The 48,184-nt window shown below is 44.0% G+C and carries 50 protein-coding genes and 1 riboswitch; of the genes, 20 read left to right on the plus strand and 30 right to left on the minus strand.

Translation table 11 applies throughout. The annotated features are described in order from the left end of the window. The 5 genes from FC82_RS10515 to FC82_RS10535 form a co-directional block, all read right to left on the minus strand. Positions 1–176, minus strand: a 176-nt coding sequence (locus FC82_RS10515; protein WP_191982808.1) for a class II aldolase/adducin family protein, incomplete at its 3' end; no start/stop codon positions are given. A 19-nt stretch (positions 177–195) separates the two neighbouring features. Then, positions 196–1,089 (minus strand): L-ribulose-5-phosphate 3-epimerase, encoded by an 894-nt coding sequence (locus tag FC82_RS10520; protein ID WP_056996962.1) that lies wholly within the window; start codon positions 1,087–1,089, stop codon positions 196–198. Next, positions 1,086–2,615 (minus strand): FGGY-family carbohydrate kinase, encoded by a 1,530-nt coding sequence (locus FC82_RS10525; RefSeq protein ID WP_054761198.1) that lies wholly within the window; start codon positions 2,613–2,615, stop codon positions 1,086–1,088. Before FC82_RS10525 ends, FC82_RS10520 begins: the two co-directional genes overlap by 4 nt. Positions 2,616–2,629: 14 nt before the next feature. Further along, positions 2,630–3,634 (minus strand): hypothetical protein, encoded by a 1,005-nt coding sequence (locus FC82_RS10530; RefSeq protein ID WP_065101475.1) that lies wholly within the window; start codon positions 3,632–3,634, stop codon positions 2,630–2,632. A 99-nt stretch (positions 3,635–3,733) separates the two neighbouring features. Then, the gene (locus tag FC82_RS10535; protein WP_056996963.1) at positions 3,734–4,690 is read right to left on the minus strand and encodes an NAD(P)-dependent oxidoreductase; all 957 of its coding nucleotides are present in this window, start codon (positions 4,688–4,690) and stop codon (positions 3,734–3,736) included. Between the two features lie 561 nt (positions 4,691–5,251). On the opposite strand from FC82_RS10535, the gene FC82_RS10540 reads away from it, so the two are divergent. Then, positions 5,252–6,259, plus strand: a complete 1,008-nt coding sequence (locus FC82_RS10540; protein ID WP_056996964.1) for a LacI family DNA-binding transcriptional regulator — start codon at positions 5,252–5,254, stop codon at positions 6,257–6,259. A gap of 111 nt (positions 6,260–6,370) precedes the next feature. Here the strand turns inward: FC82_RS10540 and FC82_RS10545 are convergent, their stop codons facing one another. From FC82_RS10545 to FC82_RS10565, 5 genes are all read right to left on the minus strand, one after another. After that, a complete protein-coding gene (locus FC82_RS10545; RefSeq protein ID WP_056996965.1) occupies positions 6,371–6,838 on the minus strand; it encodes a NanQ anomerase/TabA/YiaL family protein in 468 nt (155 codons plus the stop codon). Between the two features lie 37 nt (positions 6,839–6,875). Next, positions 6,876–8,186 carry an MFS transporter gene (locus FC82_RS10550; RefSeq protein ID WP_056996966.1) on the minus strand — a complete coding sequence of 437 codons (1,311 nt, stop codon included), beginning with the start codon at positions 8,184–8,186 and terminating at the stop codon, positions 6,876–6,878. 14 nt (positions 8,187–8,200) lie between these two features. Then, entirely contained in the window at positions 8,201–8,650 is a 450-nt protein-coding gene (locus tag FC82_RS10555; protein WP_082620312.1) for a NanQ anomerase/TabA/YiaL family protein, read from the minus strand. A 686-nt stretch (positions 8,651–9,336) separates the two neighbouring features. Further along, a complete protein-coding gene (locus tag FC82_RS10560) occupies positions 9,337–10,323 on the minus strand; it encodes an NAD(P)/FAD-dependent oxidoreductase (RefSeq protein ID WP_056996967.1) in 987 nt (328 codons plus the stop codon). A gap of 115 nt (positions 10,324–10,438) precedes the next feature. After that, positions 10,439–11,461 (minus strand): PrsW family intramembrane metalloprotease, encoded by a 1,023-nt coding sequence (locus FC82_RS10565; protein ID WP_056996968.1) that lies wholly within the window; start codon positions 11,459–11,461, stop codon positions 10,439–10,441. 272 nt (positions 11,462–11,733) lie between these two features. On the opposite strand from FC82_RS10565, the gene FC82_RS10570 reads away from it, so the two are divergent. Further along, positions 11,734–12,693, plus strand: a complete 960-nt coding sequence (locus FC82_RS10570) for a nucleoside hydrolase (RefSeq protein ID WP_056996969.1) — start codon at positions 11,734–11,736, stop codon at positions 12,691–12,693. 363 nt (positions 12,694–13,056) lie between these two features. Here FC82_RS10570 and FC82_RS10575 read toward each other — a convergent pair whose 3' ends face one another. The 4 genes from FC82_RS10575 to pyrF form a co-directional block, all read right to left on the minus strand. Continuing rightward, positions 13,057–13,854: a Cof-type HAD-IIB family hydrolase gene (locus tag FC82_RS10575; protein WP_056996970.1), complete on the minus strand. Its 798-nt coding sequence runs from the start codon at positions 13,852–13,854 to the stop codon at positions 13,057–13,059. Positions 13,855–13,924: 70 nt separating this feature from the next. Beyond that, on the minus strand, positions 13,925–14,737 hold the full coding sequence (locus FC82_RS10580; protein WP_054761200.1) for a Cof-type HAD-IIB family hydrolase: 813 nt from the start codon (positions 14,735–14,737) through the stop codon (positions 13,925–13,927). Between the two features lie 104 nt (positions 14,738–14,841). Next, the gene (gene pyrE, locus FC82_RS10585) at positions 14,842–15,477 is read right to left on the minus strand and encodes an orotate phosphoribosyltransferase (RefSeq protein WP_054761202.1); all 636 of its coding nucleotides are present in this window, start codon (positions 15,475–15,477) and stop codon (positions 14,842–14,844) included. 2 nt (positions 15,478–15,479) lie between these two features. Continuing rightward, the gene (gene pyrF, locus FC82_RS10590; protein WP_054761204.1) at positions 15,480–16,190 is read right to left on the minus strand and encodes an orotidine-5'-phosphate decarboxylase; all 711 of its coding nucleotides are present in this window, start codon (positions 16,188–16,190) and stop codon (positions 15,480–15,482) included. Positions 16,191–16,918: 728 nt separating this feature from the next. Between pyrF and FC82_RS10595 the strand changes: the two genes are divergently transcribed. The 5 genes from FC82_RS10595 to FC82_RS10615 all read left to right on the plus strand — a co-directional run bounded on the left by FC82_RS10595 (position 16,919) and on the right by FC82_RS10615 (position 21,504). Next, complete coding sequence (locus FC82_RS10595) at positions 16,919–18,151, plus strand: MFS transporter (RefSeq protein WP_056996971.1); 1,233 nt, start codon at positions 16,919–16,921, stop codon at positions 18,149–18,151. A 49-nt stretch (positions 18,152–18,200) separates the two neighbouring features. Beyond that, a riboswitch (TPP riboswitch) is annotated at positions 18,201–18,290 on the plus strand. 108 nt (positions 18,291–18,398) lie between these two features. Then, entirely contained in the window at positions 18,399–18,971 is a 573-nt protein-coding gene (locus FC82_RS10600; RefSeq protein WP_054761209.1) for an ECF transporter S component, read from the plus strand. A 15-nt stretch (positions 18,972–18,986) separates the two neighbouring features. Next, positions 18,987–20,426 (plus strand): ABC transporter ATP-binding protein, encoded by a 1,440-nt coding sequence (locus FC82_RS10605; protein WP_056996972.1) that lies wholly within the window; start codon positions 18,987–18,989, stop codon positions 20,424–20,426. After that, positions 20,423–21,085, plus strand: a complete 663-nt coding sequence (locus tag FC82_RS10610; RefSeq protein WP_054761213.1) for an energy-coupling factor transporter transmembrane component T family protein — start codon at positions 20,423–20,425, stop codon at positions 21,083–21,085. Before FC82_RS10605 ends, FC82_RS10610 begins: the two co-directional genes overlap by 4 nt. Before the next feature lie 65 nt (positions 21,086–21,150). Next, positions 21,151–21,504, plus strand: a complete 354-nt coding sequence (locus tag FC82_RS10615; RefSeq protein WP_054761215.1) for a hypothetical protein — start codon at positions 21,151–21,153, stop codon at positions 21,502–21,504. A gap of 107 nt (positions 21,505–21,611) precedes the next feature. On the opposite strand, the gene FC82_RS10620 is transcribed toward FC82_RS10615, so the two are convergent. The 3 genes from FC82_RS10620 to FC82_RS10630 form a co-directional block, all read right to left on the minus strand. Continuing rightward, positions 21,612–22,220, minus strand: coding sequence for a hypothetical protein (locus FC82_RS10620; RefSeq protein ID WP_153021007.1), 609 nt, complete (start codon positions 22,218–22,220; stop codon positions 21,612–21,614). A 236-nt stretch (positions 22,221–22,456) separates the two neighbouring features. Continuing rightward, the gene (locus FC82_RS10625) at positions 22,457–23,332 is read right to left on the minus strand and encodes a bifunctional 5,10-methylenetetrahydrofolate dehydrogenase/5,10-methenyltetrahydrofolate cyclohydrolase (RefSeq protein WP_056996973.1); all 876 of its coding nucleotides are present in this window, start codon (positions 23,330–23,332) and stop codon (positions 22,457–22,459) included. 284 nt (positions 23,333–23,616) lie between these two features. Beyond that, complete coding sequence (locus tag FC82_RS10630) at positions 23,617–24,252, minus strand: C40 family peptidase (RefSeq protein WP_056996974.1); 636 nt, start codon at positions 24,250–24,252, stop codon at positions 23,617–23,619. Between the two features lie 1,153 nt (positions 24,253–25,405). Here FC82_RS10630 and FC82_RS10635 point away from each other — a divergent pair. Then, on the plus strand, positions 25,406–25,594 hold the full coding sequence (locus FC82_RS10635) for an LBP_cg2779 family protein (RefSeq protein WP_175279805.1): 189 nt from the start codon (positions 25,406–25,408) through the stop codon (positions 25,592–25,594). Between the two features lie 97 nt (positions 25,595–25,691). Here the strand turns inward: FC82_RS10635 and FC82_RS10640 are convergent, their stop codons facing one another. After that, positions 25,692–26,192, minus strand: a complete 501-nt coding sequence (locus tag FC82_RS10640) for an O-acetyl-ADP-ribose deacetylase (RefSeq protein WP_054761219.1) — start codon at positions 26,190–26,192, stop codon at positions 25,692–25,694. Between the two features lie 15 nt (positions 26,193–26,207). Next, positions 26,208–26,402: a hypothetical protein gene (locus FC82_RS10645; RefSeq protein WP_153021008.1), complete on the minus strand. Its 195-nt coding sequence runs from the start codon at positions 26,400–26,402 to the stop codon at positions 26,208–26,210. Between the two features lie 169 nt (positions 26,403–26,571). Here FC82_RS10645 and FC82_RS10650 point away from each other — a divergent pair, with 169 nt between their 5' ends. Further along, positions 26,572–27,411: a DegV family protein gene (locus FC82_RS10650; RefSeq protein WP_063285462.1), complete on the plus strand. Its 840-nt coding sequence runs from the start codon at positions 26,572–26,574 to the stop codon at positions 27,409–27,411. Positions 27,412–27,503: 92 nt separating this feature from the next. Here FC82_RS10650 and FC82_RS10655 read toward each other — a convergent pair whose 3' ends face one another. From FC82_RS10655 to FC82_RS10665, 3 genes are all read right to left on the minus strand, one after another. Continuing rightward, complete coding sequence (locus FC82_RS10655) at positions 27,504–27,854, minus strand: hypothetical protein (RefSeq protein ID WP_056996976.1); 351 nt, start codon at positions 27,852–27,854, stop codon at positions 27,504–27,506. Between the two features lie 12 nt (positions 27,855–27,866). Beyond that, positions 27,867–29,033 (minus strand): hypothetical protein, encoded by a 1,167-nt coding sequence (locus tag FC82_RS10660; RefSeq protein ID WP_054761225.1) that lies wholly within the window; start codon positions 29,031–29,033, stop codon positions 27,867–27,869. 73 nt (positions 29,034–29,106) lie between these two features. Continuing rightward, positions 29,107–30,081 carry an asparaginase gene (locus tag FC82_RS10665; protein WP_056996977.1) on the minus strand — a complete coding sequence of 325 codons (975 nt, stop codon included), beginning with the start codon at positions 30,079–30,081 and terminating at the stop codon, positions 29,107–29,109. 724 nt (positions 30,082–30,805) lie between these two features. Between FC82_RS10665 and FC82_RS10670 the strand changes: the two genes are divergently transcribed. Further along, positions 30,806–31,717, plus strand: a complete 912-nt coding sequence (locus FC82_RS10670; RefSeq protein ID WP_056996978.1) for an AEC family transporter — start codon at positions 30,806–30,808, stop codon at positions 31,715–31,717. A 178-nt stretch (positions 31,718–31,895) separates the two neighbouring features. Here FC82_RS10670 and FC82_RS10675 read toward each other — a convergent pair whose 3' ends face one another. Then, on the minus strand, positions 31,896–32,582 hold the full coding sequence (locus tag FC82_RS10675; protein WP_054761227.1) for a YjjG family noncanonical pyrimidine nucleotidase: 687 nt from the start codon (positions 32,580–32,582) through the stop codon (positions 31,896–31,898). 376 nt (positions 32,583–32,958) lie between these two features. On the opposite strand from FC82_RS10675, the gene FC82_RS10680 reads away from it, so the two are divergent. Then, positions 32,959–33,333: a hypothetical protein gene (locus FC82_RS10680; RefSeq protein WP_056996979.1), complete on the plus strand. Its 375-nt coding sequence runs from the start codon at positions 32,959–32,961 to the stop codon at positions 33,331–33,333. A 147-nt stretch (positions 33,334–33,480) separates the two neighbouring features. Here FC82_RS10680 and apf read toward each other — a convergent pair whose 3' ends face one another. From apf to FC82_RS10695, 3 genes are all read right to left on the minus strand, one after another. Continuing rightward, positions 33,481–34,116, minus strand: a complete 636-nt coding sequence (apf, locus tag FC82_RS10685; RefSeq protein ID WP_056996980.1) for an aggregation-promoting factor — start codon at positions 34,114–34,116, stop codon at positions 33,481–33,483. Positions 34,117–34,635: 519 nt separating this feature from the next. Next, a complete protein-coding gene (locus FC82_RS10690) occupies positions 34,636–35,109 on the minus strand; it encodes a GNAT family N-acetyltransferase (protein WP_056996981.1) in 474 nt (157 codons plus the stop codon). A gap of 3 nt (positions 35,110–35,112) precedes the next feature. Beyond that, positions 35,113–35,427, minus strand: coding sequence for a MazG-like family protein (locus FC82_RS10695; RefSeq protein WP_054761233.1), 315 nt, complete (start codon positions 35,425–35,427; stop codon positions 35,113–35,115). Between the two features lie 171 nt (positions 35,428–35,598). Here FC82_RS10695 and FC82_RS10700 point away from each other — a divergent pair, with 171 nt between their 5' ends. Continuing rightward, positions 35,599–36,264 carry a hypothetical protein gene (locus FC82_RS10700; protein WP_056996982.1) on the plus strand — a complete coding sequence of 222 codons (666 nt, stop codon included), beginning with the start codon at positions 35,599–35,601 and terminating at the stop codon, positions 36,262–36,264. Positions 36,265–36,566: 302 nt separating this feature from the next. Beyond that, entirely contained in the window at positions 36,567–37,046 is a 480-nt protein-coding gene (locus FC82_RS10705) for an AP2 domain-containing protein (protein ID WP_082620317.1), read from the plus strand. 245 nt (positions 37,047–37,291) lie between these two features. On the opposite strand, the gene FC82_RS10710 is transcribed toward FC82_RS10705, so the two are convergent. Continuing rightward, positions 37,292–37,687, minus strand: a complete 396-nt coding sequence (locus FC82_RS10710; protein ID WP_056996983.1) for a winged helix-turn-helix transcriptional regulator — start codon at positions 37,685–37,687, stop codon at positions 37,292–37,294. A 145-nt stretch (positions 37,688–37,832) separates the two neighbouring features. Here FC82_RS10710 and FC82_RS10715 point away from each other — a divergent pair, with 145 nt between their 5' ends. Beyond that, positions 37,833–39,020 (plus strand): NADH-dependent flavin oxidoreductase, encoded by a 1,188-nt coding sequence (locus FC82_RS10715; protein WP_054761238.1) that lies wholly within the window; start codon positions 37,833–37,835, stop codon positions 39,018–39,020. A gap of 386 nt (positions 39,021–39,406) precedes the next feature. Beyond that, positions 39,407–40,660, plus strand: coding sequence for a chloride channel protein (locus FC82_RS10720; protein ID WP_056996984.1), 1,254 nt, complete (start codon positions 39,407–39,409; stop codon positions 40,658–40,660). Positions 40,661–40,707: 47 nt separating this feature from the next. On the opposite strand, the gene FC82_RS10725 is transcribed toward FC82_RS10720, so the two are convergent. The 3 genes from FC82_RS10725 to FC82_RS10735 form a co-directional block, all read right to left on the minus strand. Next, positions 40,708–41,427 (minus strand): SDR family oxidoreductase, encoded by a 720-nt coding sequence (locus FC82_RS10725; RefSeq protein WP_054761242.1) that lies wholly within the window; start codon positions 41,425–41,427, stop codon positions 40,708–40,710. 473 nt (positions 41,428–41,900) lie between these two features. Further along, positions 41,901–42,269, minus strand: coding sequence for a YxeA family protein (locus FC82_RS10730; RefSeq protein WP_054761244.1), 369 nt, complete (start codon positions 42,267–42,269; stop codon positions 41,901–41,903). 141 nt (positions 42,270–42,410) lie between these two features. Then, positions 42,411–43,085, minus strand: a complete 675-nt coding sequence (locus FC82_RS10735) for a Crp/Fnr family transcriptional regulator (protein WP_054761247.1) — start codon at positions 43,083–43,085, stop codon at positions 42,411–42,413. A 498-nt stretch (positions 43,086–43,583) separates the two neighbouring features. Between FC82_RS10735 and FC82_RS10740 the strand changes: the two genes are divergently transcribed. From FC82_RS10740 to FC82_RS10760, 5 genes are all read left to right on the plus strand, one after another. Continuing rightward, the gene (locus FC82_RS10740) at positions 43,584–44,693 is read left to right on the plus strand and encodes an ABC transporter ATP-binding protein (protein WP_056996985.1); all 1,110 of its coding nucleotides are present in this window, start codon (positions 43,584–43,586) and stop codon (positions 44,691–44,693) included. Beyond that, positions 44,690–45,511: an ABC transporter permease gene (locus FC82_RS10745; protein ID WP_054761250.1), complete on the plus strand. Its 822-nt coding sequence runs from the start codon at positions 44,690–44,692 to the stop codon at positions 45,509–45,511. Before FC82_RS10740 ends, FC82_RS10745 begins: the two co-directional genes overlap by 4 nt. Further along, on the plus strand, positions 45,508–46,335 hold the full coding sequence (locus tag FC82_RS10750; RefSeq protein ID WP_056996986.1) for an ABC transporter permease: 828 nt from the start codon (positions 45,508–45,510) through the stop codon (positions 46,333–46,335). The genes FC82_RS10745 and FC82_RS10750 overlap by 4 nt, the downstream gene beginning before the upstream one ends. After that, positions 46,332–47,408, plus strand: a complete 1,077-nt coding sequence (locus tag FC82_RS10755; protein ID WP_054761253.1) for an ABC transporter substrate-binding protein — start codon at positions 46,332–46,334, stop codon at positions 47,406–47,408. Before FC82_RS10750 ends, FC82_RS10755 begins: the two co-directional genes overlap by 4 nt. Before the next feature lie 107 nt (positions 47,409–47,515). Next, on the plus strand, positions 47,516–47,854 hold the full coding sequence (locus FC82_RS10760; protein ID WP_054761255.1) for a hypothetical protein: 339 nt from the start codon (positions 47,516–47,518) through the stop codon (positions 47,852–47,854). Positions 47,855–48,184: the final 330 nt, after the last annotated feature.

A 48,184-nucleotide genomic window follows, 5' to 3' on the forward strand; every position in this document is an offset into this window, starting at 1 on the left:
ACAACAACCAAGTCTTCTGGCTTTAAGGCGTCATAGTCGACACCGGAAGGCTTGATAACAAACAAGCCCTTTTCGCGATCAATCCCGGAAACGTTGCCCCAAGTAAAGGTCACGAGACCTAATTTAGGAAGCTGCATGTTGGCTTCGTAAACTTCTTGTTTTAACTCTTCAAGCATATGATTTACTCCTTCAAATTTAGTGGGTTGCGGAAAACTGTTGATTTTGTTCTTGTTCAATACCAACTTTATTAAATAGATCATCAAAATACTTTTTAGCATTTTTGATTTCATCAATTGCATTATTATTCTTCCCAGTCCACATTTCAATAGTGTAACTACCCGAATAATTTAATCGTGTAAGCAAACGTAGACATCCCTCAAAATCAACGCAACCCTTTCCAAAGGGAACTTCTTTAAATTGTCCTTTAAAAGTTGGCGTAACGGCAAGAGTATCTTTTAAATGTATGGCAGCCACTGATGAAAGGTTTTCTTCCAAGTCCTCAGATACATTATTTTCTGGCCAAGCTGTAATGTTTCCAAGATCTGGATAGCCCTGTAACCAAGGACTAGGAATCATTTCCTTATAATGACTGATTTTTGCCAATGAATTAATAAACGGATCATCCATTGTTTCAATAGATAACATCACTAGTTTCTTAGCCGCCATTTCAACACATTTATTGAGATTTTCAACAAAATATTCGCGAGACTCAACAGTCTTTTTTTCATAATAGACATCATATCCGGCTAATTGAATATTACGAATGCCGAGATCCACCGCTAAATCAATAGCTTTTTGCATCATCTCTAAAGATTTTTTGCGAACATCAGGATCCGAAGAACCTAAAGGAAAGCGGCGGTGCCCCGACAACATCATTGTGTTAATCCGGCTATTGGTTTTCCACATGGCATTTCTAAAGTCTTCACGTTGTTTCTTTGACCAATCTAACCGAGCTAATCTTTCGTCACTCTCATCAATCGAAAACTCTAAAAAATTAAAACCTAATTGATGCACTAAATTAAATTTTTCTTCCCAAGATAAATCTTGAGGAAGAGCTTTTTCGTATATACCTAATGCGTTTACAGTCATTCTTCCACACCTTCTTGAAACGATTTCAAAAGCCCCCAATGCCCATCCAAGGCTTGGGTAAGTGACACATACGCTTCATACTTTTGATCATAAATTTTAAATTGATCAGCTTGAGGTTCAAATCTCTGTTTAACTCGTGACATGTTGGAGACGGCATCCTCCATATTTTTATAGAATCCAGAACCTACTGCTGAAGTTATTGCTCCGCCTAATCCACCGAGTTCGTTTGCCTCAACCAGTTCAATTGGCATATTTAAAATATTCGAAAACATTTGAACCCAGCTTGGAGAATTAGTGCCGCCACCTGACATTCGAATAACTTCCGGTTTATGCCCAAGTACTCTTAATAACGATTGGACGTGAACTCGATGAGCAAAAGCGATGCCTTCATAAACAGCCCGAATCATTTCTGATTTCGTTGTGGTACTCTGCATTCCTATAAATGAACCAGTAGCATTCGGATCAGAATTACTGCCATATAAAAACGGAAAGAAGATCAGTTTTGAAAATTTAGCATCTGTATTTTCTAAAAAAATCTCAAGGTCATCATAAATAGTTTTGTTATTTTCTTTTGCATCTCTTATTTCAGCAGTCATTAACATTTTAATTACAATATCTAAATTTCCAGCAGAAGTGGGGCTAGATGCTTCAATCAGCTTTTTACCAGTTGGAAAAATTGAATTCATTAATCCACTATCAAATGATGCCATTGCGTCTGAAGGAAACAAGTTCATATTCCATGTTCCCGCAATTAAACTGAATTTACTGCTATCTAAGACGCCAGTGGCAATAGAACAGGCATCAATGTCAAACATGCCTCCGAATACCGGCGTACCCACCTGGATTCCCAACACGTTTGCTGCGCTATTAGAGACTACCCCACACTGATCTGTTGCTTTCACCAATTTGGGCATTTTGGAAAACATTTCGGAAATGCCAAAGAAATCAAATAATTTTTTATCATAATCCTCAGTGGATAAATTCACGAAGTTGTTCCCAGAAGCATCACCAATTTCTTGGAAAACATCCCCAGTAATGAGGTAGCGAATAAAGTCTTTGTTCGAAAGAATTTTTCCTATTTTATTGTAATTTTCTGGTTCATTATCTTTGATCCATCGTAAAATGACTGGTGCCTGACTCGCCATTACGTGTTGATGGCTAATGTCAAAAATTTGTCGAACTTTACTTTCAAAATGCTCAGCATATTTTTCAGCACGACTGTCAGCAGATAAAATACCATCCATGAATATCTCGTTGTTTTTACCTAAAACGTAGAGACCCTTACCATGACCAACAGTAGAAACGCCATCTATATCATTTTTCGACAAATTCGCCTTAGCAATAGAATCATGACATGCTATGCCTAAATCATGCCAAAGATTACCCAATTGAATTTCATGGAAACCTGGCTTCCGCTCACGCCCTTTTGTTGGAAATGATGAACAGGATAGTTGGTCACCATTTTCATTAAAAATTGCAACTTTAGTATTCGTTCCACCATTATCAATGGTTAGATAATTTGCCATGTTATTTCGCCATCCTATTCAACTTCTATTTCATAAATAGCTACCTGATTTGCTTCACGATTAGCTGATAACAAGTATTTTTTGTTGTTTTTTTCAAAAACGGTCACATTACTTGGGCCTACCTGTTGATCAATTAACTGTGAATCTAAACGATCACTACTGATGAGTTCCAAGTTTTGTTTCCCTGCACGCCATCCGAAAATGAAGTAATCTTTATTCCCTAATTTGCCACCCCAAATTGCATGGCCGAAAGGCGTATCGGCTTCACTTCTGTAGATGGACTTAAAATTATTGTCTGAAATTCGTAAATAAGGTCCATGAAACCCTTCAATTGTCAGATATTCTTCTTTTCCATCCTCATTAATATCAGCACTATAAATATCTGAAGTTTCAATATCAGACAATTGTTCCAGTTGCCAATCTTTCGATTCAGTCGGATGAGTTAATTTATATATACCCTGAACACCAGTAATGAGTGAATAGCCATTCATACGTTTGTAGCCATGGTTTTTCGTTAGAGAAAGACTAAGAGCTTTTAAATTTTCCACTTTAGAAAGTGAATCATCATATTCACCAACCCAAATTTTTCCTGGATCGGTCCAATCATCAGTATCTTTCTTGGAATTTGCAATGGAGCAACCAATGTACCAATACCCAGAACCGCTTTGTTTTTTTATAATGTCAAACCTGTGAATATATGGAAATTCACCAACAACAGTTTGATCCCATGTAACGCCATTAAACGTTTCCTTAACAATTCTGCAGGCTGCCGAATTAAACCCAGGATAAAATCTTTGAGTAGCTAGAAAATTTAAGGTGTTGGGAATCTGAACCATAGTCATTGTTCCACCAACGTCAGGCCAAACCACAGTGCGAGCATAGTTATTATTTAAATCATACGCATAGCATGGTTTCTCTTCCTCAGAGGCAACCACAACAAAGTCTTTATCTTCGTTCTTTAAACGCATAATTGCATAACAGTGATCTAATTCATCATTAAAAATTTTGTTGAATTTCAAAATTATATCCTCCATCTTGAAATGATGTCCTTGGTTAATCGGTTAACTAAAATTCTTTAAAAATAGGTTGAAAATAAATTCTCAACCTATTTTGGCAATCTACGCATTTACTTGATTCAAAGGCTTTCCGTCCTGTAGAAAAGAAATTAAATTTTGCGATGCTTCTTGAGCGATTGCAGTACGCGCTTCTAAAGTCCCAGTCCCTGCATGCGGTGACATGATAACATTGTCCAAGGATCGCAAATCTTCCGATACAGTTGGTTCGTTTTCAAATACATCCAAACCGGCTCCAGCAATTTGTCCGTTTTTTAGAGCATCAACTAAATCTGCTTCTTTAACCAAAACCCCTCGAGCTGCATTCACAAGATAAGCAGTGTTTTTCATCTTGCTAAATACTCCACTGTTGAATATACCAATTGTTGACGGCAATGCTGGTGCGTGCAGCGTTATAACATCAGAGGTTTTAATCAGAGTATCAAAGTCAACATATTTTACATCTAATTTCTTCTCTAATTCAGAATCTAATTGACGAACATCATTGTAAATAACATTCATTCCGAGTGCTTGGCAGAAACGGCCTACCTCTGAACCAATACGACCCATTCCATATACGCCTAATGTCTTTCCTTGAAGGCTCATGCCCATATATTGTTTTTCTGAAACATCAATCCAATCACCTTTTCTGACTACCTTGTCATAAAAAGATAACCGTCTTACTGTTGCCAACAACAGGGCAAAAGTCATTTCAGCAGTTGGAACCCGGACACCCATAGGACAATTGGAAACAACGATGCCCTTCTCCTTGGCATATTTTGTATCGATATGATCAAAACCAACACCATTAGCAGTAATAACCTTTAAGTTAGTCCCGGCATCGATTAACTCACGATCAGCTTTTGTCCCCATTAACAGTAGCCCGTCAAAATTGGACAAATTGCTAAGAATCCAATCGCGAGTTTCTTTTTCAGGTTCATAAGTAACATCAAATGTCTTACGTAATTCTTCAAGTCCTTCTTCAGGAATGATTCCAGTAACTAATACTTTTGCCTTGCTCATGGTATAATCTCCATTTCTAGTTAACAGATTTATCTAAAGTTCACAACCAAAACCTTTATAATCATTTGTGATTTCATTTTTTCGGTACTTGGAAAAAGTTAACCAACAATGATCGATGAAAAATAAAACAACGTAATTTAAGAACTCAATATAATTTGGTTAAGCGATTAACTAACTTACACTTGAATCTTATAACCTAACATCGCTTTTGTCAACGCTTTCTGCAAGATAATTTAGCTTCTAATGTGAAAAAAAACCATATATTACTGTTGGACTGAGTATCTTATAGTGCATAAATGCTGATGCCACGGTGTTCATTCAACGATTTATAAAACAAGTTATTACAGATTATTATTATTTTAAATCAAGACATCATTTAAAAAAATTAAAAAAAAAAGACTAGTTAATCGGTTCACCGCTTTTTTGTAGTATAAATTATATTTAGTGCTAAAATAGTATAATAGTTATCGGATTTCAGCAAAGCATTCCTGTTGACATGTCTTTTATTTTTGAAGAAATCGATGGGCTTAAAAATCAATTTCAAACAGTAGGAGGTTTATTTTGGATAAATTTACAATAAAAGATATTGCCAAACTAGCAGACGTTTCAACTGCGACTGTCTCTAACTACCTGAACAGTAATTATGCAAAAATGTCATCAACCACCCAAAAAAAATTAGCGGGAATTATTGACAAAACCAATTATCATCCAAGTACAACGGCGCGTAATCTCGCCAAAAATGAAAACAAAACTATAGGGGTTTCTGTAGCAGATATCACAAACCCATTTACTTCCCCTGTTATTTCAGGAATTTCTGAAAAATGTGAGCAGTATGGGTACAAAATGGTATTCACTAATTCAAATAATGACGAACAACGAGAGATTGAAAATATCAATCGGTTACGAGAGGACGAGGTTGCCGGATTAATTATTGATCCCGTAAATCCTAACAATAACATCTATAATCAGCTATCAAATTCTTTTACCGTAATCGTTGACCGTCAATCACAACGAAGCATCATTGACACAATCATCACAGACAATATGAAATCAGTACAAAAAATGACTTCAAAGATGTTATCAAAAAATTATACTGACTTGTATTTTGTTACTTGGCCATTAGACGGCATTAGCACCCGTTTAAATAGATATGCCGGTTTTAATAAAGCGACCGGTTATTCCGATAATGAACATTTAGTGACGATTCCATATAACTATGACTCCTCAAAGGACACCAGTTTAGAAAAAAGAATAAAAATCATCCTTCGCGATCCGGATAAGAAAGTCGGTTTCTTTACTATGAATTCACGCGTCCTACAAGAATTTTTAAAGGCAACGCAAAAAATGTCCTATACTTATCCACGTGACTTTGGAGTAGCTACCTATGAGGAATTTGATTGGATGCAACTTATGAAACCCGCTATCAGTTGCATACGTCAGGATTCATTTGCTATTGGATGTGAAGCAATGGAATTATTAAAAGACAAACTAGGTACTTCTTATAATAGCGAACCATCCCCTAAGGTGAAAACAATCGCCACACAGCTTATTATTCGTGATAGTTTCTAAATATATATTTCCCCAGCTTGATTCCATTTGTGGATTTCAAGCTTTTTTTGTTGAATAAAAAACACTCACTGAAAATACTCAGTGAGTGCTTTTTAACTAAGCCGAATTTTATTAATCAATCGCGATCTTAACACAAAGCTTATGATTGTGCCCAATTTTACCATTCACCATACCATGTGCAGCATGTAAATCGGTTGGGTCAAAAATTGCATAGTGCCGGTCTGTGAGTAACGCCTTACTGTGAAATGCTGGATGACCAAAATGCTGAATTTCTTCTTCTGGGTCATATTCATCAGTAGCTGCCGCATCTCCATCGTCAGCCCACCGAACCCATTCGGCACCTTTAATCATGTAATGAATGTCAATGTGCTTACGATGAGTTTCATAATCCATTCCTGCATAATCACGAGTATCATATTCTTGAAAGCGGAGCTCCACTCCTTCGGCAATTTCCTTAGGCCCTAGTGGCTCAGCTAATAATTCGTCCGTCGACCGTGCATCTAACCAATCAAGAGCAGTCTGAATGCGTTTTTCTACCTTTTCGTTACGCTGATGGTTCTTACTTAAACCGAATTCCATAATTATATTTCTCCTTATTCAAATATATTTTCTTTTTTTAACGGCCATTAACATGATCAACAACCGCTGAAGTTACTTCTGACTGGCCACTGCTCGCTTGACTATTTTTGTCTGCATCTGATTCTCGAACAAACAGTAAAGCAACAACGGCAATAAGTGGAAAGACTGCAATAATCAAATACGATGACACATAGCTACCCGTCGATGCCAAAATCTGGCCTAATAAAACAGGCGCTAAGAATGAGCCTACTTGGTTAAAGACGTTGATAAAGCCCGATACAGTACCACGTTGATCTGCTGGCGCAACTTCTACCGAAAGGTTATTAGTGATGGTACTAAACATAAATGCTCCAACACCCATCGCACCTGTCCAGAAGTACAACATGACAATGTTTCCATGAGGGATGAACGTAAACCCAATAATAGTCGGTGTGAAAATCGCCATAAAAATTGCAGCCCAAACATGACGAGACCATTTCGAATGATCAGAAATCCATTCCGCTACAATCATTGAAATAACAGATGTGATCCCAAAAATTGACATGGCAACACCAGCGGTAATAACGTTAAACTTAAGGCTTTTCACCATAAATAGGTTAGCCCAGTTTGTTACACCCCACTTGGCACCAGTAGCGAAAAGACCAGTAATTGCTAGCATCCAAACGCTACGATTATTAATTGCTTTTTTCAAACGTTGAATTGCTGTTTCTTCTTCAATTTGTCCATTTGCTTCCTTAATTTTAAATTGTTGAGGAAATGGCGGATTTCCTTTGATCGCAAAATAAGCAAAAATCAATGCTGCCAAAGGAAAGACAGCGGTTACACCTAAAGCCGCACGCCAGCCATAATGAACCATCACAGATGGAGCATATAAATTGATAACGGTTAAGCCGAATGATGTACAGGTGTTAAATATACCAGTCGCAGTCGCACGTTTTTTACCATCAAACCATTCTGTAATAATCCCTAGACATGCTGATAAATCTGGTCCACTTACTAAACCGAGGATGAAACGTAAAGCCAATCCATCCCAATAGCCTCGCATAAACACCATGGCGGTCATCATTACTAAATTACCGAGCACAGCAGCCATCAATAATTTCTTATAGCCAAATTTGTCTGCTAACATTCCTCCGGGAAGAACGGTAATCGCATAACCAATATAAAACGCTGTAAGATAATTGTTTCCTTGTTGTACGGTAAAATGCAATGAATCGATTGCGCTTGGCATTATAGTCGACCAAGAAAGTCTTGTAATAAAACTGATTAGAAAAGCAAACCAGATACCAGCTAAAACTAAAATTTGTCTGGCAGTCCATCTGCCGTGAGCAGCCTCAGTATTTTGCATAGTAATTTCTCCTCTTATCTACCTAATTTAAGAACAATTTTCCTTACCTTGCTCGGCTTGGTAATGAAACCGTTCGTTCTATGAGGTTCGTGCATTCCAATCAGGACAAAATCTCCCTTGTGAAGAAGTACCTGATTGATATTCTGCGGTTCTTGAACATATTGAATATCACGATCACTGTTATATTCTGCAAGGCCTGTATAACTAGTATCTGGTGAAACATCTATCCGTTCTTCACCCTCAACGATGTAATGCAGGTCTAACCGCTTATTATGAATTTCAAATTGGAAATTATCGATTGACTCAGTAGTATATTCCAATGTTTGAACATAGAAACGCTCACCATCTTGATGACTGCGTCCTAGAGGTGTTGCAGTCAAATCGGTATTTTTTAAAAATTCAGTTGCTTCTTTAACCCGTTCATAGTCTTGATTATTAAACGAATTCAAATTAACAAATAGCAACTTATAGCCTCCATTCTTATTGACGTTAATCGATTAACAAAAATCATTTAAAAAAATGAGAATCCAACCAGCACCTATAAAACAGTAAATAATTCAACGAAACAATATAGATTAAAAATGTAGGTTAATCGCTTAACTAAATTACAAAAGCAATTGTAAACGATTCCAATTATATTTGCAACCATTTGCTGTCCAATTCACAAAGTGAATTATAGTTAAGCTAAAATGATGCTATCAATGAAAACGTTTGTACATTGACATCTACTCCAATTTTCAAAATGTATTTATTTTAAAAAATTTTTTTATTCACAAGTCAGTACCATTGGAATTGTCTGATGTATTCATAAAAGTGGTCAATATATTGAAAATACGCAAAAAAAGTATTGTTCTCAAAAAATCGAGAACAATACTTTTAATCTATTTGTCTTTATATGCCATTTGACTGATATATTAAAAAAGATGCCAAACAACCCTTATTTAAATCAACAGCAATTCTTAAAACCTTCTCTTACACAAAGCGTCAGCCAACTATAATTAATTAAAAAGTCTTTTCTGGGCAACCGTGTCAAAACGAGTTCCGCAAGGCTGAGGGCGGAGCGTAAGGTACTTCGACCCAAAAAGTCAGGTCCGGACTTTTCGGTTCAAAGTACCTTACGCTCCGCCCTCAAAACGCCTTGCTCAACTCTCTACCTCTTCAACGCCGTACTATGCAATGGTGCTCTTCGGTCTGGGAACAATGTTTGCATAATGGAATTGACTGCAATCGGGGCCTCACCGAAGGCACTGGCAATCAATGCCTGCTTACCCTTATAGGTCACGCCGTCACCAATCGCGTACACGTCAGGCACACTCGTCTGCATTGTTGAATCCACCTTAAATAAATGGCGGTCCGTGTCCAAGTCCAGGTGCCAGGCATCAACGACTTTGTGATCCGACGTGAACCCGTAGCTGACAAGGACGTCATCTGCCTGCACCGTTTCCAGTTCATCTTCTGAATGCATCTTCTTCAGTGTCACGTTCAAACCGTCGTCCGCCTTATCAATTGCCTTTATCAGGTATGGCGTGTGCTTCACGATGCTTGACGCTTCCATCTGAGCGACACTGTGCTCCAATGCTCTGAACTGGTCACGACGGTGAATCAGCTCGACTGATTTAGCAACGGGTTCCAGCATCAGCGCTTGATCAATGGCGGAATCTCCCCCGCCGGCAATCAATACACGGTGGCCGCGGAAGTGTTCCAGATCATTTACGGAATAGAACAACTGCTTGCCCTCAAACTCATCAGCGTTATCAATCGCTAACTTTCTTGGTGAGAACGAGCCGTTGCCAACAGCGATAATGACAGCCTTGCTGTGAGTTGTTTCCTTTGATGTGACGATATCAAAACCGTCAGCCGTTTTAGTAATGTCTGTTACCGCCTGATTCAATTTCAAATCAACCGGGAAGTTTTTTAATTGTTCAAGTTGCTGGTCAATCAATTTTTGCGCTTGAATGCCAGGGATGCCGGCAACGTCCAAAATCGTTTTCTCAGGGTATAAAGCACTTACTTGCCCCCCAAGAACGGGTAAACTTTCAATTAATTGAACGGACGCTTCCCGTAATCCCGCGTAAAAGGCAGCGAAAATGCCTGCTGGGCCGCCGCCGATAATGGTAATTTCATATTGTTTTTCCAATTCAAACGCACCTCTCACCTAAAATATCTCGTTAATTCGAATAACTCATCCTCTATCGTAGCGGAAAACCGGTTACAATTTCAATAAGTAATTCTCCTAGTTTTAATCACAATTCTCAATTAATAATGCGCTGCCCCTGCAATGTGCGGACTTCTCGCAATCCTGCATTGATCAAAACGAAGATGACGATCCAGCCCAAAATAATAATGAGCCACTTCTGCAAATCAAATGCGTTGAGAAATGGGAACGGCGGCTGCCAATCCCAAGCCGCATGCAGCAAGATTGCCATGGCGTAGAATCTTAAAAACTTTGCGCGAACGATCGTTTTTCCCTTAACGGGTTTGCGGCGTTCCTTTGCTAAAATGATGGCCGCACCGACAATGGCGGACCAGATCGTATGGGTGCCAATCGACTGCCAACTGCGGACAAACAACGTGACCAATCCAAATTGACTGGTGTAGCCCGAAGTCTCAAAAACCGCGAATCCAGCGCCGACACACGCACCAACTAACAGTCCGTTAAAAATGTAATTCAATCTGAAAGAATTAATAAAGTACCCAATAATCAGCATCTTAGCGGTCTCTTCAATGAACCCAATCGCTAACGCTGACATCAAATCAGTTCCGTTACCTGAAGGAATGATCTCGTACAGTACCATCGTGGCAACCAGTGACGCAATGCCGCCAATGAGAAAGACCTCAGTCGCCTGAAATACCGATATGTTTTTATAAACGTTGATTTCAAAAAACATGATTGCCAGGGAAAATGGCACGGCTAACGACCCAATAAAAATCATTCCGGGAACTGCTTTATTACTGTGAAAAACTAAGAATAGTAACGTCAGCAGGCCAAAGCTGAATCCTAGTAAGGCCAGAACACGTGAAAAAAGCCACGGTTTAACTGGGGCAGATGAAACAGCTGCTAAACTCGGCGTTGTTGTTTTCGTCCCAACGATAAAAAGTGCATCCGCTTCATCTTTTTGATGCCGTTTAAAAACTTCTGAAAACATGCGGAACAGATGAATTTCCACCGCTTCGTTCTCGCCAGTCCATTCGTTCAATTCCTTAGTTGCATCGTCCAAAAGATTCTGGCGGTGCTTGCGTTGTTTTAGTTGTTCATCACTAAATTGTTGTGTCACGGGTGTCACCTCTTTTGATGCAGAATTTACGTTTAAAACATGCAGTTATCAGCAATTTTTGCGAATATCCGACAACGACTGTCGAATTAATGTTGTCTAAAATCGTCGCTGTCCAACGTTGCACTCTGTCATTCTAACCTAAATTTTCAATCATTGCAGTACCGTCTTGAAAATTCCGCCTGAACCGGTTGTGTTTCCTTGAGTCTTCCTTTAAAATTGAAATTGTATAGTTTAGCGCTTTCAAAAAACACTTATTTTTGGAGGTTTTATTAATGGCAACAAAGAAAATGATTCTTGACCTGGATACTGGTATCGATGATGCAATGGCAATCGCCTACGCGGTTGGTGCCCCTGATGTAGATTTAATTGGGATGATCGGGTCATACGGGAATGTATTAGTTGAACAAGGCGGCAAGAACGCCCTTAAGATCCTAGAACTTTTAGGTGCGACTGACGTGCCGGTCTACCTTGGTGAATCACATTCATCAACCACTGACCACTTTGATGTGATGCCGATCAGTGCACAGATTCACGGAAAAAACGGGATCGGTGAAGTTGATCTGCCCGCTGCTAAACGTCAACTGGAAACCACTTCTGGTGTTGACTTCCTGATTGACGCTGCTAAGCAGTATGGCAAGGACCTGATTCTCGTGCCAACTGGTCCAATGACCAACTTGGCAGAAGCTTTGGAAAAGGCCCCTGAAATTGCTGATGAGATCGGTAACGTCACCTTCATGGGCGGCGCACTAACGGTTGAAGGCAATGTGACGCCATATACCGAAGCCAATATTAACCAAGACCCAGAAGCTGCAAACGCTGTGTTAACCAGTCCATTGCATTCAACGATGGTTGGTTTGGACGTCACGCTTCGGACGTTGTTGACCCGCAAGGAAACCCAACAATGGCGTGATTTGAACACCAAGGCCGGGACTGCCTTTGCCGACATCGTCGATTACTACATCGACGCATACGAAGTCACAAACGGTCAGCTCCCAGGATGTGCCCTGCATGATCCATTAGCCGTTGGGGTTGCACTGGATCCAAGCTTCGTCACCACACTCGATCTGAACATGAAGGTCACCACTGACGAAGGTACGCGTGGTCGGACGATTGGTGATCAGGCACGGTTAAACGATCCGAATACTAATGTTAAAGTTGGTATCAACGTTGATGCTCAACGCTACTTGAAGACGTTTATGACCTACTTGACTGGGTTGTTTGAAAAACACTAGAGAGTGAAGCGAGGCGTTTAGGGGCGGAGCATAAGCAACTCTGCCTTGCGAAACTCGTTTCGGCAATGAGGCTAAAAACCACATTGCAAGCGCTACTCAGCCCAAAGACACTGGAAAAATCCGGGTCTGACTTTTTACCCAGACTCGCTTATGCGGTAGCCGCCTGCCTTACTAAACTCATTTCGGCAATGAGGCTAAAATAGTTTTGCGCCCTGAATAAAAGACACCCAGGACTAATTCCCATTTGGGAGTTTAGTCTTGGGTGTCTTTTTATGGCCGCGAGCAAACGTTTCGTGCACGTTGACGCTGAAAAGATCGTCATTTTAAATGCTTATCGATCATATGACCTTCGTTTCAGCTACATTAATCCTGAAAATAATCTGAAACGAATTGCGCGACACCGTCTTCTTCATTGGTGCCGGTGTGGTACGACGTCAGTGCTGTAATTTCAGGTTGCGCGTTTGCCATTGCAACCCCCACTTCTGCCGCCTTTAGCATCCCTGCATCGTTCTCAGCATCACCAAACGCCATTAAATTACTGTAGTCTTCATCAAAGTGACGCAACAAAGCCTTCAAGCCAACGGATTTGTCAGTCGTTAAACTTAAGAATTCAAGAATCGTTGGTTGCGACCGCGCAATATGGAATTTCTTTTTTAAGTCGGCGGGCAGCTTAGCCTGTACCGCATCGACAACTTCTTTTGGCGCTGCAATAACGGCCTTAGCGTAGGTCTGTTCAGGCAGGTCAGCAAACGCCGTTGGTTCAAATTGAATATCGCCGCCAAGTGTGTAGATGGATTTGGTTAAATCTGAGATCGGGTAAACCTGATCAAAATTCAGTACGTCCATGGGGAACCCGTTGGCCTTTAAAAAAGCGTGCAGCGGTGCAAGATCTGATTTGGTCATGCCTTGCTGGGCCAGCGGCTTACGCGTTGTATTGTTGATGACCAGCGCCCCGTTAAACGTGATTGTAAAATCGTCAGCCCCAGTTAGTCCAAGCTGTTCAATATAGTGCCATATAGCATTAATTGGCCGGCCAGTACACAGGACCACTTTAACGCCCTTGGATGCAATTGCCTTCAAGGCCCTTTCATTGACGGTGCTGATTTTTTTATCGTTTGTCAGTAATGTGTTATCAAGATCTAACGCCACTAATTTTATCATGCGAAAACTCCTTTGCGGATAATTGTTCACTGTTTCACTCCATTAGTATAGCCCAATGGGGTGTTTTTGCCTACTGTTCTTCCAGGTACTTGGCCACAGTTTGCAGCATGCCATCATGGTTGTTATCTCGGTCAGTGACCAATCCGACTTGTCGTTGGACGTCAAGCGGCGCGTTTTTCATGACGTAGCCGTACTTTGCCATCTGCAGCATCTCCACATCGTTACCACTGTCACCGAAAGCGAGGGTTTCAGCCTTAGAAATCCCCCACAGTCTTTGCAGTTTACGCAGACCGTAGGCTTTATTCACGTGCGGTAGTATGACATCAATGCCGCCCAAGCCACTGGAAGTCGCGCGCAACCGGCCTTGAAACGCCGCGTTGAAGTCGGTTTCCTGCTGGGAAACGTCAAACTGCCGCCAAGTGATGTCCAGTTTATAGATGCGGTCAGTGACCTCCATCAGGTCCATGACCGATGTTAGATCACCATAGAAATAACCGGATTGCTTAAACCGTTTCGCGCTGGCCGGAATTTCGGTATACGATGCCTGCTGGCCGGAAAGAATCAACCAAGCATTTTTAAAGCCATCGTTTTGGCCCATCCACTGCAGAGCTTCTCGAACAAGCGCCTGGGGAATCAGATCTTCACTAATGGCCTGACCATCTTGGACGATATGTGCCCCATCTTCAGCCAGATACGTGATTTCCCCGTCAATATCTTCAAAATACTGCGGTAAATGTGGGTATTGATTACCGCTGGCGACAACAAACCGGACATTTTGTGCGGTCATTTTTGTCATTAATTCTTGAAAGTAAGTGTGGTTATACTGGCTGTCATCGTTCAAGAACGTGCCATCAATGTCGGTGGCAATGAGTTTGATCGTCATTTGGTCGACCCCCTTGTTTATCAACATTATAGCTTACTTTTTAAGACACAAAAACCGACTAGCGCGTAAAATATCGCAGTCGGTTTCTTGATCAACATTATTAATTACCCTTCCCAGCTCCAAGGGTCTTCTCGCCATTTGCGCAATGACGCGAGTTCAGTTTCATTAATATCGTGCTTCTCACTGGCAACTTCAATTAGGGTGCTGTAATTCGTTAAAGTGTGTAATGAAAGCTTAGCATCGGCAAAATTCTTAACGTGGTCCGGCAGCTCGTACGAGAAGATGGCGACAATACCTAAAACGGTTGCGCCAACGGCTTGAACAGCTTTAGCTGCCCCAAGAACACTACCGCCAGTAGAAATGAGGTCATCGATCAAAACGACTTCATCATCGGCTGTGATCTGACCTTCGATCTGCTTACCAGTCCCGTGATCCTTGGGCTTTGCCCGGACATAACTCATCGGCAGGTTCAGCCGGTCGGCGGCCAGTGCTGCGTGCGGGATGCCAGCGGTTGCAACCCCGGCAATGACCGTTGCTGTTGGGAATTGTTCAGAAATGAGCGCCGTCAGCCCATCAGCAATGTGGGTTCGAACCTTGGGAAACGCAATTGTGCGGCGATTATCTGTATAGATAGGAGATTTGATCCCACTCGCCCACAAAAATGGTTTGTTCGGTGAAAGTGTCACCGCGTTAATATCAAGTAAATCCGCTGCAATTTGTTTTTCAACTGCTACTGTCATGCTTAAATGCCCCATTCCTTTGCGATTGTATGATACGCTGCGACCGGATTCGTTGCTTTAGTGATGGAACGGCCGACAACCAAACCATTACTGCCTAATTCAGCGGCCTTGGCCGGCGTTACAACCCGTTTTTGGTCATCAGCACTGTCGGTGGCCAACCGAATCCCTGGGTTAATGCACAGAAAATCCTTATCGGTGGCCTCATGAATCATCGGATCCTCCAGTGCGGAAGAAATGACGCCATCCGCTCCGCCAGCCTGCGCCAACTGCGCATAATGAACAACGGATGACTTCAAAGTAACTGGAATCAATTGTTCCGTTTGCATCTGGTCTTCAGAAGTTGACGTTAATTGGGTAACAGCCAAAAGCTTGGCTGGTGCCACGCCGGCCTGTTTGCCGCCGTTCACTAACCCCCGCTTAGCCGCCCGAATCATTTCGGACCCACCAGCGGCATGCACCGTAACCATCGACACTTCTTGCTGTCCTAATTGGAACATGGCCTGTTCAACCGTGTTTGGAATGTCGTATAACTTTAAATCTAAAAAGATGTGGATACCACGTTGACGTAACGCTTGAATAATTTTTGGTCCCTCAAAATAAAACAGCTCCATCCCAACTTTCACAAATAGTTGGTCCTGATGTTCAAACTGATCAATAAATGAATAAACCTCGTCACCCGTCTTAAAATCCAACGCAATAATAATTGGCCGCATCTGCTCCACCTTTCTTCTTTTCAAAAAACGAAAAAACCGTCCAGCCCTCGGCTAAACGGTTCGCAGTTTGTCCCCAACCATTGCATTTCAACAGCGGGTTATTCCGGTCACCTTTTTAGTCTCACAGGGCTAAATTAAAGAACTCTTTATGATAGTGTATCGCAACACATTTTAGCCGTCAAGGTGGCTTTCGCTGATTGAGCTTGATGGGCCACCATGCGCCAAAAATCTATAATCTAAAAGTTGCTATGGCGCAATTGTTTCCTTTTACAGACAAAGATCGCGCAGTGAAACTAGTCAATATTTATGAGTGCCACCAACTTGGCTGCGTTATCCCAAAAAGTCATTTTTTATTTTTTGTAGAGGAAAGTTCACCGGGACTATTTAGCTGACTGTTGCTTATGAAAAGTCTTCAACCAAAGTTTCGTAGTAATTTGACAGTTTCACGATTTCCCATATGGTCTGGAATTTTTAATGGCTGTCATGTCAGTGGCATGACTTGATTTGACGTGCAATTACGACCTACCCTGGTGAAGCACCAGATTATGTCACACAACGACCAGTCGGCTTATTTTTTAAAAATCACTTTCAATTAATAAGCAAATAATTATCCAAAAATAACAGTTGCACAAAAAGATAATCTATGACACAATACAGACAACAAAGGACGGCTGCGGCCGTCAAAAATAACGATTGCCTGTGAGCAATCATTTTGGAGGAACTGAATAATGGAAACAACTGCACATGACCACGCGTTAACCACTAACCAAAAGTGGACGATTGCCTCAACGTCAGCTGGATTTGCTTTGGAGAACATGGATGTTTTATTTCTCTCGTTTGCACTTTCGTCGATCATCGCTGAATTACATATCAGCGGTGCCCAAGCTGGGTTGATTTCATCGATCACCAATTTGGGGATGTTAGCGGGTGGTATTTTGTTTGGTGTCATTGCGGATCGGTTTGGCCGGGTCAAGACTTTCTCCCACACCGTCTTCATTTTCGCCATTGCCACAGCGCTGATGTATTTTGCTAGTAACATTTATCTGATTTACGGCTGCCGGTTCTTAGCCGGTGTTGGTGCCGGAGGCGAATACGGCGTTGGCATCACGCTGATTGCCGAAAACTTCAAACACAAAAACATCGGTAAAATGACTTCAATTGCCGCAATTGGCGGCCAAATTGGTGCCATTCTCGCTGCTATCTGCGCATCAGTCATCATTCCAACCCTTGGCTGGCGTGCCCTGTTCCTGTTCGGCTTGATTCCAGTTGTGCTGACCTACTTTATCCGGCGCCATCTTCATGAATCAGACGAGTTTATTGCCGCCAAGAACGCAGTGAAGGATCCGCGGAAACGGGTTCGGATCAGTGCCCTCTTTAAAACACCACAGCTTGCCTATCAATCAGTTGCCCTGATGGTGATGGTTATCGTGCAAATTGCCGGCTACTTTGGCCTGATGAATTGGTTGCCTTCCATCATGCAGCAAAAACTTGGTCTGAGTGTTTCCGGTTCTTCCCTCTGGATGATTGCCACGATTGTCGGTATGAGCATTGGAATGATGACTTTCGGGTCAATCCTGGACTACTTCGGACCGCGACGAGCCTTTGGCATCTTCCTATTATGTTCTGCCGTTTCCGTTTTCGGAATCACCTTAACCTTTAACGAGATTACCCTGTTATTTGCCGGTGCCATTTTGGGCTTCTTCTCAAACGGCATGTTTGGTGGGTACGGTGCCGTTATCAGCCGGCTTTATCCGACTGAAGTCCGGTCGACTGCCAACAACGTTATCGTTAACGTTGGCCGGGCCATTGGTGGTTTCTCATCCGTCGTCATCGGCTTCTTAATGGACCGTTACTCTCTAATCGTAGTCATGGGCTTTCTGGCTGTGCTCTACGTCATTAGCTTCATCACGATGCTGACGATTCCAAGCCTGCACAAATTAGGCCAGGTCAACGAAGGGTAATCTTGTTGATTGCAATCGCCACCATTTCCGTGTAAAATGATGTTAAACTAAACGTTATCTGGGGTGCCTTTTGGCTGAGATACACCCATTGAACCTGATCTGGTCAGTACCAGCGTAGGGAGAATAATGAATGAATTGTGCAATTTTTGATTATTAAAAGCCAAAAGGACGTTTCCAGGATAACTGGGAACGCCCTTTTTTGCAGTCAGACTTCGTTTAGCAACTAAAAATTATAGGGGGCTTCATCATGAAACGTTCAAATGCTTGGCATTTACGCGACATCATTTTATTAGCTTTAATTGCGATCTTCTGTGGGGTTATTTTCTGGGTAATCGGACCGCTATACAACATTCTCACCGTTGCATTAACGCCCGTTGGTCTTGGCCCGGCTGCCAACGATATTCTAATGGGCGTCTGGTGCATGGCTGGTCCGCTGGCCGGTATCATCTTCAAACGAGTCGGCGCCGCTTTCTTAGGCGAATTTCTTGGTTCCGTTGTTGAAATGTTTCTCGGTGGCCAATGGGGCGCCAGCACAATGATCTCTGGGGTCGTTCAGGGGGTTGCCTCTGAACTTGGTTTTACCTTCACCGGTTACAAAAACTTTAACTGGTTGGGGCTGAACATGAGTGTCCTGACGACTACCATCATCACCTTCGCTTGGGACATGGCCCGAAACGGTTATGCCAGCTACCATTTTGGTCTGTTGATTGCCTTGTTCATTATCCGGTTAATTTCAATGTGGATCTTTGGCGGCCTGTTATCTAAAGCCATCACCAACTTATTGGACCGGACACACCTATTGCAAGCACAAACGCGTTAAAAGTGAGGTTTTATAATGGCTACCGTTTCTGTTGACCACCTTTCATTTTCATATACGATCGGTGATGAACCGTTAAAACCGACGCTGACTGACTTATCCATTTCGTTTGTCAGCGGCGGTTTTACGCTACTCACCGGTCCTTCAGGTTCAGGTAAATCAACCCTGTTAAAATTGATTGCCGGATTATATCCCGCCTTTTCTGGGAAGGTCACAGCAGGCCATATTACGCTTAATGATCAACTTCTATCGGAAATTAGTCCAACAAAACGAAGTCAGCTGGTCGCCATGATGTTTCAAAATCCGAACCAACAATTTGCGATGGATACCGTTGAAAACGAACTCGTTTTCGCGTTGGAAAACCAACAATTGCCACCAGTTGACATCATGCCACGAATTGACCGGGCGTTGGCTTTCCTAGAGATTACCGATCTGCGTGACCGCGTGATCAGTACCCTTTCCGGTGGCGAAAAACAAAAGGTGGCATTGGCCGTCATTGTGGCAATGGACACGGATACCATTTTGCTGGACGAACCGTTTGCCAGTGTGGACCCTGATGCTAGGCAACTGTTGCTGGGCAAGTTAGCACGACTACAGCGAGAAGACCACAAAACCATTATTCTAGCTGACCACGACCTTGAAGATTACGGCAACTACATTGATCAAATGGTTGTGATAAACACTGCTGGCACGGCGTTAACACCCTTATCGGCGCAAGAAAAAGATCAGCGGCTGGCCTCATTTAGCAGAAGTAAGACCGACGAAGTCCGTTTTGCACTGCCTGACAAGAAAACGCCACCGGCAATTCAACTCACTGACCTGAAACTCACAGCTGGGACTCGAACCTTACTCAATCAACCAAGCTTTGTATTTTATCGCGACCACGTCACACTGCTCACCGGTCCCAATGGTGTCGGGAAGTCTACTCTGTTGACCGCCATCGCCAAATTACACGATTACAGCGGTTCAATCATTGTTGATCAAACGGAAGTGCGGAAAAGTCGGAAACGCATTTTTTATCAAGAACTGGGTCTCGTTTTTCAGGACGCGGAAGAGCAATTCTTGAATGTAACCGTTGAGGAGGAACTCGCATTATCCACGAAAAATAGTCGTAACGCTGATTATTTCTCGGCTAAACTGCCCGATTTTCTGAAGCAGCTCCGGCTAGACGGATTAAACGACCATGTGGTATACGCACTGAGCGGGGGTCAAAAAAAGAAACTACAAATTTTAGAAATGCTGATGATGGGGACGCCCATCCTGTTATTTGACGAGCCGTTTACGGGGTTAGATTTCACGTCTCTGCAACAGGTGCTTTCGCTAATGCAGCATGTGGCACATGACTGTCACCAGACCTACGTCATTGTTAGCCACCAACTCTATGGTATTGCGGACCTGATCGACTACCACGTTAAGCTTAAAAATCAACAACTGACTTATTCGGAGGTGCTCGCATGAACCCAACGTTAAAATTTTTATTAGCCGTTTTGATTGCCCTAGAAATTTCGTTCACAAGCGTTTGGGTCATCAACGTCGTCTTGGCAGCCCTGGGTCTCATCGTCATCCTGTGGCACAGAACACCATGGAAACGGGTCGGCTTGTTGTTGCTTGTCCCACTGATTCCAGCCACGGCGCTTGCCGTTGCCATGCTGATGCAGGGACGCGGTAACAATAACGTCCATTTTGCTATCGTTTTGTTCACGCGGATCTACGCCTATGTTTTCGTTGGGTCAGCCGCAACTTTAACGACCCCGATCCAAACACTGGTCATGTCCCTGGAACAAAATGCGCACGTACCCAGCAAATTCGCCTATGGTTTTCTTGGCGCTTTCAATCTGATGCCGAAAATCGTCAGCGAAGTTGCAACGATTCGTGCAGCCGGGCAAATGCGCGGTCAAGTCTTACATTTCTGGTCACCGCAACTCTACTTCAAGGCAATCATCGCCTCGCTGAACTGGTCAGAAAACTTGGCTGAAGCTATGACATCACACGGTTTTGTTGAAGAAGCGCCCCGAACGCATTTGACGGTCATCACGACAAGTTGGTGGGACTGGGTGCTCATTATCGTACCGCTTTTGTTGTTACAAGTTGGTTTGTTCGCGATTCCTTTGCCGTAGTCTCATTAATTTCTCACCTTATTTTAAAAAAAGATATATAATAATGTCAAAAGAAGGTGATGGATATGAAACAAAGTTCACTCAAGTTTACAACCTTGTTTGGTGTTATTGTGATCGTCTTGGGCGTCATTCTTGAAATTGGTGCCCTCTTCTATCACGTTGGCAGTCCTGAAAGTGCCGAAATTGTTTTCACTGGCGCAATTGCCGTGACAGTGGGTCACGCCTTTTTCGGACTCGACTCGTTGACACTCTCACTGGTGTTGACCACCATCAGTTCGCTTGGGGTTGGCTATTTTGTTCTCATTCAAACCCATCTGAATTGGTTGTGGGCCATCATCGCTTTTATCGCTTTCTATGCCTTTATCCTATCCATGTTCAAACTGCGCGATTCAGTTCGCCGCCGTCACAATTCATGGTGAAGACACGGCTAAGATCAACCCAGCTAACCGCTGAGACGTGAAAAAATCCCCAATCAAGGATCCGGACTGGATCTTTGATTGGGGATTTTTGTAATGTTATGTCTCGCTTAATAAGCTGTCCCAACAACGTAGTAGGTTGCCCCACCATCTTTAGACTGCAGGAGTTGGCCTGTTGAGTTAGTTTTAAACCATGCCACTGTTGGACTTGTATTCGGATCAACATACTTCGCCCGCATGTTAGGAGACTGGTGATTTTCTCGAACCTGTACGGTGTAAATATTAGTACTGGTCTGAGTAATCTGCATGATTAGATCCTGTCTTGCATACGCACCGCTCATTAACCGATAAATACGCTCAGTCAGGGTGTTTTGATTAATTGTCGGCCCCTGGGTAGTCGATGAACTGGTTTGATCAGCAGACTGACTCGTCGTCGCATCAGAGTTTGCAGTCGTAGAGCTAGTGCTGTCAGCGCTTGTTGTGCTCGATGACTGAACCGTATAGTTGGCACCGTTGCTTGAAGCGCTGGAGGAACTGACCGCGCTCGACGATGACGTTTTATCTGCCGTGGTCGTCGTCTTCGTGTCCTTTTTCTTAGCTGACTGACTCGTCGTCGTTTCAGCCTTTTTAGTTGATCCTGATTGGCTGCTGCTATTGCCGCAACCAACGAGGAGTGTACTGAGTGCGAGTGGTACCATCAATTTCAAAATAGTTTTCATAATCGCGGTAATAACCAAGTCTTGGTCTTACCCACCCTCCTTTTTCTTCAACTTACCTTAATTATAGCATTAAGTGTTGGCAAAAGTGGTAGTGATGGACAAGATTTCCAATAAAATGTAAGGGTTTCCATTATTGACATACCACAATTCTTATAATTGTGTTGTTTGTGAAAAGTCATTCGGTAATTTGGACTAAAAAACACCTGCCATATTTTTGACAGGTGCGAGGTTTCGTTTTATAGGACACTTTGTTTTTGTCGTTGTTGACTAAATTTACCCTCAGCTAATTCCAAAGTTTGTTGCATCAGGGTTGTAATCGTCATGGGGCCAACGCCACCCGGAACGGGGGTAATTTTACCCGCAACCTTTACGGCCTCGTCAAAATCAACGTCACCGACCAAATTACCGGCCTTATCACGGTCCATGCCAACATCAATAACAGTTGCCCCAGGCTTAATATCGCGCCCTTTAATTAAGTGAGCCACGCCGGTCGCAACAATGAGAATGTCTGCAGTTTGAGTGATACTGCTCATGTCTTTTGTGTAGATGTGCGTATACGTCACGGTTGCGTTTCGGTTCAACAGCATTGCGCCAAGCGGACGGCCGACAATGTTCGAACTACCGACCATGACCGCGTGGGCACCTTCTAACGGTACTTTGTAAGTATCCAGCATCGTCATAATTCCTCGCGGCGTGCACGGCACGGGATATGCTTCGTCGCTGTTTGCAAACAATCGACCCAAGTTTACAGGACTGAAACCATCAACGTCTTTGCTTGGAAGAATGGCCTGAATGATGGCCGATTCATCGATTTGTTTTGGTAACGGCAGCTGCACCAAGATGCCGTGAATGCTAGCATCACGATTATAGTCGTGAATTACCGCCAACAATTCTTCTTGTGTGGTGTCATCCGGCATCCGTTTATCAATTGAGTGAATACCGACGAGTTTTGCCTTGCGGTGCTTATTGCGAACGTAGATTTGACTAGCGGGATCATGGCCTACTAAAATAACGGCGAGCTTTGGATCAATGCCGTCTGACTTTAATGTGTTCACTTTTTCAATAATGGACGCATCCATTTGCTTAGATAACCCTTTACCATCAATTAACATCAGTGTTTGAAGTCTCCTTATGCAGTGCCAAAGTGCCGTCTCATTTTCAAAGAATTTCATTGATTCAAAATCAATTGAAACCTTTTTCTATCATTGCAATCATACACTAATCCCAGATTGACCACAACCAATAAACACAAACTTTAATCATCGCTTAATTAAAAGCGTTCGCTTATTGAAGCAATTCACATTCCATTTGTCGCTCATTTAACAGATATAGATGTAAAATAAAGAGGCTTAGCAAAAAAGTGCTTTGCTGAGCCCCCTCAACCATTTTCATTTAATTAGCTGTTTACTTTTCCCGCAAAACTCGGCTTAAAGTAGCTGCTGATCGTTTGAACCTGGACGTTTTCTCCGGGTTCCGGTGCCGCAACGTATTGATTGTTGCCAATGTAAATGGCAACGTGGTAGCTTGCGCCTTGTTTGCCCCAGAAGAGCAAATCACCAGCCTGTGCATCAGAAACGGCTTCCTTTGTGACCTTAGACTCCTGCGTTACGGTGTAATGACCAAGCGTGATGCCAGCAGCGTGCTGGTAAACATAATCGGTTAACCCAGAACAGTCCATCCCCTTCAGAGATTCACCGCCCCAAACGTAAGGGATATTTTCAGTAGCAAGTTCTTTAGCCAAAGCAACGACTTTTTTGGCAGTCGTGCTGGAAGTCGAACTAGTACTGGTACTCGACGAACTAGTTGCATCTGCGGTGGTACTCGATGCACTAGCCGTCGAAGCACTAGTCGTCGACGAAGTTGCAGAACTGGATGTATCACTGTCAGAAGTTGAATTAACAGCGTCATGAGCAGCCTGGGTTTCAGTCTGATTAGGTAAAGCCTGAATGCTAGCCGCGTGAGCACTAACCGTTGTGACACCAAACAGTGCAACGGAAGCAGCAAGTGCTAAAAGTGGTTTTTTGAAAGTCATAGGAACACCTCATCTACATAGTTTTCGTTAGGTTTCATTATATCAATAAATTAATGATAACGCGTGAAGATAACTAGAAGATTACGTGAAGGTGATGATTTGGTGACAGAGTGTGGAAGAAGGCGTTTAGAGGGCGGAGCGTAAGTAACTTTCGGCATCAAATCCTGGGCTTGGATTTGGTGCCGGAAGTTGCTTACGCAGGAGCCCTCTGCCTTCTGGAACACGTTTCGACGCCATATTAGCAAGACCACTAAACTGACTGGGCCTGTATGGAAGAGTGTGGAAGGAAGCGTTTAAGGAGTGGAGTGTAAGGGACTTTGGGCAAAAAATCCCGGTCTTGGATTATTTGTCCGAAGTCCCTTACATGCAACTCCTTGCTTCCTGGAACACGTTTATACGCCATAACAGCAATTCCACTATGCTGACCGGGCCTGTATGGAAGAGTGTGGAAGAAGGCGTTTAGAGGGCGGAGCGTAAGTAACTTTCGGCATCAAATCCTGGGCTTGGATTTGGTGCCAGAAGTTGCTTACGCAGGAGCCCTCTGCCTTCTGGAACACGTTTCGACAACATATTAGCAAGACCACTAAACTGACTGGGCCTGTATGGAAGAGTGTGGAAGGAAGCGTTTAAGGAGTGGAGTGTAAGGGACTTTGGGCAAAAAATCCCGGTCTTGGATTATTTGTCCGAAGTCCCTTACATGCAACTCCTTGCTTCCTGGAACACGTTTATACGCCATATTAGCAAAACCAAAACGCTGACCGAACATTTATCATCAATGTATGTAAGCCCTCGAAAAAACAGCTCCCTTGCTCCCAACACCCATTTCAACATGGCCTCAAAAAAATCAAACACCTCGAAAACTACTTCACGGTACCAAACCCTCCCCTAAAAACAAACCGCTTAAATCCTCTGTACCAACCTGAAATTTCACTCAAAATAAACAAGTGAAACTTGCACACTTAAGCATTCGCCAAAAACAGATTCAACAAAACATCCCAAGTTCGCGAGTTAGCACACAATTTCAGCCAATTTGTGGGTAACAACAAACCCCGCCACTTCAGTCTTTCCCACACAAGCCCACACGCAATATTGTTCATTCAGCGCTAAATCGGCTATAATAAGGTTAGACCAAATCAAAAGGTGGAGGGATCTTATGGAACAAGAAATGAGCGCTATTGCTGAGAAAATCATTGGATACCAAAAAAAGCACAATTTGACTGATACTGAACTCGCACTGAATCTTCATATCACGGTCGAACGACTTCACAACATCAAATCAATGGAAAGCCAGCCGACCGCTGAGGAAACCGCTGAGCTCACAAAGTTCATCGGTAGCAAATAGTTGGTTTACGACATATAAAAACGTCAAATAAAAGATGATGACTGATCACGAACAAGCGCTCGTAATCAGTCATCATCTTTTTCTTTTAAAAATTCAATTAATCCAGTTCGTTTAAAACAGCCTGATATGCCGAAAAGGCTGCGTCCTCAAAACAGACCATAGTGACCTGCAGCGGTGCGTCAAATTGAGCGATAGCAGTCAAAGCAATCTTAGCTGCCGCCTTTAAGGGATACCCGTAAACGCCGGTGCTGATCGATGGAAAAGCGATTGTTTGACACCCGTTTTCAACCGCGCGCTTTAAACTATTCACGTAGCACGCCCGCAACAATTTCGGTTCTTCAAACGACCCATCACGCCAGATGGGTCCCGGTGTATGGATCACAAAACGAGCTGGTAAGCGAAAACCTGGGGTGACCTTCGCCTCTCCTGTTGGACAGCCGCCCAGTTTGCGGCAGGCAATGTCGAGTTCTGGTCCAGCTGCCCGGTGGATGGCGCCATCGACCCCGCCACCGCCAACCAGACCAGTATTAGCGGCGTTAACGATTGCATCAACCTTCATTGTCGTGATATCACCCTGAATAACGCTGATCTGTGCCAAATTGAAGCCTCCTATCTATTTTTGCCGTGACCACCAGTGACGTTTTTTCTTTGCTGATTCATCACTGGTACCGTCTTTTTTCTGTGCTTTCATCCGAGCCATACCCACCTGCATGGGATTCATGGCAAGCGCATTAATGTCTAATTTCTTCTTAGTAGCCGCTGTTTCCTCAGTTGATTCTTCCTGTGTATGATTTTGATTTTCTGTCATGATTTCATCCTCGATATCTGTCAATTCCGACAATTTACTGTATAATAGTCGGTGTTGGTTTACCACCATTATAACGCCCGCAATCAAAGATGTGGGCATTTGGCAACCAACTTACCAGCGAGCGTCATTTGATTAGTTAAGGTCATTCATTTAAAACGAGGTGTCGCTATTGAGTATCCAGATTGTGACGGATTCAACCGTTCAATTAACCGAAGAAGAATTAAACGACTTACCCATTACTGTTGTGCCATTAGTCGTCCGCATTGGCGATAAAGAGTATTTTAATAATGGAAAAGATATTACCAATATTGAAATTCTCAGTCACTTAACGGGGGATGAAGAACTGCCTAAAACTAGCCAGCCCTCCATTGGCCAATTTCTTGAAGTATTCAACGACATTGGTGATGCCGGTGACGAGGTGTTGTGTCTTAATTTAACACACCATCTCAGCGGCACGGTAAACGCCGCGCGCCAGGCTGCCGATATTACAGAAACAAAGGTCACAGTGATCGATTCATTGTCAATTGATCGTGGGCTGGCGTTTCAGGTCATCACCGCCGCAAAAATGGCGAAGAACCACGCGCCGTTGGAAAACATCCTCAACGCCATTGAGTTACACAGGGAAAACACGGAAATCTATGTTTTTTTAAACACATTGGAAAACTTGATCAAGGGCGGCCGTCTCAGCCGGACAGCGGGCGGCATCGCCAACCTCCTGCACATCAAAGTCGTTGCTGAGGTCAAGAACGGTGCGTTGCAGGTTGCTTCAAAGGGCCGGGGCAAGCGATTCTTGAACAAACAAATTGATGAGCTGGTGGCTCGCATTCAACTACTATCCCCAGCCAAAGTTGGCCTGACTCATGTGGATAATTTGACACAGTCCAGTGAGATTGCAGGCCGAATCCACGAAAGTCTGCCTAACACAGAAATTACAATTCACGAAGCAGGTCCAGTTATCAGTACCTATACTGGTTTAGGGGCACTGGCGGTTGAATTCTATACAGATTAACCTAAAAAGAAGATTCAGTTCATTTCCGAATACGGACATTGAACTAAATCTTCTTTTTATTTTGCAACACCAATGAATACCACGCGCTTTAACTATCGATCCTGCTGTTTAGCACCGTTAGCCTGGTTCCGCTTGAGGTTTTCTGAATGCTGCTTTGTTTGCTGTTCTTTTTTTAACTGTTCAACTTCTGCCGCCCGTTCTTTTGCCGCTTTTTCTTTTGCTTGAGAACGCGCTTTGAAGTAATTATAAACGGCCACCACAATGAAGCCGAGAATCACTTGAAATGGGAACGATATTAGGGTGCTCATCGAGTACGGTTTATGCGTCATCGGCGGGACTGCTAAATCATAAATGATGAGCAGAATCGTCATCGCCATGACCACTTGAATTGTATCTCGAATCCACTTCGGCAGCTTAGCCCACCATTTCCATATCTGATCCACTACAAATTCCTCCTACAACTCACCCTGGTTACGCAATTCCTTTTCCAACAATTGAGCATCCATGTAATCAAACGCGACTTCATCCACATCGGCAATTTCAAACATGGTCCCTAATGGATCAATGATCATGCCCTCTTCGACCTGGTGAAAGATAAATTGCTTATCATCCAGCCGGCTCAGATAACCAGTGATGCTTTGATCATCGTGCAGCTGGATCCGCACGATGCGCCGCAGTGCTACCGATTGCCCAAGAATCATCGAAAAGAGGTCAGTGGTCGGGTCAAAGAGCCGTTCATCATTAAGTCCAGGCTGCTTTGTCACACCCACCCGCTGATTGATACTGATAAATGTTTCCACGACCTGCAAATAATCCGACCGCGTAATAACTTGTTGGATGGCACTCAGTTTAGTCAGCCAGTAACCGCCAAATTGACCAGCCATATCAACCAGATTAACCAGCACCATATCGTTGGTCAGCGTGTTGACTCGGCCAACAAAGAACATGCCTTCATCCGCCTTTGGATTCAATGAAACTAACGCATTTGTTTCAAACGCGTGTTGCAGTGCCTCTTGAATCCCTGTCTGGCTCTCTACTTGATGGGTCGTGACGGGCGGCATATTCTCAAATACCCCCATCGCAACGGTCTGTAACGTCAGTTCTTTACCTTCAAACTCCACAAGAAGAATGTCAGCAAAATCAAACGTCAGCTTAGGTTTATCATGTAGGTCAAACTTATTAAACACCTGAAAATCCACGTCATAATCCGAAATTCGGGTAACCTGACCTTCATAAAATTTATCAGAATCGCGTTCAACCACCATGATGGTACTTTCATTGACCATCGCATTTTCCAACACTTGGCGTATCAGGGGTCGTTTTAAATTAAACGCTGATGTTAGTTTACCATAACTCACAAAGTGAGACTGCTGTGCGTTTTCAATTCGAAATCGCATACTGTCCAGATCATCACTGTCGAACTCAACAAACTCAATAGCCTCAAAGGTTAAATAGACGGCACCATCCTCGATACCGCTATCATCAAACGTGGTCAAAACGATACCAAGTTCGTCAATAATGTTGACATAACCGGTATACACGACGTTTTGATTGAGTTGATAGACGTTGACTAAGGCTTTTCGCTGCAGCGCAAACCTTAGGTCGTTTACGATTGAATTCAAATTGTCTCACCTCTTTTTCAATATTCTCAAACAGCTATGATAGCACATCTAGGCCTGAATTACTTAGAATTAACTACGAAATTGCGTTGCTGACAAATTCTCTTAACTTTTGACCAGTAAGTCCGCCGCTCAATCCGACTAACAATTTGATCCGGGCCTTTTGCCCGTTCAAACCCTGGCATAAAATGAGTCCCATCTTGGTCAGTTCAATGCCGCCGCCCTCATAATCGTAAATATCCTGAGCAACGCCATTGTAACAGCGCGAAACGAGAACGATAGGAATTCTCAACGCTAACAATTTTTCAATTGCCGGCAACGTTGCGGGCGGCAGGTTCCCAGCACCAAGACCTTCAATGACGAGTCCCTTCGTATCGGGTGATGCAATAGCATTAAACAACGTCCCACCCATTCCAGCGTAGGCTTTGATCAAGTACACACCATCTTCAACGTGATCGAGGGCGCAGGTCGACTGCTGGATCAGTTCTTGGAAGTATTGCGCTTTGCCTTTGGCAACGACACCTATTGGTCCAAACGTTGGCGTTCGAAACGTTGCCACATTAGTGGTATGCGTTTTTGTCACATAACGGGCGGTATGAATCTCGTCGTTCATGACGACCAACGCACCCTTGCCTTTTGATTCCGGCGTAGCGGCCACCATAATTGCACTTTGAAAGTTATACAGCCCATCTGATCCGATTTCGTTAGATGACCGCATCGCACCCGTTAGAACGATGGGGATATCACTGGTCTGAGTCAGGTCTAAAAAATACGCCGTTTCTTCCAGCGTGTCTGTCCCGTGGGTGATCACGACCCCATCGACACCCTCCTGCACCGCTTGGTCAATGCGTTGTTTGATTTGCAGCATCACGGCTGGGGTCACATGAGGGGAAGGCAGGTTAAACATCTCATCAGTTACTAAATTGACCTGGCCATTTAAAATAGTGGCTTCCTTGGCGATTGGGTTTTCTGCGTTCGGCACCACTTCGCCCTTTTCATTTTGCGACATTGAAATCGTGCCGCCGGTATGAATTGCTAAAATTGTTTTCATAATTTACCTCAGTATTTAATTTAATGGGTTACATAAAAAAGTACAAATGAAGCTTACAATATCGTATTTTACCCGCGTTACTGTCAAAATAAGTTAAAATATAGTAAAAGATGACACACGTCCGAGGCGACTAATCATGAAGAGGTTACGCGATCTCATCAGCGTGCCAACGTTACTCACGTTTGATAAAGGAGGGATTCAGGATGCCGGAGGAACCAGATAAACGACACACACCAGGCGGGTTACCTAAAATCCAGGTGACTGTAAAAACCCCGCCCAGCTCTGGTGGTTTAACCAATTGGGGACCCATTTCTCAATGGGTTGTTGACAGTCTAAAGCATCTTTTCCACCATCGGAAATAAAGTGACTCATGCAACACCGTGATGAGAGGATTATCGCTGTCTAACGGGCGAAATCCTTTTTATTTTGTCGACAATCAAGCACATATTATTCTCATAATCGTTGTTTATTCATTTTTCATCAAGTACTGAATATCCACTTTTTGTTATTTTGACGAGAAAATTCTCTGCCATCGTTTTTATATAATCGCCATTAAATCAGGACTTAAATAATTAAAAAAGAAATAATAGTTCTGATAGCTGTCAAAATCCATTGCCACGCACAATTAAGTGAAAATGAGAGTCTCTAATATTTTTTCATAATCTTGTAATTAAAATCATTTGTTGTATAATTTTACATTAACAGGTCGAGAGGAGATGTCATTGTGTTAAAAACTTTGATTTTTGCGTTATTACCCATTATTGTCACGATTGCGTTAGGCTACTTTGCTGCTGCCAGAGACTATTTCGATGATCATGACAGTCAAATGTTTGTCCGGCTGGTCATGAATTTTATGTTACCCCTGAGCGTTTTTTCCGGTATCTGGAGTACACCCCGAAAAATCATCATTAAGGATATTCCGTTGGCAGCCTGGCTGCTGGTCAGCATGGTGGGTTGCTATATTATCTTTCTCATTATCAACCGGTACTTGTTTCACACTTCGCTACATATCTCGACGCTGCGCGCAATGTCCGTGGCCGACCCTTCAGTTCCATTTATCGGATCAGCTATTTTACCCCTTATTTTCGGTGCTTCACAGAGTGCCATTACGATCGGTGTTTGTACATTGATCATTAACATTTTGATTCTGCCAACCGTCTTCGCAACGCTGAGCAGCGACGCCAGTCTTGGCTCACGGTTATTAGGAACATTGAAGAAACCACTTGTTGCAGCGGCGTTACTCGGGCTTATTTTGGCTCTCGTCGGCTGGCAAATGCCAGAGGACCTCAGCGGTTCCTTTGAACTATTGGGCAAAGGTGCTGGCGGATTAGCCATTTTTGCCACCGGGATCGTCCTGTTCACCCGGAAGATTTTGGTCAACAGAGCAATTGTTGCAACGGTCTTTTCGAAAAACATTCTGTTTCCAATTGTTATTTGGGGCATCATGTTGGCATTCGGCGCAACGTCAGAACTGCAACGGCTGGTCGTCTTGACCCTAGCTATCCCAACGGCGACAATGCCAACGACCTTAGCCATTCAATTCAACGTTAACGAATCAGAACTAGCATCAACTCAATTTTGGAGTACTGTGTGTTCCTTTATCACGCTAGCAGCATTCCTGGTGGCACTGAGTTAAAGTCATTAATGACCAATCAAACAGATTTCGGTGCCTAAACCACAAGCCATCCATGCATTTCTAAACTTAAAAAACGGACACTGTCGTTCTGTGCCATCCGTATAGACTTGACCCATCTAAACCCCTTGTGGGCTTTAGATGGGTCAGTTGTCTTATAAGCCACTCATTTTGTCACTTGCTACGCCACAATGGTCTCCAGCTGCAACAAATGATCAATTTCAAAAGTTGGTATCTCACCTGATTCATTCGGCTTTTTCAGCGGGTTAAACCACACCGAATCCAAATCAAACCCGTTGGCGCCCTTAATATCAGATGTCAGAGAATCACCGATAACCAGCGTTTTACGCCTATCGAAAGCGACAATATTAGCGGCAACCTGTTCAAAAAATTTCAATTCAGGCTTCTGAGCACCGATGATTTCCGAGATGAACACCTGCTGAAAATACTGGGCAATGTTGGCTTCATCAAGCCGTTTTTGCTGGGTCGCTGCAACACCGTTCGTCACAATATATAAATCATGTTTCTGACTGAGATCCAACACAAGTTGCAGTGCTTCTGGTTCCAAATCATGCCCCTCCGCCAGGTGGTTGCGATAAACGGTTTCCGCCTGAGAAAAATCTACTTCCGGATGGCCAACGTGAACAAATAAATCATGAAATCGTTTGACCAGCATCTCTGGCCGCGTCAGTTGACCGACTTCAAATTTTCGCCAAAGTGATTCATTCAGTTCGTGATAATACTGATAAGTATCCGTGTCCAGCGGTAATTCTAAATCGCGAAACAGGTTGTTTAATGCTTGACGTTCCGCCGACTGAAAATCCAATAGTGTATCATCAACATCAAACAGTAGGGTTTGATAACTCATTGAACAGCCTCCTAGACTATCATTTTATAGTTGTGCTCACATTTACTCTGTATAGAATCAAATGTTCTCCGACAAGAAGCTACGGGCCGCGAGACCAAGCAAAGTTTTTTTGTGGGAGTCAACTTCGTTCAGACCATTTTTTAAAATGATTAGCACTATTTTCTGAACTTTATTGGTATTCAACTACTAAATGTACGCTTTTTAACGTATCCTCGTCAAGCCAGTTTTCCTGCCAATTTTGACATTTCTATAATGGATGACTATTATGTTTGGGAAGTGTGTCTTTCCCCTTATGACACTTAACTACGTCATCATTATGCCAGATTTTTTTAAAGCATTCACGAAACTAAATTCAGGATTGAAACGAGGGACTTTAATGACAGAAACAGATAATCGTTTCTACCAGCCAAAAGATGCTAAGGACGCGCTGCGCTACATTGAGAGCCTGTTTAATCAGTACGTCCAGGCACCACTGACCATGGAACTCATTGCCTATCACCAAAAACTGGTCAAACAAATTGAAGACGACGTTATTCCAACGGCTAAGGCAGCCCACCAAGATGTTCAGGTCAAAAATGCTGAACAAATGGTGGACGCCATGCATACTTGGCTGCGGACACGAATGAACGGTCAACCATACGCCGGTAAAATGCGCCACTTTAAGTTTGAAGCCGATAACGCACGAACCAAATATAAGCGTAAAGTGCTGAAGGGCAGACGATCCGGCGGGCATCGTTCTGTTAGACACTAACTGATTGGCCAAATAGGGTTTGAAATCATAAAAAGAGCGGCATCAACAAAGACAATCGTTGATGCCGCTCTTTTACGGTTTGAATCTTTCTAGGCAACAGAGTGGAAACGCGTTCCACAAGCCTATTTAAAAGATTTATTTAGTGGTTTAGTACCAGCCGTTTGCTTCCCAGAAAGCCTTGGCTGCTGTCCATGAACCGTAACGTGAAGAAACGTATTCGTTGGCAACCTTTTCCTGGTTAGCTGCTGAGTAATCACCATTCAAGTATGATGAACTTAATTGGTACTTCCCGATGTATGAACCGTTCGTTGCAGAGTATGAACCGCCAGATTCCTTGTTAGCGATCCAAGCCTTAGCTGCTGCATTTGAACTGCTTGAAGAACTCGTTGATGACGTCGTTGAGCTGCTTGAAGTGGTGGTGCTTGGAGTGTAGCTGCTGGTTGATGAAGTTGAACCGGTCGTTGAACCAGTACCAGTAGTAGACTGTGAGTTACTGTAGTTAGCTGAGCTATTTACAGTAGCTGATTGTGAACTGTAGGCAGTTGATGATGTCGTTGAATTAGGAATCGTCAACACTTCGCCGACATAGATCATGTGGTTTGAAATGCTGTTGGCATTTTCAATGGCGTTGATTGTTGAGTTGTTGTCCTTAGCAATCTGCCAAACAGAATCACCGGACTTAACAGTAACCCGTGTATCAGCGCTTGCTGTGGTTGCGTTAAACCCAAGCCCTGCTGCGAAAATTGCCGTTGCACCTAGTGTTGCCAGTAATAATTTTTTCATGTAAGTTGAAACTCCTTTTTGTTTAATTGATGATGCTTATATTACAGACCCAACGTTACAGGCAAATATGTATGGTATTACAGTTCAACCGCAACCATTTCAAGAAATCTTCAATTTGTCACAATCTGTCATATTTGAAAGCCGTAAAATAAAAATAAATCGCTTTATTTATCAAAGCAACGCGGTTTTCTCTTATATTTCATAAAATTAAGGATTTGATTAGATTTACATCCGCTTTCAGATCCTTATTTAGGATACATTTTCCCAAATAATGTTGGCTTATTCCTAGGCTAACGCTATTTTAAGCACCTAATCAGATTCTCACTATTATGTTATTAGCATTTATCAATTAAAAAAAGCACCAGCAAAATATGAATGCCTGTGCTTTAAGATGGTGCACCAGTTGCCTTAAACGAACCTAAAAATGCCGGGTCTGTCGCATAAAATGAACCCGATACAAGCGTTTGTTCAAGTTTTTTTCTTCTATAAATAGGCTGATCTATTTCGGTGATACGGAACTCATAATGTTTTTTCTAAATACAGTGTCCCTTCAACGGGATTAAACCGATACGCGTCAATCTGACGAAATCCGAGCGCCTTATAAAGTCTCTGTGCACCCTTCATTGTTGGCAGCGTGTCTAGTCGGATGCTGCGGTAACCAAGGTCAGTCGCCTTGGTAATGATGCGTGCCGCTAATTGAGCGCCGAGTCCTAAATGACGAAATTCAGGGTCAACGTAAAGGCGTTTTAACTCGGCAACCCCCTCACTAAATTCGTGAACGGCGACAACCCCTGCTGGTTGTCCATCGACTTCCGCAATGATCAATGCCCCCTTTGGCGCATTATATTCCTTATCAAGCGTCTCGATTTCTTTTTGAAAATCTTGAAAACCCAAGTCAATACCAAGTGATTTTGAATAAGCAAGGATCAACGCTGTAGCCGTTTTAAAATCAGTTGCCGTCTTGGCTTGTATGTACGTCATCTTTTTGGTCATGGGCTACCCTTTCTTCGATGCGCTTGGATCCTGTTTGCGCAACCACTTTTCTGTTTTGGTTGTCAGCAGTGTTTCTAATTCAGCATCGCTAGTGTCTAACTTATGAAGAATTGCCAGTGTGACCAGTAAAACGTCAGCGAGTTCCTCTTTCGTATTGGCGGTCGTCAGTTGCTTATATCCGCTTCCAGATGCATTTTGACTTGATAGATATGCCTGGCTTGACTCGCCTACTTCTTCCATTAACTTGAGAAATTGTTGCGAAACCGTTTTTGGCTCCTGCTCAGCCGCTAACCGAATCTGGTTCATTAAATCAATCATCCCATTACCTCCAGTATTTATACTTACTATACCATGCTGGATAATGAAAAATACTTCCTGTCAGATATTCACGGATTTAACTGGTTTTGTTTTAATCATAGGCGTTGTGATTAGAACCATTCTATGGTACGCTTTGAGCATATTGAGGGGTTTCACTAGGGAGGAACTATCATGAACAACCATCGTTTGATTAAGGGAACAGCCATCATCTTGGCCATTGTCGGTTTCGGTTCGATCGCACTGTACCATCCGGCAACAGTACACGCCTCATCTGTCTTTACCAAGACCGATGTTAAAGGTCCAACTGGTTATTATAAAAGCGCCAAAGCTGGGTTTGCCTTTCACTGGAAAAATATTAAAACGAGTTCGGGGACTGCTCGGGTCATCATTATGGGCGACTTCAAAGCACCACAAGTTGCCGTAATGATGCCGACAAAGAATACGATCACGAACAACCGGACAAAATTCACCGCCAATTTCCGAACAGTTTCTAGTACCGGTAAGGTCGGATCAAAGAATTACAAACTTTATCTCTATAAAAAAAGCAGCACAAAATATACCGCAAAGTTAACCGGCTACCGTGATGGTCGTGCTGTGAGCATCAAAGGCACAACTTACACGTTCACCAGAACAACCAAGAACCCTGCGACAAGTTATGCATCGACCTACACAAAACCGATTGTCACGAAACTATTCACAACAGCCGCCAACACTGAGGCTAAGAGCCAAAACGAGGATATTACTAACGCTTCCTATAAGGCGGCGCTGAAAAAGGCAGCTGCTAGTTACGCAACTAAGACTGCTAAACAAGTCGTGACTGCATTTAATGCGAATTAGCTTAAAACGTCCAGTGATGGGCGTTTTTTTGACCAAGTGATTTTGATTGCGGTGTATTTGAAACAAAATAAATCCGCATATATGCCTAATTGCAACACAAACGTCTTTAGTGTCTTGTATCTTAAATTTGCGTAAAATTATGTCCAAACTTAACCATTGCGCTAGTCAAGCATTCAAATGAGTCTTATAATGGTAGTTGGGAATGGTTATAGGTTAACTACTGTCTGTTACTGCAGTCGACGGTGTTTTACGCCCTAAAATATCGTTACTGCTGGCGTTCATTAGCCTAAGGAGTGAACATTTTGAGTCAAAGAATGATCGATATGTCCGGTCACCGGATCGGACGTTTGGTCGTGATCAAACGAGCTGGTAAGTTGAGTAACGGTAACATCACCTGGTTTTGCCAGTGTGACTGCGGCAATCAATGTGTCGTAGATGGCCACTTGTTACGCACCGGGCGCACCCTCAGCTGTGGGTGCATCCGTAAGCAGCGTTCCCGGGAACTCATTCGCAACAATCCCAAAACAAGACAATATATTGGGAACTGGAAACCGTTAGAAAAGACTTGGCATCCCCGCGCCACCGATCGTCGCAAGAATAACAGCAGCGGCATCACTGGCGTCAGCTATGACCAAAAGCAACACCGCTGGATTGCCCGGCTTTATTTCAAGGGTCGGTATGTCTTAAACAAAACCTTCGACAATAAGGCTAACGCTGTCGAAGCTCGTCGCCAAGCGGAGTTACGCTTTTTAACCCTTCAAGAAAAAAATGAGCAACTCTAGGTAGAATGGGACAAAGAACGCTTTTGCCCCCAGCATATCAAGAACCCCATCTAAAAATCCTTAAATTGGATTTTTAGATGGGGTTTTTGATAGCAATAGAGCCGTGATAAGACCTGATTATCGCAGTGAAAGACTGTTTCAACGGCCATATGGTGTATCAATCTGCGACCTTAAAAATGCTGGCTTATCTCGTCTAAACGTGCAAAATCACTTTTTATTCCACGCGCTTTCCAGTACCTCAATCATTAAGCGTCTTGAGTAATCGGCGCGAAGTTTAAGTAGCCGTCATGCTCTTCATGCACAAGTTCAACTTCTTCACCAGCCGCTTGACGCTCATGAACTCGGTGTTCGCCCCACTCTGCCATATCTACCAGAAGTTGGCGCAGCGTTCGGCCCTCTTCGGTCAACGCATATTCAACCTTCGGCGGCACCTGGGAATAAACTTTGCGACTAATGATTTGGTCACTTTCAAGTTCGCGCAACTGTTGCGTCAACATCTTCGAAGTGATTTTCGGTAAATTACGTTTTAATTCGCCGGTTCGAATTGGACCATTGCCCAAATAACATAAGATCATCGGTTTCCACTTGCCACCGATGACTTCTAACGTGGCCTCAACACCGATTCGATAAATTTTTTTCATTGCCGATAGCCTCCTGAATACTAAGGTGACACAATTGTTTCCTTTTGGGCACTATAGCACTAAATAGTGCGTACTTGTTTGTTGTTGCGTAGCCACTATACTAACACTTGCATCAACAAAAATACAAGTCAGAGAGGTAATGACTATGACAACGCATCAATTTCTTTCTCCATTTCAATTCAACAACGGCCTCACCCTTAAAAACCGTGTTGTAATGTCGCCGATGACCACCATGACCAGTTTCTATAACGGTATGGTGACCAGCGATGAACTCAACTACTATGCGGCGCGAGCTGCCGGTCCGGGACTTGTCATTACTGCCGTGGCCAACGTTGCCGATTCCGGTAAAGGGTTTGAAGGCGAACTCTCTGTTGCCAATGATGACATGATTCCGGGCTTGACAGCACTCGCTCGGACGCTTCATCAGAATGGCACAAAGGCCGTTCTACAGATCTTTCATGCCGGGCGAAAATCAAACCACCATATTCTGCGGGGGGAACAGCCTGTCAGTGCCAGTGCCGTTGCTGCCGTCTACCCTGCCGATTCTGAAACACCCCGCGCCATGACAGAAGATGAGATTCAACAACTGGTTGTTGACTTTGGTGACGCCACTCGCCGTGCGATTATCGCTGGTTTTGACGGTGTTGAACTTCATGGTGCCAACACCTACCTGCTGCAACAATTTTTCTCCCCAAACTCAAACCAACGTACCGATAACTGGGGTGGTTCACGCGACAAACGCATGGCCTTTCCCCTAGCCGTTATCAAATCAGTTCAAGCCACGATTGCGAAGTATGCTGACCACCCGTTTCTGCTGGGCTATCGCATTTCTCCTGAGGAAATTGAGAATCCAGGCATTCGTTTGGAAGATTCCCTGTACTTTGTCGATCAGATCAAAGATAAAGTAGATTACATCCACATGTCGATGGGAAATTACAAACGGACCTCCCTCAACGATAAGACGAATACGCAAACGTTGTTATCGCAGTTTGCGGCCCACACGAATGGCATCATCCCATTGATCGGTATCGGGTCAGTCGAAACGCCAGCCGATGCTGATGCAGTACTCGCTGATGGTGGCACCTTAGTGGCTATTGGACGCGAATTTCTGCGGGAACCGCAATGGGTTCAAAAAGTAACTGCTGGTGACGAAGCGAGCCTGCGTTTTGAAATGAGTCCCAACGATATGGACGAGCTGGCCATTCCAAGTGTCATGCAAACGTATTTGAAAACGTCCTTCCACGATGTCATGCACTTTAGTAATGACGCCGATAAAGCACAAGATTACCAAAACACAATGGCGCCGATGGAGGGTTTTGAAAAGAAACTTTAGGGTCTCGCGTTACTCAAGTTGGGTTTAAAACGCTTTTATTAACAATTATCGATGTGACCCAACAACGAAAGCGAAAGGCATCCGCAAATGCACGTTTTTGCGGATGCTTCTTTAATACATAAAAAAAGTTTCCGCTTATCATTCAAGATAAGGGTCACCAAAACCACGTTTCAAAAAACACTTAACAATCACAAATGGAACCGGATACCGTAATTTTATTCCACCTCAATTTCAATCCTTTTTGCCGTCTTTCAGCCTATGACACCATCACGCTTTCTTGTATTTCTAAAAATTCCCCTCTATAATATGATATCAGCGTATAAATTTAAAGAATGTGGTGTACTTTGGCGATTACCCAGAGATCAGCACCAAAGGATGTTTATGTAATGTTAAAGGAACACGAAAATTTAACAATGGCCATTTCGACCGTTGTATTAGGCGTTGTAGTTGGTGCCGGTTCACTCTTTCTCGGCGTGTTTTTAAACCTGATTGAGCACGTTTTTCTGAGTTTCAATGAAAACGAATTCCACCCGTTTGCCTGGACTGTCTCGCCAACCCACCGTTTGCTATCAGTCCTGATTGGCGGTATCATCGCCGCCATCGTTTGGTGGCTGATGCGGACGCGCATGCGACCAACCGTCAGCATCGCAAAGGGAATTGCCGGCGAAGAAATGCCAGTTTGGACGACTATTCTGCACGTCATGACACAAATCTTCTATGTGGGGACCGGTGGCTCAGTCGGACGCGAACTTGCGCCACGGGAGCTGGGGGCCATGATTTCACAAACTTGGCAACGATTCTTGAAACGGTTCCACGGCGTTGAACTCAGCGAAGACGACCGCAAACTGCTGATTGCAGCGGCAGCTGGTGCTGGTTTCGCAGGGGTCTACATTGCGCCAATCACTGGGGCCCTATTTTGTTTAGAAATTTTGTACAAGAAGCTCACCAAACGAGCCGTCATGGTTAGCCTGACCATGTCAGTCATTGCTATGCTGATGGGAGCCATTCTAAAAGGCTTCCGGCCATACTATGCTGTTGGTAGTGGCGATTTCACGTTAAAGTCAGTGGTTTTAGTCCTGATTATTGGCCCCGTCAGCGGTTTAGCAGGTGCCTATTTTCGCAAAGGGTTCAAGTGGGCTGGTGCTAAGCAGACTCGCAATAAGAATTTGCTGTGGCAGCTGCCTTTAGTCGCATTGATTACCGGATTGATTGCCATGCATTACCCAGAAATCATGGGTAATGGCCGGGCATTGGCACAGACCGCGCTGAATAACAAATCTGCCAGTCTGGTTGGTATCTTTCTATTGGGCGGCTTAGCAAAGGCGGTCGTCACGACCTTCACGTTGCGCGCCGGCGCTGCTGGTGGGGCATTGACACCATCCATTTCAGTTGGTGCCGTTATCGGAACCGCCATTGGGTTTGGCGCCGGGCTCTTTATTCCTGGCGTTTCGTTGTGGCAATGCGGGCTGCTCGGGGCCAGTTCTCTGTTGGCTTCCTCACAGCAAGCCCCACTCATGGCGCTCTTCATGATTTTTGAAGTCAGTCACCTGAACTATTCGGCACTGTTACCATTAGCCATTGGCGTCAGTCTAGCCATGCTGGTCTCATCCTGGGTGTTGAAACCAAAAAATAATGCCTAAAAAAATGACCTTCGCAGTGAGTTGCTGCGGAGGTCATTTTTGTTTTCTTATAAATCAACGCCGCCATCGATGTGCAACACCTGACCGGTCATAAAATCATTTTGCATTAAATAAAGGTACCCAGATGCAACCTCATCCGGCTTTGAAACCCGCCTCAGCGGCACCCCTTCAGCGAACGCTTTTTCCTGTTGCTGCTTATCATCAGTAGACATATTCCGCCACAATCCGGTCGGTGTCCATGTTGGTGACACTGCGTTAACCCGGTAATTGGGCGCCATTTCTACAGCTAGCCCCTCCACCATTAGATTGATATCGTGATTGCCGACAATGGCACCCGATGCAGTTGCCGGACTGCCACCCGATCCAGAGGTAAAGATCAGTGAACCATGCTGATTAAGATGCTGACTGGCAACCTGAGCGAGCCTTAAATTATCGAAAAATTTAGCTTCGATTGCCGACCTGATCGCGGTTAATGAATTATCCAGGAAACCGCCGCCCATAGCACCGCCAAGCATTGAGACAACGTGGTCAAACCGAACTTGGCCATCAAATAACTGTGCCAAGTCCGCTTCCTTGGTTGCATCGAGTTTTAACCCATGAACCGTTGTATTAATATTTTTCAATTGTTCAACAGCCGCATTAACCCGGTCTGCATGCCTTCCCACGATCGTGACATCGGCTTTTTCAAGAACGGTCTGTTTGGCAATCTCAAGGCCAAAACCTGAGGTACCGCCAATAATTAAAATACGTTTATCTGCTAAGGTCACTTGATTATCCCTCCAGTTGTTTATTTACGAATAGTTAGTGCTTCACCCTTCTAAAGTACCATTATGACTTTAAAAAAAGCAAACATTTCTTGTTAGTACTGGCAGCAAAATGATTGCAAAACGGGTCGAACAAACTGAGGGTGAGCCCAAGCGCCTAGACCTGATACATATGCCTGCAATTGCCTCAATATGTCCTCATTATTTAGCTCTAAACGTGCGACTAATAAACCCAGCCGACAAATAAAACGGCCTCGCAGACAATCTTAAAGGGATTGCCTACGAAGCCGCTTTTATTCTGAAGAAAACCCAATTATTGGCTCACTTGCCTCGGTTTTCTAATGTTAGTAAGACGTTGGGTTTCCGAAACACTTTTCCTGTATCCAAGTTCTGCGTGGCAAGGAGCTACTGCTGACGCGACTCCGGGCAAAACATCAGTCCCGGATATTTGTTTCAACGGTACTTGCGACGAGCGCTTAGTTCATCGTGCTTAAATGCGTTCGTGCCGCCTTCGGAATCTCTCGCCACTGCACCCGCGCGTAACTCTTCACACCCTTATTTTCTGACCACACGATCTTAACATAGTGCCCCTTAGTGAATTTCACACCCACCATCGATGTCACCGTCAACGCCTTCGCCTTGCCGACCTTGTCATAGCCGGTCATTTTATAGACATAAACTTTCCCCATTGCCTTCCCGGAATCCGATTTTTCCGTATATGAATTGTGCAGGTTGCCAACTTGGGCATAGTACGTCTGCCCATGAAACTCTGAATAGCCGAAGATTGCTGCAGGAATGATGATCAATAACCCAATTATTAAACCCACCCAGGTTCTTGTTTTCATGTTGAGATCCTCCAAATGGTTGGTTAATTACTTGACTAGCTAACTATATAACATGAAAACTACTTTTGCAATTAAAAACGCCCTGTTTTATAAATAAAGTCAGCGCCTCCAAAACGTTGATTTACCGATTTGTTTCCTAACCTATTCTATTGTCATCAAACCGTCAGCATTCAAAATTGTGACTAAACTTCTACCACTTTGGCTGATTAAATGCTGGTTTGAAAATTGTGTCAATTTCCGACTGATTGTTTCCGGTGAAGTCCCCAAGTACGCAGCCAAGTCCTTCTTCGCAATCGGTAATTTAAAACTGACCTGACCAAGTGCCGAACTGGTCTCCACTAAGTAAGTTGCCAGACGTTCGCCAACACTGCTGGTTAACGTTGCAACTGCCTGTGATTCAAGGGCTGCTACGCGCTTACCAAGCGCATTCAGCATGTTCAAAGCAATCGATTGAGACGTTGCCAGCAACTGCTGAAAATCGTGTCGTGAAATCGTGCACGCCTGTGTCGGTACCAGTGCCTGAGCAGTGGTAGTCCGATCCGTGTCTTGAAACAAGATTGCTTCGCCATCAAAATCACCGCTCGTCAGCACTCTGATCAGCTGTTCGCGCCCGTTGGCAGTCGTTTGCGTTACCTTAGCTTGACCATGGGCGATAATGACCAACGATTGTGCATCATCACCAGCCATAAACAGGTAATCCCCCTTCTTAAAATACCGTTCCTGAACGAGTGCGGCCACGGCACCAACCGTTTCTTCGTCTAATTCCTGAAAGATTGGGACCAACTGCACACACGCAACAGCATCATGTCTATCCATGAAACCCCTCCTTTGATTGCTATTTACCACCTAGTCTACCAGACTGTGCCGAAATTACCTTGACTAAGATCAAGTTCACAGCAAAATCTTCAATTGAAAATCGTCTGACCTATACCATTTTAAATAATGATCCGCGAGGCGGCATCGTCGTACATCATCAATATCGTTCTTTTCCGGGAATCAATTGACAGACACGTGCTGTAGAAGCGTGCCGGATCATCCCTATTAACAACGCTACTGGCAGGGTTGTTCAACCGGAAGTTCCGCGTCCATCATTAATGATGGTTACCAACTAGACAATCAGCTTATTCTGTCGTGTTCACCGTGATTAATTGCTTGGTTTTACGCACTAAACCAATTATAATAGTGTCTGGTCGTTTAACCTGCGGCAGTGGCGATTTGGCGCTCGCCGGCAGGTACTTTGACCCACAAACTAAACCATAACGAATCAGAGTTTACTGACACGTCTCAACTGTTAGTAATCGAGGGGGAAAGACGATGACTGAACCAATTATTCGCCTAAAAAACGTCGTGAAACGTTACGATGAAACTGAAGTGCTCAAGGGCATTGATATTGACCTTGAGCAGGGAAAATTTTATACACTGCTGGGACCTTCCGGATGCGGTAAAACCACCATTTTACGGATCATCGCCGGTTTTGAAGATGCCACTGAAGGCGATGTGCTCTTCAACGGCAAACGTATCAATGACCTGCCAGCAAACAAACGAAAAGTAAACACGGTATTCCAAAACTATGCGTTGTTCCCGCACATGAACGTGCACGACAACGTTTCATTTGGCTTACGGTTGCAAAAAAAATTCTCCAAGCAAGAAATTGATGACAGGGTTGCAACCGCCCTGAATTCGGTGCGGTTAAAAGGCTATGCTGACCGCCAAATTAGTGAGCTATCGGGTGGTCAGCAGCAACGAGTCGCCATTGCCCGGGCCATTGTGATGAACCCCAAAATGTTGCTGCTGGATGAGCCCTTGTCAGCGTTAGATGCAAAATTGCGTCGCGATATGCAGTATGAACTGCGTGATTTGCAGCAGCGCTTGGGCATCACGTTTCTATTTGTGACCCATGATCAGGAAGAAGCCCTCGCAATGAGCGATGAAATTTTTGTGATGAACAACGGCAACGTCCTGCAGAGCGGCACGCCCGTCGACATTTACGATGAGCCGATCAATCATTTTGTCGCTGATTTTATTGGTGAGTCCAATATTCTAAACGGTACCATGGTTCAGGATTACGAAGTGGCCTTCGTCGGCAAAACCTTTGAATGTGCGGATGCCGGTATGCGGCCGAACGAACCGGTGGAGGTCGTTTTACGTCCTGAGGACTTGGACATTACCACTGTCGAAGCCGGTAAACTCTCAGTGACCATCGACAGTCAGCTCTTTCGCGGCGACTACTACGAAATCGTTGCCACTGATGATGACAAGAATGAATGGCTGGTGCACGCAACCAACCCTGCTGAAGAGGGTCAAAAAGTGGGTCTCACCTTCGACCCCTACGACATCCATGTCATGCGGCTGCATGAAACGGAAGCCGACTTTGATGCACGTTTGGAGAAGTACGAAGATGCTGAAGAGGAGGCCGGCCAATGAACCATCGCCAATTTGCCAACTGGACTTACTACGTCCCCTATGGGCTGTGGATCGGCCTTTTCGTTATTGCGCCAGTCGGCCTGATCATCTACCAGTCGTTTCTGAACCTGAATAATCACTTCACGTTGCAAAACTATGTCACCTACTTTAAATCTGGGACGTATTTGATGATGACCGTCAACTCGCTATGGTGGGCATTTTTGATCACTGTATTTACGTTATTGATCAGCTACCCGGCAGCCTACTTTATTCACCAATTGAAACACCGGCAGCTGTGGATCTTACTGACAATTTTACCCACTTGGATCAACCTGCTGTTAAAGGCTTACGCATTCATCGGTATCTTTAGTCAATCAGGGATTGCCAATCAGTTCCTTGGTCTGTTTGGAATCGCACCGCAGCAGATTCTCTTTACAAATTTCAGCTTTGTATTCGTGGCCACCTACATCCAGATTCCATTTATGATTTTACCAATCTATAATGCCATCGATGACCTGGACCTCTCCTATATCAACGCCAGCCGTGATCTTGGGGCAACCAACTGGCAGACCTTTACCAAGGTTATTTGGCCGCTGACCATGCCCGGCGTCAAGTCGGGCGTTCAGTCTGTTTTTATTCCATCGCTCTCGCTCTTTATGCTGACCCGGCTGATTGGCGGCAACAAAGTCATCACCCTTGGGACTGCCATTGAAGAACACTTCCTTACCACCATGAACTGGGGCATGGGCTCCACGATTGGCGTTGTGCTGATCGTCGCGATGGTCATTATTATGGTGCTGACCGGTGAACGTAAAACAGAGGGGAGGTTGTCACGATGACCAAAAAAAGATTTAAGTGGTCCTACCTTTACCTCATTGTTGTATTTGCTATTTTATACGCACCCATTCTTTTTCTGATCGTTTATTCCTTTAATTCAGGCAGTACGATGGACAGTTTTCAGGGGTTGACCTTAGCCCATTACAAAACATTGTTTGCGGACGACCGGCTCATCGCTATCGTGCTTGATACGATAATCATTGCCCTATTGTCGGCGGTGATTGCAACGATTGCCGGCACCTTTGGCGCGTTATGGATCCATCAAACGAGCCGACCCGTGTTCAAAAATACCCTTTTATCCTTAAACAACATCCTGATGGTCTCTCCTGATGTCATCATCGGCGCCAGTTTCCTCATCTTTTTCACCACGTTGAAAGTCCCGCTGGGGTTCTTCTCAGTTCTGCTGAGCCACGCGGCCTTTTCAATTCCTATCGTTGTCTTGATGGTCCTGCCGCGACTGAAGGAACTCAATACCAGCATGCTGGACGCGGCGGCTGACCTCGGTGCAACACAACGGCAAATTCTTAGCGACGTTGTCATTCCGTTCATTACACCGGGCATCTTTTCCGGCTTCTTTATGGCGCTAACCTATTCGCTAGACGACTTTGCGGTGACCTTTTTCGTCACCGGCAACGGGTTCACCACCTTGTCTGTAGAAATCTATTCTCGGGCTCGTCAGGGCATCAACCTTGAGATCAACGCCTTATCAGGATTGATTTTCCTCATCACACTGATTCTGATTGTCGGCTACTACTTCATGCAGCAGGCATCGCAAAAACGGCTAGCAAAACGGCGTCGCGCTAGAAGTGAGGTGACCGGCCTATGAAACGCTTAGTGAGCTATGTCATTTTAATTCTTGCGGTCTGCGGGCTGCTCGGCTTTTCTGCGAATCGGTTGACCGCCAGTGATAATAGCGGCGGTGGCAGCAAAGAACTCAATCTCTACAACTGGGGTGACTACATTGACCCGGCATTGATCACCAAGTTTGAAAAACAGACCGGCTATCATGTCAACGTGGAAACCTTTGATTCTAACGAAGCAATGTACACCAAGATCAAACAGGGTGGCACCAATTACGACCTCACTGTGCCAAGCGACTACATGATTGAAAAAATGCGTGCCGCTCACCTGCTAGTCCCATTAAACAAAGCAAAACTCCACGGCATGCATAACTTTGACTCACGGCTCATGAACCTCGAGTTCGATCCGCATAACAAGTACTCCATTCCTTATTTCTGGGGCACCCTCGGCATTGTCTATAACGATCAGGACGTTAAACCGGGCGCCATTCAGCACTGGAATGATCTCTGGTCGTCAAAGTATAAAAATAACATTATGTTAGTTGATTCCGCCCGCGATGTGTTGGGTTTTGCGCTGGTTTCAAACGGCGCGTCCATGAATACGACCAACCTCAAAACACTGGTTGCGGCCAAAAACAAGCTTGACCGACTCACACCGAACGTCAAAGCCATCGTTGCGGACGAAATCAAAATGTACATGGCCGAAAATGAATCTGCCATCGCGGTCGATTGGTCAGGCGAAGCTTCCGAAATGATGGCCAACAACCGTCATTTACACTATGTTGTGCCATCTGAAGGCAGCAATCTGTGGTTTGATAACCTGGTCATTCCAAAGACTGCCAAACATTACAAAGCCATCTATGCTTTTCTAAACTTCATGATGAAACCTGCAAACGCCGCGCAAAACGCCAAGTACGTAGGTTACGCCACGCCAAATAAGGCGGCTCAGCAGTTGCTGCCTGCCTCCGTTCGTAATGACAAACAATTCTACCCGGATGCCAAAACCATGGCGCATCTGCAAATTTACAAGAATTTATCACCTGAGATGGTCGGTGAATACAACGATCTATACCTTGAGTTTAAGATGCATCACAAATAACACTGACTGCAAATGAGCCGTTGCGCAGCACAATTCAACAGACTTTTCTATCATCTTCATTGCTAATTGCCATCAGATAGCGCTAGAATAAACCTAGAGGTGATTTCATGGCAGAATCTAAAAATGAAAGAAAACATCAAGTCATCGTTGATATGAATGACTTTTTATTAGAATACGCAGCAAAAAAGATAGGCAATAAAGATGACCTTGCGGAAATCGTTTACAAAGCTGGTAAGGATGATCTTAAAGGTCTTGATGACCTCTTCAAGGATCAGGGTGAAGGACGATTGAAGTCCTACCTGGCGGTTGGCGAAGGCGCTATTTCGGACGAACCAAGTGTCACGGACCAAGAAACAGCAGAAAGCCGTGCGGAGACATTGACCAAAGAAGCAATGGCCTATCTTGGCAAACACCTCCAAGAGTTTGACGCTTGGAAAAATAACTAGTCTCGTTCCCTTTTGGACGAACTTTCCATATCTAAAAATACGGCCATTGCGCGTCGCATTTTGGTACCAAAAAACAACCATTATTTTAAAATAATGTTCATAAAAACGGCGTGCCAGCTCAGTTCCGGCACGCCATTTTTGCGTTTTATACACAATATTGTGAATTAATTACACGTGTAACCCTGCCAAATGAGCACATCGTTTTAACGATTTTAACAATTCCTTAAATAAGATTAAGGCCTATGATATCACCCTTTTCAAACCTTAATTCAACCCCCGGAATGTCAACTCAAGTGCAACAACCATGGAGCCAGGCCGTGAGCTAGCTTG

Origin of the sequence: Secundilactobacillus collinoides DSM 20515 = JCM 1123 (assembly GCF_001435975.1) — a bacterium.
GTDB classification, from domain to species: domain Bacteria; phylum Bacillota; class Bacilli; order Lactobacillales; family Lactobacillaceae; genus Secundilactobacillus; species Secundilactobacillus collinoides.

Coding starts and splice junctions, on each gene's coding strand:
- FC82_RS10595 (WP_056996971.1), top strand. CDS start 16,919: ATGGAAACAACTGCACATGACCACGCGTTAACCACTAACCAAAAGTGG.
- FC82_RS10630 (WP_056996974.1), bottom strand. CDS start 24,252: ATGACTTTCAAAAAACCACTTTTAGCACTTGCTGCTTCCGTTGCACTG.
- FC82_RS10690 (WP_056996981.1), bottom strand. CDS start 35,109: ATGACCAAAAAGATGACGTACATACAAGCCAAGACGGCAACTGATTTT.
- FC82_RS10680 (WP_056996979.1), top strand. CDS start 32,959: ATGACAGAAACAGATAATCGTTTCTACCAGCCAAAAGATGCTAAGGAC.
- FC82_RS10730 (WP_054761244.1), bottom strand. CDS start 42,269: ATGAAAACAAGAACCTGGGTGGGTTTAATAATTGGGTTATTGATCATC.
- FC82_RS10635 (WP_175279805.1), top strand. CDS start 25,406: ATGGAACAAGAAATGAGCGCTATTGCTGAGAAAATCATTGGATACCAA.
- FC82_RS10525 (WP_054761198.1), bottom strand. CDS start 2,615: ATGGCAAATTATCTAACCATTGATAATGGTGGAACGAATACTAAAGTT.
- FC82_RS10615 (WP_054761215.1), top strand. CDS start 21,151: ATGAAACAAAGTTCACTCAAGTTTACAACCTTGTTTGGTGTTATTGTG.
- FC82_RS10715 (WP_054761238.1), top strand. CDS start 37,833: ATGACAACGCATCAATTTCTTTCTCCATTTCAATTCAACAACGGCCTC.
- FC82_RS10665 (WP_056996977.1), bottom strand. CDS start 30,081: ATGAAAACAATTTTAGCAATTCATACCGGCGGCACGATTTCAATGTCG.
- FC82_RS10740 (WP_056996985.1), top strand. CDS start 43,584: ATGACTGAACCAATTATTCGCCTAAAAAACGTCGTGAAACGTTACGAT.
- FC82_RS10520 (WP_056996962.1), bottom strand. CDS start 1,089: ATGACTGTAAACGCATTAGGTATATACGAAAAAGCTCTTCCTCAAGAT.
- FC82_RS10545 (WP_056996965.1), bottom strand. CDS start 6,838: ATGGAATTCGGTTTAAGTAAGAACCATCAGCGTAACGAAAAGGTAGAA.
- FC82_RS10610 (WP_054761213.1), top strand. CDS start 20,423: ATGAACCCAACGTTAAAATTTTTATTAGCCGTTTTGATTGCCCTAGAA.
- FC82_RS10575 (WP_056996970.1), bottom strand. CDS start 13,854: ATGATAAAATTAGTGGCGTTAGATCTTGATAACACATTACTGACAAAC.
- pyrF (WP_054761204.1), bottom strand. CDS start 16,190: ATGCGGCCAATTATTATTGCGTTGGATTTTAAGACGGGTGACGAGGTT.
- FC82_RS10580 (WP_054761200.1), bottom strand. CDS start 14,737: ATGACGATCAAACTCATTGCCACCGACATTGATGGCACGTTCTTGAAC.
- FC82_RS10675 (WP_054761227.1), bottom strand. CDS start 32,582: ATGAGTTATCAAACCCTACTGTTTGATGTTGATGATACACTATTGGAT.
- FC82_RS10645 (WP_153021008.1), bottom strand. CDS start 26,402: ATGACAGAAAATCAAAATCATACACAGGAAGAATCAACTGAGGAAACA.
- FC82_RS10535 (WP_056996963.1), bottom strand. CDS start 4,690: ATGAGCAAGGCAAAAGTATTAGTTACTGGAATCATTCCTGAAGAAGGA.
- pyrE (WP_054761202.1), bottom strand. CDS start 15,477: ATGACAGTAGCAGTTGAAAAACAAATTGCAGCGGATTTACTTGATATT.
- FC82_RS10750 (WP_056996986.1), top strand. CDS start 45,508: ATGACCAAAAAAAGATTTAAGTGGTCCTACCTTTACCTCATTGTTGTA.
- FC82_RS10720 (WP_056996984.1), top strand. CDS start 39,407: ATGTTAAAGGAACACGAAAATTTAACAATGGCCATTTCGACCGTTGTA.
- FC82_RS10570 (WP_056996969.1), top strand. CDS start 11,734: ATGGCAACAAAGAAAATGATTCTTGACCTGGATACTGGTATCGATGAT.
- FC82_RS10735 (WP_054761247.1), bottom strand. CDS start 43,085: ATGGATAGACATGATGCTGTTGCGTGTGTGCAGTTGGTCCCAATCTTT.
- FC82_RS10755 (WP_054761253.1), top strand. CDS start 46,332: ATGAAACGCTTAGTGAGCTATGTCATTTTAATTCTTGCGGTCTGCGGG.
- FC82_RS10710 (WP_056996983.1), bottom strand. CDS start 37,687: ATGAAAAAAATTTATCGAATCGGTGTTGAGGCCACGTTAGAAGTCATC.
- FC82_RS10695 (WP_054761233.1), bottom strand. CDS start 35,427: ATGATTGATTTAATGAACCAGATTCGGTTAGCGGCTGAGCAGGAGCCA.
- apf (WP_056996980.1), bottom strand. CDS start 34,116: ATGAAAAAATTATTACTGGCAACACTAGGTGCAACGGCAATTTTCGCA.
- FC82_RS10745 (WP_054761250.1), top strand. CDS start 44,690: ATGAACCATCGCCAATTTGCCAACTGGACTTACTACGTCCCCTATGGG.
- FC82_RS10625 (WP_056996973.1), bottom strand. CDS start 23,332: ATGTTAATTGATGGTAAAGGGTTATCTAAGCAAATGGATGCGTCCATT.
- FC82_RS10620 (WP_153021007.1), bottom strand. CDS start 22,220: ATGAAAACTATTTTGAAATTGATGGTACCACTCGCACTCAGTACACTC.
- FC82_RS10600 (WP_054761209.1), top strand. CDS start 18,399: ATGAAACGTTCAAATGCTTGGCATTTACGCGACATCATTTTATTAGCT.
- FC82_RS10700 (WP_056996982.1), top strand. CDS start 35,599: ATGAACAACCATCGTTTGATTAAGGGAACAGCCATCATCTTGGCCATT.
- FC82_RS10760 (WP_054761255.1), top strand. CDS start 47,516: ATGGCAGAATCTAAAAATGAAAGAAAACATCAAGTCATCGTTGATATG.
- FC82_RS10550 (WP_056996966.1), bottom strand. CDS start 8,186: ATGCAAAATACTGAGGCTGCTCACGGCAGATGGACTGCCAGACAAATT.
- FC82_RS10605 (WP_056996972.1), top strand. CDS start 18,987: ATGGCTACCGTTTCTGTTGACCACCTTTCATTTTCATATACGATCGGT.